Annotated in this window: 43 protein-coding genes and 1 riboswitch (1 of these 44 running past the window's edge); of the genes, 16 read left to right on the plus strand and 27 right to left on the minus strand. The window is 38.4% G+C overall.

Features of this window, described 5'->3' with window-relative positions:
• Window positions 1-1,860: the 5' portion of an EAL domain-containing protein gene (locus ABXG98_RS14235; RefSeq protein WP_353539352.1), read on the minus strand. It extends 2,853 nt beyond the left edge of the window; the window shows 1,860 of its 4,713 coding nt (coding positions 1-1,860); the start codon lies at window positions 1,858-1,860; the stop codon falls past the left edge of the window.
• Window positions 1,861-2,021: 161 nt separating this feature from the next.
• On the minus strand, window positions 2,022-4,832 hold the full coding sequence (locus ABXG98_RS14240; RefSeq protein WP_353539353.1) for an insulinase family protein: 2,811 nt from the start codon (window positions 4,830-4,832) through the stop codon (window positions 2,022-2,024).
• Window positions 4,833-5,065: 233 nt separating this feature from the next.
• Between ABXG98_RS14240 and sixA the strand changes: the two genes are divergently transcribed.
• Complete coding sequence (sixA, locus tag ABXG98_RS14245; protein WP_353539354.1) at window positions 5,066-5,584, plus strand: phosphohistidine phosphatase SixA; 519 nt, start codon at window positions 5,066-5,068, stop codon at window positions 5,582-5,584.
• Window positions 5,585-5,605: 21 nt separating this feature from the next.
• Here the strand turns inward: sixA and smrB are convergent, their stop codons facing one another.
• The gene (smrB, locus tag ABXG98_RS14250; protein ID WP_353539355.1) at window positions 5,606-6,139 is read right to left on the minus strand and encodes an endonuclease SmrB; all 534 of its coding nucleotides are present in this window, start codon (window positions 6,137-6,139) and stop codon (window positions 5,606-5,608) included.
• A gap of 107 nt (window positions 6,140-6,246) precedes the next feature.
• On the opposite strand from smrB, the gene prmB reads away from it, so the two are divergent.
• The 3 genes from prmB to ABXG98_RS14265 are packed head-to-tail and all read left to right on the plus strand — an operon-like array spanning window position 6,247 to window position 9,572.
• Window positions 6,247-7,185: a 50S ribosomal protein L3 N(5)-glutamine methyltransferase gene (gene prmB / locus ABXG98_RS14255; protein ID WP_353539356.1), complete on the plus strand. Its 939-nt coding sequence runs from the start codon at window positions 6,247-6,249 to the stop codon at window positions 7,183-7,185.
• A 39-nt stretch (window positions 7,186-7,224) separates the two neighbouring features.
• Entirely contained in the window at window positions 7,225-8,349 is a 1,125-nt protein-coding gene (aroC, locus tag ABXG98_RS14260; RefSeq protein ID WP_353539357.1) for a chorismate synthase, read from the plus strand.
• Window positions 8,350-8,381: 32 nt separating this feature from the next.
• Window positions 8,382-9,572 (plus strand): MFS transporter, encoded by a 1,191-nt coding sequence (locus ABXG98_RS14265; RefSeq protein WP_353539358.1) that lies wholly within the window; start codon window positions 8,382-8,384, stop codon window positions 9,570-9,572.
• A gap of 51 nt (window positions 9,573-9,623) precedes the next feature.
• Here the strand turns inward: ABXG98_RS14265 and ABXG98_RS14270 are convergent, their stop codons facing one another.
• Entirely contained in the window at window positions 9,624-10,091 is a 468-nt protein-coding gene (locus ABXG98_RS14270) for an Hsp20 family protein (RefSeq protein WP_353539359.1), read from the minus strand.
• A gap of 337 nt (window positions 10,092-10,428) precedes the next feature.
• Complete coding sequence (gene tpx, locus ABXG98_RS14275) at window positions 10,429-11,082, minus strand: thiol peroxidase (protein ID WP_353539360.1); 654 nt, start codon at window positions 11,080-11,082, stop codon at window positions 10,429-10,431.
• A gap of 190 nt (window positions 11,083-11,272) precedes the next feature.
• On the opposite strand from tpx, the gene ABXG98_RS14280 reads away from it, so the two are divergent.
• Together ABXG98_RS14280 and ABXG98_RS14285 are read left to right on the plus strand one after the other, a co-directional pair.
• Window positions 11,273-12,421: a response regulator gene (locus ABXG98_RS14280; protein ID WP_353539361.1), complete on the plus strand. Its 1,149-nt coding sequence runs from the start codon at window positions 11,273-11,275 to the stop codon at window positions 12,419-12,421.
• Window positions 12,422-12,471: 50 nt separating this feature from the next.
• Entirely contained in the window at window positions 12,472-13,434 is a 963-nt protein-coding gene (locus tag ABXG98_RS14285) for a GGDEF domain-containing protein (protein WP_353539362.1), read from the plus strand.
• 16 nt (window positions 13,435-13,450) lie between these two features.
• Here ABXG98_RS14285 and lnt read toward each other — a convergent pair whose 3' ends face one another.
• The 5 genes from lnt to miaB are packed head-to-tail and all read right to left on the minus strand — an operon-like array spanning window position 13,451 to window position 18,951.
• Window positions 13,451-15,025, minus strand: a complete 1,575-nt coding sequence (gene lnt / locus ABXG98_RS14290; protein WP_353539363.1) for an apolipoprotein N-acyltransferase — start codon at window positions 15,023-15,025, stop codon at window positions 13,451-13,453.
• Window positions 15,018-15,899 carry a CorC family transporter gene (locus tag ABXG98_RS14295; RefSeq protein ID WP_353539364.1) on the minus strand — a complete coding sequence of 294 codons (882 nt, stop codon included), beginning with the start codon at window positions 15,897-15,899 and terminating at the stop codon, window positions 15,018-15,020. Before ABXG98_RS14295 ends, lnt begins: the two co-directional genes overlap by 8 nt.
• A gap of 40 nt (window positions 15,900-15,939) precedes the next feature.
• The gene (gene ybeY / locus ABXG98_RS14300) at window positions 15,940-16,392 is read right to left on the minus strand and encodes an rRNA maturation RNase YbeY (RefSeq protein WP_353539365.1); all 453 of its coding nucleotides are present in this window, start codon (window positions 16,390-16,392) and stop codon (window positions 15,940-15,942) included.
• Window positions 16,392-17,471 carry a PhoH family protein gene (locus ABXG98_RS14305; protein WP_502901564.1) on the minus strand — a complete coding sequence of 360 codons (1,080 nt, stop codon included), beginning with the start codon at window positions 17,469-17,471 and terminating at the stop codon, window positions 16,392-16,394. The genes ybeY and ABXG98_RS14305 overlap by 1 nt, the downstream gene beginning before the upstream one ends.
• Before the next feature lie 28 nt (window positions 17,472-17,499).
• On the minus strand, window positions 17,500-18,951 hold the full coding sequence (miaB, locus tag ABXG98_RS14310; protein WP_353539366.1) for a tRNA (N6-isopentenyl adenosine(37)-C2)-methylthiotransferase MiaB: 1,452 nt from the start codon (window positions 18,949-18,951) through the stop codon (window positions 17,500-17,502).
• A 303-nt stretch (window positions 18,952-19,254) separates the two neighbouring features.
• On the opposite strand from miaB, the gene ABXG98_RS14315 reads away from it, so the two are divergent.
• Window positions 19,255-20,478: an FAD-dependent monooxygenase gene (locus ABXG98_RS14315; RefSeq protein WP_353539367.1), complete on the plus strand. Its 1,224-nt coding sequence runs from the start codon at window positions 19,255-19,257 to the stop codon at window positions 20,476-20,478.
• Between the two features lie 23 nt (window positions 20,479-20,501).
• On the opposite strand, the gene ABXG98_RS14320 is transcribed toward ABXG98_RS14315, so the two are convergent.
• The 5 genes from ABXG98_RS14320 to ABXG98_RS14340 all read right to left on the minus strand — a co-directional run bounded on the left by ABXG98_RS14320 (window position 20,502) and on the right by ABXG98_RS14340 (window position 25,319).
• A complete protein-coding gene (locus tag ABXG98_RS14320; RefSeq protein WP_353539368.1) occupies window positions 20,502-20,975 on the minus strand; it encodes a GNAT family N-acetyltransferase in 474 nt (157 codons plus the stop codon).
• 296 nt (window positions 20,976-21,271) lie between these two features.
• The gene (gene purB / locus ABXG98_RS14325) at window positions 21,272-22,642 is read right to left on the minus strand and encodes an adenylosuccinate lyase (protein ID WP_353539369.1); all 1,371 of its coding nucleotides are present in this window, start codon (window positions 22,640-22,642) and stop codon (window positions 21,272-21,274) included.
• A gap of 67 nt (window positions 22,643-22,709) precedes the next feature.
• The gene (hflD, locus tag ABXG98_RS14330) at window positions 22,710-23,345 is read right to left on the minus strand and encodes a high frequency lysogenization protein HflD (protein WP_353539370.1); all 636 of its coding nucleotides are present in this window, start codon (window positions 23,343-23,345) and stop codon (window positions 22,710-22,712) included.
• Between the two features lie 67 nt (window positions 23,346-23,412).
• Window positions 23,413-24,570, minus strand: coding sequence for a tRNA 2-thiouridine(34) synthase MnmA (gene mnmA, locus ABXG98_RS14335; RefSeq protein WP_353539371.1), 1,158 nt, complete (start codon window positions 24,568-24,570; stop codon window positions 23,413-23,415).
• A gap of 128 nt (window positions 24,571-24,698) precedes the next feature.
• Entirely contained in the window at window positions 24,699-25,319 is a 621-nt protein-coding gene (locus ABXG98_RS14340; protein ID WP_353539372.1) for a pseudouridine synthase, read from the minus strand.
• A gap of 169 nt (window positions 25,320-25,488) precedes the next feature.
• Between ABXG98_RS14340 and ABXG98_RS14345 the strand changes: the two genes are divergently transcribed.
• The gene (locus tag ABXG98_RS14345; RefSeq protein ID WP_353539373.1) at window positions 25,489-27,720 is read left to right on the plus strand and encodes an NADP-dependent isocitrate dehydrogenase; all 2,232 of its coding nucleotides are present in this window, start codon (window positions 25,489-25,491) and stop codon (window positions 27,718-27,720) included.
• Between the two features lie 174 nt (window positions 27,721-27,894).
• On the plus strand, window positions 27,895-29,196 hold the full coding sequence (locus tag ABXG98_RS14350; RefSeq protein ID WP_353539374.1) for a DEAD/DEAH box helicase: 1,302 nt from the start codon (window positions 27,895-27,897) through the stop codon (window positions 29,194-29,196).
• 13 nt (window positions 29,197-29,209) lie between these two features.
• Here ABXG98_RS14350 and ABXG98_RS14355 read toward each other — a convergent pair whose 3' ends face one another.
• Window positions 29,210-30,097 (minus strand): GGDEF domain-containing protein, encoded by an 888-nt coding sequence (locus ABXG98_RS14355; RefSeq protein ID WP_353539375.1) that lies wholly within the window; start codon window positions 30,095-30,097, stop codon window positions 29,210-29,212.
• 247 nt (window positions 30,098-30,344) lie between these two features.
• Here ABXG98_RS14355 and ABXG98_RS14360 point away from each other — a divergent pair, with 247 nt between their 5' ends.
• Window positions 30,345-32,312, plus strand: coding sequence for a monovalent cation:proton antiporter family protein (locus ABXG98_RS14360; RefSeq protein WP_353539376.1), 1,968 nt, complete (start codon window positions 30,345-30,347; stop codon window positions 32,310-32,312).
• Here ABXG98_RS14360 and ABXG98_RS14365 read toward each other — a convergent pair whose 3' ends face one another.
• The 11 genes from ABXG98_RS14365 to ABXG98_RS14415 form a co-directional block, all read right to left on the minus strand.
• Window positions 32,313-33,959: an amidohydrolase gene (locus tag ABXG98_RS14365; protein WP_353539377.1), complete on the minus strand. Its 1,647-nt coding sequence runs from the start codon at window positions 33,957-33,959 to the stop codon at window positions 32,313-32,315.
• A gap of 72 nt (window positions 33,960-34,031) precedes the next feature.
• Complete coding sequence (locus ABXG98_RS14370; RefSeq protein ID WP_353539378.1) at window positions 34,032-35,198, minus strand: patatin-like phospholipase family protein; 1,167 nt, start codon at window positions 35,196-35,198, stop codon at window positions 34,032-34,034.
• Window positions 35,199-35,431: 233 nt separating this feature from the next.
• Window positions 35,432-35,791 carry a DUF3718 domain-containing protein gene (locus ABXG98_RS14375; RefSeq protein ID WP_353539379.1) on the minus strand — a complete coding sequence of 120 codons (360 nt, stop codon included), beginning with the start codon at window positions 35,789-35,791 and terminating at the stop codon, window positions 35,432-35,434.
• 61 nt (window positions 35,792-35,852) lie between these two features.
• Window positions 35,853-35,950: riboswitch (cyclic di-GMP riboswitch) on the minus strand.
• Between the two features lie 225 nt (window positions 35,951-36,175).
• Window positions 36,176-36,832 carry a 3-oxoacid CoA-transferase subunit B gene (locus tag ABXG98_RS14380; RefSeq protein WP_353539380.1) on the minus strand — a complete coding sequence of 219 codons (657 nt, stop codon included), beginning with the start codon at window positions 36,830-36,832 and terminating at the stop codon, window positions 36,176-36,178.
• On the minus strand, window positions 36,832-37,566 hold the full coding sequence (locus ABXG98_RS14385) for a CoA transferase subunit A (protein ID WP_353539381.1): 735 nt from the start codon (window positions 37,564-37,566) through the stop codon (window positions 36,832-36,834). The genes ABXG98_RS14380 and ABXG98_RS14385 overlap by 1 nt, the downstream gene beginning before the upstream one ends.
• A 56-nt stretch (window positions 37,567-37,622) precedes the next feature.
• Entirely contained in the window at window positions 37,623-38,549 is a 927-nt protein-coding gene (locus ABXG98_RS14390; RefSeq protein ID WP_353539382.1) for a hydroxymethylglutaryl-CoA lyase, read from the minus strand.
• Window positions 38,550-38,559: 10 nt separating this feature from the next.
• Window positions 38,560-40,587 carry an acetyl/propionyl/methylcrotonyl-CoA carboxylase subunit alpha gene (locus ABXG98_RS14395; RefSeq protein ID WP_353539383.1) on the minus strand — a complete coding sequence of 676 codons (2,028 nt, stop codon included), beginning with the start codon at window positions 40,585-40,587 and terminating at the stop codon, window positions 38,560-38,562.
• Window positions 40,588-40,683: 96 nt separating this feature from the next.
• Window positions 40,684-41,472, minus strand: a complete 789-nt coding sequence (locus ABXG98_RS14400) for an enoyl-CoA hydratase/isomerase family protein (RefSeq protein ID WP_353539384.1) — start codon at window positions 41,470-41,472, stop codon at window positions 40,684-40,686.
• A 62-nt stretch (window positions 41,473-41,534) separates the two neighbouring features.
• On the minus strand, window positions 41,535-43,142 hold the full coding sequence (locus tag ABXG98_RS14405) for a carboxyl transferase domain-containing protein (protein WP_353539385.1): 1,608 nt from the start codon (window positions 43,140-43,142) through the stop codon (window positions 41,535-41,537).
• Between the two features lie 49 nt (window positions 43,143-43,191).
• Entirely contained in the window at window positions 43,192-44,361 is a 1,170-nt protein-coding gene (locus tag ABXG98_RS14410) for an isovaleryl-CoA dehydrogenase (protein WP_353539386.1), read from the minus strand.
• Window positions 44,362-44,439: 78 nt separating this feature from the next.
• Complete coding sequence (locus ABXG98_RS14415; RefSeq protein WP_353539387.1) at window positions 44,440-44,835, minus strand: MerR family transcriptional regulator; 396 nt, start codon at window positions 44,833-44,835, stop codon at window positions 44,440-44,442.
• Window positions 44,836-45,161: 326 nt separating this feature from the next.
• Between ABXG98_RS14415 and ABXG98_RS14420 the strand changes: the two genes are divergently transcribed.
• The 6 genes from ABXG98_RS14420 (at window position 45,162) to ABXG98_RS14445 (ending at window position 51,306) form a co-directional block, all read left to right on the plus strand.
• Window positions 45,162-46,346 (plus strand): acetyl-CoA C-acyltransferase, encoded by a 1,185-nt coding sequence (locus tag ABXG98_RS14420; RefSeq protein ID WP_353539388.1) that lies wholly within the window; start codon window positions 45,162-45,164, stop codon window positions 46,344-46,346.
• A gap of 16 nt (window positions 46,347-46,362) precedes the next feature.
• Entirely contained in the window at window positions 46,363-47,520 is a 1,158-nt protein-coding gene (locus tag ABXG98_RS14425) for an acyl-CoA dehydrogenase family protein (RefSeq protein ID WP_353539389.1), read from the plus strand.
• Window positions 47,521-47,578: 58 nt separating this feature from the next.
• Entirely contained in the window at window positions 47,579-48,367 is a 789-nt protein-coding gene (locus tag ABXG98_RS14430) for an enoyl-CoA hydratase (RefSeq protein WP_353539390.1), read from the plus strand.
• A 39-nt stretch (window positions 48,368-48,406) separates the two neighbouring features.
• Window positions 48,407-49,531, plus strand: a complete 1,125-nt coding sequence (locus tag ABXG98_RS14435) for an enoyl-CoA hydratase/isomerase family protein (protein ID WP_353539391.1) — start codon at window positions 48,407-48,409, stop codon at window positions 49,529-49,531.
• A gap of 63 nt (window positions 49,532-49,594) precedes the next feature.
• Window positions 49,595-50,482, plus strand: coding sequence for a 3-hydroxyisobutyrate dehydrogenase (gene mmsB, locus ABXG98_RS14440; protein WP_353539392.1), 888 nt, complete (start codon window positions 49,595-49,597; stop codon window positions 50,480-50,482).
• A 62-nt stretch (window positions 50,483-50,544) separates the two neighbouring features.
• The gene (locus ABXG98_RS14445; protein ID WP_353539393.1) at window positions 50,545-51,306 is read left to right on the plus strand and encodes an SDR family oxidoreductase; all 762 of its coding nucleotides are present in this window, start codon (window positions 50,545-50,547) and stop codon (window positions 51,304-51,306) included.
• Window positions 51,307-51,548: the final 242 nt, after the last annotated feature.

Below are 51,548 nucleotides of genomic sequence, written 5' to 3' on the forward strand. Positions count from 1 at the left end.
AATGTTCTTACTTTTCTTATCAAATAAGATGAGGCCGTGAGAGTCTGAGCCAATAATGACAGTCTTTTCGCTAACGCTAATGTTGTTAATCGATGACTTTTTGAAGTCTTTTCTAATCGTTGTGTTTAATGGAGTGAAATGTTTGTTTGCCGTTGAGAAATTTAGTAGGTCATTTTTAATAGTTACAAGCCAGAGTAGTTGATTTTCATCTTTTTCTATGTTGATTAGAGGTGGTATTCCTTTTTTAGAGTACTTAATAAAAGTCTGTTTGCTAGGTATGTAACTTGTTAAAACACCACTTTCATTTATAAACCAAAGGTTGTTATTAATTGTTTTTATTAATTTACTATCAATGTAGCCAGATTCGCTAAGCCATTTTTTATGTTCTACTAATTTGTTAGTCTCAGGGAAAAAATTAAAAAGATTATTTTTATCAGTATGTAACCAGATACTTCCATTGTCGCCAGCCAATATTTGCCTAATGTTTTTATGTGTGCTGAAATCTAGTTTTTTTACTTGAAGAGTATTATTTATTTGAAATAAGCCATTTTGCTCGGTTGCGAGCCATATTGTTCCGTCTTGCGCTTCAGCAAAAGACTCAATTCGATAACTTATAGTGCTATCACCAACCAACCCATGGTGAAAAAGATTAGCAAGGCTTGAGTACTTATTAAGCCCCCCACCATAACTTGCTAACCACATATTGTTATTCTTATCTTGAAAAATATCCATTAACCAGTTTTCACTCAAAGATGTTGGTTTTTGGTTACTTTGATAACTTTCAATTTGGTTGTTTAATAGGTTGATGACATTTAAACCATTTTGGGTGGCTAACCAAACCTGGTTGTCATCGAATTGATTAATGGCTCGGACAGTGTTTGATAATAACGATGTCTTTGTATTATCTTGTCTGGGTTGATTGGTTAAGTGTGAAACTAAACGATAGCGTTCATCAACAATATATAAACCATTATCAGTTGCTAACCAGTAGTTATTATCAATGAGCTCCATATCAAATAATGCATTGGCATTAATGTTCAAATGAAATTTATTTTGCCTTTTGAGCGAACCAATATAGTTAAGGTTTTTACTCAGTAAGTGTATTCCTTTGTCGAAACTGCCAAGCCAATAGTTTTCTTTTCTGTCTTGAAAAATAGTTTTTATTTCTCGAATACGCTCATCATAATTCCTCACTTTGATGCGGGTAAACTTGATGTCTTTAATCGCTGTGGCAACTGACAGGGTATGCAGTCCTTCAGAAGTTGATACCCAGAGCAACGGCGTTTGTTTAGATTTGATTATTTCAGTATTTTTATTTTGATAAATATTCCAAATAACATTATCTCTAAGTGACGATTCATTATGGCTCTCGTTGTAAAAATTATCAAAGTTGTCAAGCTCGATATTATAACGGCTTAAACCATTTTGGGTGCCGACCCACAAAGTGTTTTCACTATCGATAAATATTTTGCGAATAACATTATCGGCAATGGAATGTTGATTATTGGCATCATGTCGATAAATAACAAAGTTGGTACCATCAAAACGGTTTAGGCCATCTTCGGTTGCAAACCATATAAAACCCTGCTGGTCTTGGGTTACCCCAAATACATTAGAGTTTGAAAGGCCGTTTGCAGTAGATAATTGACTAAACTTTAATGGGTTTTTTCCTGATTCAATTAGCGTGCTTTTAATGGTTTCTGTGGTATCAGTTGTGCTTTGAGCTGCAGTTGCGGTGATTGAGCAAGAACTAAATAAAATAAAGCAGATTAGCTGCTTTCTAGCAAATGTAGGTGTTGTGCTAACAGTTATTCTATTTAGAAAATAGATGATAAATAATTTGAAAAAATATGAAAACACAAATCAACCTAAAATATAGAGAAAATGACAATTATAATCATTGTAAGATAAAATAAAAATCAAGCGACAGACCATTAAAAATCATGTGTTGTTTTAAGTCAACGTTTGTTACCGATTGATTTTTTAATAACTATTCTTTTATTGTCTCTTTATCGGCAGAGTTAAAATTTTCTTTTGTTATTTATAGTGAAATCAGTGTGTTTGCTTATATTTTCACCGTTTAATTCATTTTTGATCTGGTCTGCTAAGTCAGTACTGTCCTCTGGTACTGATAATAGTATGATGCGGTCTGGATTAGACATCGCGAGTAATTGATTATTGATGAAGCTTTTCACCTGCGAAAATTTTAACGTTAAAATGGCGGAAACTAACTGTTCTTTATGGGTGAAAAGCAAATCTTTATTGCATATTGCGGCCCAGAAACGTTGACTTTTTATCCGCAGGTTGTTGTCTTTTTCTTGAAGTTGCCCCGCTAATCCATGGATTAAATGGTGCCAATTTTGTTCACCCACTTCGTCTAACATAGATAAACTTTCAGTGATAAAATCATCAATAGCCTTTGTTAAGGTCACTGCGTCGGTATGTGGTGATTGAATATAAAACGCAATACCAGGATAGCGGTTTATTGGCACGTAACCTACTCCAACTAAATAGCCATATTGTTTTTCTGTTCTCATTTCTTGAAAAAACAAAGGGGATAAAAGGTGGCTAGTCACCATGGTGAGGGCGACTAAACTATGATCTCTGTTGGCAAGCGGATAATAGATTACCGTGGCATGATCATGCTCAGGGATCTTTAGGGGTAACACCTGAGTTTGTTTGTTGTTCATGTCAATAACGGGGCATTCTACAGCATGAGTGGAGCGATAGTTTTGGTTAAAAGCATGTTTGATATAACTGACGATTTGGTTGGCATGGCTGATGAGCCAGTTTCCATGAATTAATACTTCAAGTGTGACTTTTTCAAATAAATACTGAGTAAATTTTTGATATTGAGCAAAGGTAATTTGGTTAAGTGCGCAGGCTAACGCTTCAGCACTTGGGTTATTTGGTTGCATTAGAGAGCTTAGGGTAGAAAAAAGTTGTGAAATAGACTTGTTTTTATCACTATTTTGCCAATGTGTTATTAACTCTTGCTTTAAAAGTGCAAAGTTTTCTTGACTCACCTGATGGTGTTTTAATCGGTATAGCAGTTTTTCTATTAATATTGGCTGATTTTCACTAATACCTGACACTTGCAAGGTAATACCGCCTTGGTGGGCATAGAGGTGATAATGAATACAGGCGAGTTCTGCGTCGTAATTTTCTTCTACCACAGTATGAGTATAGAGATCGACAAATAAGCGTGTCATTGCAATATTTTCAATGCTGGCGATAGAGATTGGTGAATCAATACCAATATAAATATACCCTTTGGGTACCTTGAAGGTGGTGTCTTGTTTGTACCAGACAGATAAACCATCTGATGTTGCTATTTTTTTAGGTGATTTACAGGGGGATACATTATCATAAACTTGAGGTATACCGTTGATATAGGTGTTTTTTTTAGGTAAAAACAACCGCATCTCAGCAACAGAATTGTTATTGTTTGACGAAGATAATTCTCGCCAATGTGCCAGTAATTTTGATGGGATATTACTGACATGATAAGGCACTTGATACCAAAAGCTTGTCTTAGTGAATTGTTTTTTTTGACTGATTTGTATCACTCTAACATTGTCGGCATTCAAATAACTCAGTAAGTGGTTCACCTTGTCATCATCCATTCCGGTCATAATATAATCACCAAAAATGTAATCCTCACAAGGATAATGTTGCATATTTATCGCTAATTGACTGACATTATCTAACGGGCTGATTTTTTCATGATAGGTAAATGACAATTCAGCGAGCGCTTTTTTTTCTTGATAATAATAATGAGGAATGTTGGCGGATTTGAGCAAACCAATATACGAAAAAACAACACTTACAATATCATCGGTGTGTTCTTCACCTAACTTAGTTAAGCTAATACTAATGTTAAAGTCTTTAAAATTAGAGCCGTTTATCCCAGAGCCCGCAGTTAACTCCATAGCCCATTGTTTTTGTTTTAATGTTGCTAAAATACTGCCAGCACCTTCGTGTCCTATTAAATAAGCTAAAATAGATTCAGGTTTATCTTGGTAATATTTATCAATGCTCTCCATCGCAAAGCTGATAATTAATTGATGCTCATTTTTGACCGGATGAACATCAATATAGATGCCTTGGTGTTCAGGTAAATATAAAGGCTCGGTTATCTCAGGTAGTGATAAGTTACTATTTTTGATTTGACTAAATCTTGCTTTGACTAGGCTGGCTAATTCGCCTAAGGATTGGGGACCTTCTATGGCTAAAGTCATAAAGCTTGCTTGATAATAATAATTAAAAAAATCCTTCACTTCTTGGCTAATGCTTTGGCCATTTCTATCGTTAAGGGTATCGATATTTCCGACGGAAAATTGTGAGAAAGGGTGTTTTTGATTAATCGTTTCTTTATGTACATCGTATAATCGACGAACATCGTCTTTAAGTTTTAGCTTAAACTCAGCTTCAATATTTTTACGTTCTTTAGCGATAAACTCTTCGGCCAACAGTGGGGAAATAAAAAATTGACTGAAGCGATCGAGTGCTTCTTCAAAGTGTTGGTGGTGGATATCAAAATAAAAGCAGGTATGTTCTGTAGCGGTCCAAGCATTATTGCTGCCACCATGTTGACGAATAAATTTTTGATATTCGCTGCCATCAGGGTATGTAGTTGTCCCTAGAAATAACATATGTTCAAGAAAATGAGCTAATCCTTGCCTATCTGAAGGATCGTTAAAGTGACCTACATTTACTGCAAGTGCTGCAGCGCACTTGTCACTATCTTCATTATTAATCAATAAAACCCGTAAACCATTGTCCAAGGTAAGTGATTGATATTTTTTAAAATCATTTGGACTTTGTTTCAAGTAGATGGCTCCTCGCGTTGAAATGAAATAGTTAAATATAGCGTCGAAAAATTATAGGTTTATATTATCTAAATTACCTTATGGAATAACGAGAGATAATTTTATTCTTAACAGTTAATATTAAAGGAGTATAGTTTCTATTACTATAGCCGGAAAATTATTATATCCTCAAATATTTAGAGGATTTATTTGAACTAAACCGCCTAATACCAAGCTAATGTGCGGGAGATAAAATGAAAATATTTATTATGCGTCATGGAGAAGCGGCAAACGCTGCAGGTGAAGACTCTTTGAGACCACTTACAAAGCATGGTGCTTATGAAGCGCAAAAAATGGGGCATTGGTTGGCGGATAGTAAACTTGCGATGATAGGAGTTTTTGTGAGTCCTTATGTCAGAGCTCAGCAGACATGTACTCATATCACAGAGGCGCTATCAAAAGCGTCTCTGCTGGTTAACACTGAGATAACTACTTTAGATTTTATAACGCCATCAGGAAAAGCACCTCAGCTTCATGATTATATAGATGGTCTATTACAAGGTGGTTTTGATATGACCCAAGAGCAAGGTGTAAGCGATAATCAAGGGATTATGTTTGTTTCACATATGCCTTTTGTTAGTTATTTGGTTGGAGAATTAACGGGCTCGTCGAATATGCCAATATTTGCTACAGGCGCTATTGCCGTTATCGATTATGATGTGAAGCAAATGCACGGGCAGTTTGTTACTATGATATCACCACAAGATATTTAAATTGATTTTAGGTAAAGAGATTTAATTTTTAGTGAATTTATCTTTTAATTCGATCAAGGCTAATAGTGCTCCATTACCACCCCATTCCAATGGTGCTTGATGAAAGGCCATCACGTCAGGGTGTTGTACTAACCAATGGGGAACTTTATTTTTTAGTACTCTTGAACCAAGACCATGCACAATACAAATACACTGCGCATGCTCTTTCTGACAAGCGTACAAAAGAGCCGCTATTTCTTTTTTTGCTTGGTGCTGATCTAATCCGTGTAAATCTAGAATGAGATCCGGGCTATAGATACCACGACGCAAATTTTTCGCCTCAAAACTATCTACATCGGTACGCACATATTTTATTGGTCCCTGTGTGTTTAGATTGGGCTCAAACTCATCAGAAAAGTGAAACTGTGCCAAGGCTTTATTATTGTCTTTTAGCTTATTTTTTTTATGCAAGTAATGTTTAGGCTTGCTGACCTTTTTGGCAAAGTGTATGGTGTCCCCTTTTAAGGGCTTGACTTTGCCGATTGCTTGTTCAAATAACAGTTTGTCATCGGTCATTTGGGCTCTTTTAGGGATGTTTTCATTATCATAGTGGCAGTTTAAAAATATCTGCTAACCTTTACAAGTAATGAATGGCAAGAATCAATAACTTTTAGGAAAATATCGTGGCTAAATTAACCTCAGTAACAAGTCAATTACACACTATTGCAGACTACTGCCGATATGGTGCGACGCTGTTTAACCAATCAGAGCTTTTTTATGGTCACGGTAGTGATAATGCATTTACCGATGCTTATATCCTAGTGATGTATGCGTTGTCTTTACCTAATGATGTAGATGAAAGTATAATGACCTGTCATCTGATTGAGTCTGAAAAACAAAACATTTTAGCGTTGTTTAGCCGCCGTATTGAAGAACAAATACCTGTGGCTTATATCACAAATATTACGTACTTTGCGCAATTACCTTTTTACGTCGACCAACGGGTACTCGTGCCGCGCTCACCTATTGGGGAATTAATTGAAAATAAGTTTTTCCCCTATATTGCCGCCAATAATGAACCTAAGCGTGTTTTAGATTTATGTACAGGTAGTGGTTGTATAGCAATCGCTTGTGCGAGTTATTTTAGCGAGGCTGAAGTTGACGCCGTTGATTTATCAATCGATGCATTAAATGTGGCGCAAATGAATATTGAAAACCATGGGCTTTGTGAACAAGTTATTCCAATTCAATCTGATGTTTTTTCTGGGGTTGAAGGGCAAAGTTATGATTTAATTGTCAGTAATCCACCTTATGTCGATCAACAAGACATTGATAGTATGCCGAAAGAGTACCAGCATGAACCTGAAATAGGGTTAGGTTGTGGTCACGATGGCTTAGATATTGTCCGTGTGATTTTAGCGCAAAGTGCACAATACCTTAATGAGGGTGGGTTGTTATTTTGTGAGGTGGGTAATTCAGAGGTTCATGTGAGGGCTCTCTACCAAGAGGTGCCTTTTACTTGGCTTAATTTTGAGCGTGGTGGTCATGGTGTGTTTATGTTAACCAAGGCTCAATTGATTGAGTTTGCAGATGTTTTTACTGCAGCTTTAGAACACCATTAATTTGAAATATTAAAAACTTAAATAGACGTCGGAGTTAGAATGTCAGGCAATACCTTTGGAAAAATATTTACCGTAACCTCATTTGGTGAAAGCCATGGTTTAGGCCTTGGCGCTATTATTGACGGCTGCCCCCCGGGCATTGAATTATCCGAAGAGGATTTACAAGGTGATCTTGATAGAAGACGTCCTGGTAAATCTCGTTTTACTACCGCAAGAAACGAAGCGGATAAAGTTAAAATAATGTCAGGAGTATTTGAAGGAAAAACAACAGGTACACCCATTGGCCTACTTATTGAAAACACAGACCAACGCTCAAAAGATTACGGTAATATTGCCCAAAGTTTTCGACCAGGTCATGCGGATTACACTTACACACAAAAATATGGTTTAAGAGATTATCGTGGCGGTGGCCGTTCATCGGCAAGAGAAACCGCTATGCGAGTTGCTGCTGGCGCCGTAGCAAAAAAATATCTTTTGCAAAAATTTGGCATGAAAATACAAGCCTGTGTTACACAAATTGGTGACATTACTGCCACATCGGCAGACGGTTCGACACTTGATTTTGCAGACATCAATTGGCAAGATGTTGAACAAAATCAATTCTTTTTTCCTGACAACAGCAAACTTGAACAATTAGATCAGCATTTACGTGATGTTATGCGTGCTAAAGACTCAATCGGTGCGAAAGTCAGTGTAGTTGCCACCAATGTACCTGTTGGCTTAGGTGAGCCTATCTTCGACCGACTTGACGCTGAAATTGCTCATGGTTTGATGAGTATCAATGCGGTTAAAGGTGTTGAAATTGGCGATGGCTTTGCAGTGGTTAATCAAAAAGGCTCTGATCATAGAGACGAACTTACCCCCCAAGGATTTAGTAGTAACCATGCTGGTGGCGTGTTGGGTGGAATATCTTCAGGACAAAATATTATTGCCCATTTGGCATTAAAACCTACGTCAAGCATTGGCGTTAGTGGTAAAACTGTTAACTCGCAAGGTGAAGCGTCAGATATTATCACTAAAGGCCGACATGATCCCTGTGTTGGTATTCGCGCTGTGCCTATTGCTGAAGCCATGTTAGCGTTAACCTTGATGGATCATTATTTAAGACATAGAGCACAAAATGCCGATGTTGTTTGTGATACACCTGTGATTACACAAAATTAACGAGATATAAGTCGGGAAGTTAAGGATTTACGTTGTCATTATTTACTCGACTTGCTACAAGTTACTTTTTTTATTTTGCAATTTTAGGCTTAATATCACCTTATCTCTCAGTGTTCCTTGATGGCAAAGGTTTTACCTCGGTTGAGCTAGGTGAAATTTTTGCTATTCTTACCGCTACTAAAATTGTGGCACCTAGCTTATGGGCAATATTAGCTGATAAAACAGGCCAAAAATTACTGATTATTCGCCTTGGCGCATTGTTGGCATTATTAAGCTTTATCGTGTTGTTTTGGTTAAATAGTTATTGGCCAATTAGCTTCTGTTTAGCTTTGTTTAGTTTGTTTTGGACGGCGATTTTGCCGCAACTTGAAGTGTTTACCTTAACGTCAGTACGACATAGTAGCAAAATATACGCTCGTATTCGTTTGTGGGGAAGTCTTGGGTTTATCGTTTTAGCCGTGGTAGCTGGTCAAGTAATGGAGTACTACGCACCTGGCAATTTATTAAATAGCGAGGCTAATCTTTTTACCAATGCATTTGTGTGGATGGGCACGGTTATTTTATTGTGCTTGTTAATCTCTACCATGGTAATCAAGCCACAGCGAATAGTGAATAAACCACAACAACAAGCGTTGGCAATAACTGGTAAGTTACTTGATCTAAGGTTCATCATTTTTTTTATGGCAGGCGTGCTATTACAAATTAGTTTTGGGCCTTACTATGGTTTTTTTGCGTTATTTTTACGTGATTTAGCTTACCCTGGGGTAGCTGTTGGCTTGTTGATTTCTCTTGGCGTGGTCGCCGAAATACTTATTTTTATTTTTGCCAGTAGCTTTTTTAAAGCCTTTACATTAAAGGCTATTTTAATTGTTAGTTTAGCTGCTACTGCGCTTCGTTGGTTTATTGTTGCATTATATGCAGAGTCAATTTGGCTTTTAGCATTGACACAGCTGATTCATGCGGCAAGTTTTGCGCTGTTTCATAGCGCGTCAATGATTTTTATCAGTGAGCACTTTACGCGTTGTCAGCAATCGAGGGGGCAAGCAGTGTATTTAGGTGGTGTATATGGTGTAGGAGGGGCAATAGGTGCCTATATTGCTGGGGTTTTATGGCTTGATGGCCTTGGGGCAAGCACAACATTTTTAACCGCTAGTGTTTCAGCTTTTATTGCAGCCTTGCTAATGCTTTTTTGGCCAAAGACAATAAAAAAGCCCAGTCAATGACTGGGCAAAAATATAAACAAAGGGGAGGAACACTGAATAAACGAGTAAAGGTTAACTTTCGTGTAATAAGCTTTTGCCGTTGATGGCTATTTTTCGTGGTTTGAGCGCTTCAGGAATTTCTCTCAACAAGTCAACATGCAATAAACCGTTTTCCATAAAAGCACCTACTACTTTAACATGTTCTCCAAGTTGAAATTTTCTTTCAAAATTGCGTTCCGCAATACCTTGGTGTAAAAACTTTCTCATGGTTTGTTGTTCTTTATTATCAGTGCTTACGCTGTTCGCCTTGGTACCAATAATAATGAGGCTATTGTCTTTTGACTCTATATCAATGTCTTGTTCAGCAAACCCTGCAACGGCCATGGTGATTCTGTATTTATCTTCGGCTAATAACTCTACGTTATAAGGGGGATAAGATGATTGTTTGTCAGCACGTGATGCCTTGTCTATTAAGCCAGCTAAGTGGTCAAAGCCAATAAATGAACGATAAAGTGGGCTGAAATCTGTAGTTGTACGCATAGTAAAATATCCTAATAATTAGCAATAATAATATTATCAAGCAATGAGAGACGTTAACTAAGCTTTTCTGCAGCGTTTTATTTTTACCAACGAGGTTGCATAAAAACAAAATAATTCTGTGCTATAGAGAAAACTGAGCGAAACTCATTGAAAAATAATGCTGCCTTTCTAAATGAACAGGCAATGAGTTTATACCCTTTGGTATAGTGTAGCCCCTAAGGCGACTACACTATAAGAGATGGGAACGATGTTTTCTTTTTCAAGGAGATTAACGAAAAAATTTTATGAAAAGGCCGTTGGAGTGGTTCTATATGTTGCTAATATCACCTGATTTATATTATTTTTTTTCCGTGCTAATACTTTGTACATCAGCTAGTGCAGGGGCAATAGCTTTTACTGCATCCAATGCTTTTTCGTAATCTGGGTGCTCAGAAATATTAGCTACTAATTCTTTATATTTTATTAAACCTTGGTTGTCGATAATAAAAATAGCACGGGTGAGTAATCCCATATCTTTAATAATTAAACCATAGCTTTCACCAAAATTTCGCCAAACTGAGTCTGACAATACTTTTATTTGCTCAACACTTTCTACTTTACAAAAGCGTTTTTGTGCAAAGGGCAAATCATTGCTAATGGTTAGTAACGTAATATTCTTAGGTAATTTTGCTGCTTCTTCATTAAAGCGTTTGGTTTGCAAGGAGCAAACACCTGTATCTAAGCTTGGCACCACAGAGATTAAAACGGTTTGATTTTTAAAGTCTGATAATTGTACCGGGGTAAAGTTTTTATCTACTACTTTAAAATTAGGTGCTTGCTCATTGATGGCAACTTGAGTACCTAATAAAGTGACGTACTTGTTGTTTGCTTTTACTAAGTTTTGTGTTTGCGTCAAATTGTTATTAGCCAATGCTAATGTATTTACAGTAAAGCTTAAACAGGTTAAAAACAGCGTAAATAAAAGTTTTTTTGCAATAAATAAATTCATCATGTTTTCAGGTTATTGAAGGAAAAAATAAGTTTACCGTTTTTCTTGTTTGATTTCTGTATTATTTTTTTAAATTACTGTAAAGATATTGAAAAATAACCTATTGTTAGTATTAACATGAGAAAAATAACAACAAAGGTTAATGTAGAGGCTGCTTTTCATTAATTTTTATTTATCAAAGGTGATGCTTTTTATGTCAACTAAGCTATTAATTTGTGATGATTCAAATATGGCACGTAAACAGCTAGCTCGCTCTTTGCCTGATGGTTGGGATGTCGATGTCAGCTTTGCAACCAATGGTGTTGAAGGGGTTGCTGCAATTAAAGAAGGCAAAGGTGATGTGCTATTGCTTGATTTAAATATGCCAGAGATGGATGGATATCAAGTACTTGAAGCTATTTTAAAGCAGGATTTACCCACGTTAACTATCGTTGTTTCTGGTGATATACAACCGGAAGCTCACAAACGTGTAACCAGCTTAGGTGCACTGGATTTTATACAAAAACCTGTGAATAAAGAGAAATTAACGGAAGTGCTACTCGCTTATGGCGTGTTCACTAAAGCAGATCAGCAATCAATAGTTGAAGCTGATATAGCTGCTGAGTCAGTAGAAGTGGCAGAGCAGTCTCCAATTACTGAGCCTAAAGTTGAGCAATCTGCCAAGGATAACCCTAGCATTGATACACCTTTGTCGCCTCAAACTCCTCAAGTGGAAACCTCTGATGTTTCAAACGAAGCACCATTGACACTTTCATCTGATTTACGAGATTGTTATCAAGAGGTATCGAATGTAGCAATGGGCAGAGCAGGGGATTTGTTGGCACGCTTGCTTAATGTATTTGTTGAACTGCCTATTCCAAACGTTAACTTTATTGAAGTGAGTGAGCTAAGCATGGCTCTGAGGGATGTTGAATCAAATGAAAGTACTTCGGGTATTTGTCAGGGCTTTATTAGTGCTGGTATTTCAGGTGAAGCATTATTAATTTTAAATGACTCAAGCTTTAAAGATGTTGCATCCTTGATGAATTATCAGTATGCAGAAAATGAAGGCACAGAGCTAGAGTTATTGATGGATTTATCTAACGTTTTAATTGGTGCTTGTTTAAAAGGTTTTTCAGAGCAACTTGATATTGATTTCAGCCAAGGTCATCCGGTGGTGTTAGGACAACATAGAAAAATCTCAGAATTAGTTGCCAACAATGCCAATAAATGGGCAAAAACTTTAGCCATTGAAATAAGCTATAGTATTGAAAATTATCCAATTAAATGTGACTTATTGTTATTGTTCACCGAGCACTCAATGATAGCGTTAAATAATAAGCTCATGTACCTAATTGAGTAATTTCATCTAGGTTAAGTAAAACTAATACATACACAGAAATGGGATCAGCCATGACATTAGAATCTTCACAATTAAATGAATTACACTGGTTAATGGAGATGCTCCACAACATTGATGTTGGCTTAGTTGTTTTAGATAAAGATTATAAAGTACAAATTTTTAATGGCTTTATGGAAAACCATAGTGGTTATTTACCTAGAGAAGTCAAAGGGAAAGTGTTATTTGATTTGTTTGATGAAATTCCACAGGAGTGGTTTAAACGCAAAGCTGAATCAGTATTTTTATTAAAAAATAAAGCCTTTACCATTTGGGAACAGCGACCTTATTTGTTTAAATTTAACAGTTATCGTCCGATCACAGGTAGCGCTAATTATATGTATCAAAATACCACTTTTATCCCGTTACTCTCAACAACGGGTGAAGTGAGTCATTTATGTTTGCTTGTTTATGATATGACCGATAATGCAATGCATAAAATGAGTTTGGAAGCGGCTAATGAAGAGCTTGGTGTCTTAAGTCAAACTGACGGTCTAACAGGGCTTTTTAATCGTACCCATTGGGAAAACTGCTTACAAACAGAATATAAGCGATGGACACGCAGTCAAAACCCGAGTTCATTAGTTATGTTAGATATAGATCACTTCAAAGCAGTAAATGATAATCATGGGCATATGGTGGGTGATGAAGTGATTCGCCATATTTCGGCTTTGATCCGCTCGCATGTTAGAGAAACAGATACTTCAGGACGCTATGGCGGTGAAGAGTTTACCATTCTACTTGCTGATACTTCTGCAGAAAATGCGTTTGTTTTTGCTGAACGTTTACGTAAAGAAGTCGAGGCTGCTGTGGTCAAATATAATGATATTGAACTTAACTACACCATTAGTTTGGGCGTAGCTGAGGTTGATTCGTCAATTAAAAATTATGAAGCTTGGATTGAAAGCGCTGATGCTGCACTGTATCACGCTAAAGAAAATGGAAGAAATAAGGTTAGTATATATAAATCAGATTAATGGTTGAATTGCTTCACTAAGTAACGTTTTTACGCTCAAGTGCCTTTGCTATGATTAATGGAATGATCATTAGCAATAGTAATATTAGTTGCGGCCATTGACTATAAGGTGTTTTTCCAGTGACTAACGGAACTTCTGCATTTAGGACTATTTCTTGAAATTGTGGAACGCGAGCAATAAACTGTCCTTGATGATCAACGACAGCCGTAATGCCGTTGTTGGTTGCGCGTAATAATGGCCTGCCAAATTCTAATGCGCGCATTCGAGCAATTTCCATATGCTGGTGAGGTCCATGAGAGCCACCAAACCAAGCGTCATTACTTACCGTTAATAATAAATCAGTTGTGTTTGCGTAATTGGCTGCCAGTTGATGTGGAAAAGCAATTTCAAAGCAAAGTAACGGTAATAAATGTAAATTGTTAGCAACTAAGTTTTTTTGAATGTAGTTCCCTCTCGCAAAAGAAGATTGAGGTAGGTTAAATAACGGCGCTAAAGGTCTTAGCCATTCTTGAAAAGGAACAAATTCGCCAATGGGTAATAGGTGGTGCTTGGAGTAACGATTGCGATGATTATAGTAATAGCCTTGTTCATCATCCGCTTGCTGCTTACCTAATACAACAAGGCTATTAAAGTACTCTTTACTTTCAAAATTATAGTTAAGGATACCGGTAATGATAGCACTATCGTTTAACAGGGCTGAGCGATTTACAGTGCTTAAATAATCCTGCACTGTTGGCTCTTGTGCTGGAATAGCTGATTCAGGCCAGATAATGAGCTCTGCATCGAAGTTTACTCTACTTAGATCTAAATATTTGAGCATGGTTGGCCATTCTTGCTCGGGTGCCCATTTTATTGATTGAGCGATGTTCCCCTGAACTAAAGCGACTTTTGTCGTTGTGCCTGTCGGTAAAACCCAACTAACTTTGCCCAAAATAACGCTTAATGAAGCTACTATAAGGAATAACCCCACAGCGTATCTTGTATTTTTGGAGCGATTGATTTTTTTGCGATTGATTAGATTAACCCAATTAACATTGATCATGATCACTAAGGCAGTGATACCGACTTCGCCAATAATAGGAGCAAAGTTTGCCAATGGGCTATCTATTTGGCTGTAACCTAACGACAACCACGGAAAACCAGTCAGAAATACACTTCGTAAGTATTCGCTAATCAGCCAAAACGAGGGTAGCAGCCACAAATTAAGCTGACGTTTTTTTGAAAACCTCGCCGTTAAATAGGCCGCTAAAGCAGGAAAGATAGCTAAATATAAACAAAGTAATAACATCAAGCCAAGTGATAGCATTAACGGCAAGCCGCCAAACTGATCAATACTCACATGCACCCAACTGATACCACTGGCAAACCAGCCAAAAGCAAAAACCCCCATGAGTTTAGCGGCTTTTTTAGGTGGTTGGCGTTGAATTTGATTAAAAACAAACGCCGGGAGTATCAAGGTTAAATACCACTGAGAGAAAGGTGCGTAAGCAAGCACTAAGCTTAAACCTGTGATAAAGCACAACCAGTATTCTTTATAGCTTATACTTTTTTTAAAGCGAGAATACCATGCAGTAACGCTAGTTTTAATCACTCACTTTACCATTGATTTTATGTTTTTTCGCGACGGTTACTTTTAGCATTTGCATGCAGCGGGTATCTGCAGCAACCACCTTAAATTCAAAAGCACCTATAGTGACTTTTTCACCTTTTTGCGGCATATGATTGATTTTTTGTAAAACAATACCGGCAATAGTATCTGCCGATTTTTCATTAAATTTACTGTTAAAGTATTCGTTAAAGTCTGCCAGTGGCGTTAATGCTCTGACTAGATAAACATTGCCGGCAAGTATTTTGATGTCTTCTTCAATATCATCATCGGTTTCATCCTCAATTTCACCCACTATTTGTTCGAGAATGTCTTCAATGGTAACCACACCAGAAATACCACCGTATTCATCGGCAACTAATGCCATGTGATAACGGTTAGAGCGAAACTCTTTCAATAAAGGCTCTACTTTTTTACTTTCAGGAACAATAATCGCAGGACGGATGAAATTACTTAAAATAAACTCATCATTAGTACTTTTTCCAAACCCAAAAGCGAGCAGATCTTTTGCCAACAAAATACCATCAACATGGTCAATATCTTCATTTACTACGGGAAATCGAGAATGGCCTGACTCTAAGATAATAGGTAAAAACTCTTCCAGAACTTGGTTTCTATCAATGGTAACCATTTGCGAGCGAGGTATCATGATATCTCGAACACGCATTTCTGAAACGCCCAATACACCTTCAATCATTAGTTTGGTTTCAGGATTAATAAGTTCACGACTTTGAGCATCAGATAATACATCAACCAAGTCATTTTTATTTTTCGGCTCAGAGCTAAAAAGTTGGATAAATTTAGTCAACAGAGACTTTTTATTTGAGCCGTTATTCTGGTGGGGGTTGTCATCGCTCATAGAGCTTTTTAATATCCTTTAGTTACTTAATTGTTGTAAGTTATTCATACGGATTACCAATCGATAGTTTAGCTAATATTTGTACTTCAAGCATCTCCATTTCGTTGGCATCAGTGTCGTTTATATGATCATATCCCAATAAATGCAAGCATCCATGTATGACCATGTGTGCCCAATGATCAAATAATGATTTGTTTTGGGCTTTAGCTTCTTGTTCAACGACTTGCGAACAAATAACTAAATCACCTAATAAATTAAGCTCAATTCCTTCAGGAACTTCAAAAGGAAAAGATAGCACATTGGTAGGTTTGTTTTTATGTCTATATTGTTTGTTAAGCTCTTGACTTTCATCAGTATTAACAAGGCGGATAGTTATCTCAAATGCTTGTTCAGTTACCGCTGATAGCGCGGTAGAAACCCATGTTTGAAAAAGCTCAAGCGATGGAGTGACGGCTGAGTCACAGGCATTTTGTAAATCAATGGTGTGTTTCATTAATCCTCATGGCTTAGTTGAGTATTAGCAGTTTGTTTTTGTCTATTTAATTTTTGCTCATAAGATTCATAAGCTTCGACTACTTTTGCTACAACAGGGTGTCGAACTACATCTTTCGCTTGGAAAAAGTTAAAACTAATACCATTAATGTTTTGTAACACTTCAATCGCATGGCGTAACCCTGAGCTTTGATGTCGAGGTAAATCAATCTGGGTGATATCACCGGTAATAACTGCACGAGAATTAAAGCCAATACGGGTTAGGAACATTTTCATTTGTTCCACTGTGGTGTTTTGGCTCTCATCTAGAATGATAAAGGCATCATTTAGGGTTCTTCCGCGCATATAAGCTAAAGGTGCAATTTCTATCATATTGCGCTCAATAAGCTTTTCTACACGCTCAAAACCTAACATTTCAAATAGTGCATCATATAAAGGCCTTAAGTAGGGATCTATTTTCTGTGATAAGTCGCCGGGTAAAAAGCCTAACTTTTCTCCTGCCTCTACTGCAGGACGAGTTAGTAAAATTCTGCGGACTTCTTGACGTTCTAGCGCATCAACTGCACAAGCCACAGCAAGGTAGGTTTTGCCTGTACCCGCAACACCAACGCCAAAACTAATGTCGTTGGTAATAATGTTTTGCACATAGGTTTGTTGGTTACCATTACGCGGTTTGACTATGCCACGTTTAGTTTTAATGGTTACCATTTTTTCATAGTTTGCGCCGAGTTCAGCCGTTTCTTTAGCACTAGCGCTAGTTATATCCGTGTTATCTTGTTCTAAAATATTTGCTTCAACAATACCAAGATGAACCATTTCACCGGTGATGATTTTACTTTGCCCTTTGACAGGTACTGTTTCGAGGTATAAATTTTTCAACAAATTAATAACTGCAACACAATGTATATCTTTGCCTAATACTTTGAACTGGTTACCACGATAGCTAATTTCTACCCCTAAACGTCGTTCAATGGTTTTTAGGTTATCATCCATTGGTCCACATAAATTTGCTTGTCGTTCATTATCAACAGGCTCTAGAGAAAGTTGATGTGTTTTTAATTTTTTTGCTGAAACAGTCAAAGTTTATCCCGTGTAAAGTAAAGCGTATTTAAGGTGTGTAAGTTCCAACACCTAAGTCGTCAATTTTATTGATAATTGATTTTGATGTTTTATGATGATTGTTGGCCAATATATCCGCAGGTGAGTGTGCTATGCGCAAGCCCATTTCGCTTTCTTGACGAACTAACTCACCGCGTAATGAATTAGCATAAACATCGGTAATTTTAACATCAACGAACTGACCTATAACAGAATGTGGTGCAACAAAATTAACGGTGCGGTTATTTTCAGTTTTTCCACGAAGCTCCATCGGGTTTTTCTTTGATGGCCCTTCAACTAAAATTCTTTGTTCGGTATTGAGCATTTGCCTGGCGATACGCAACGCTTGATGTGTGATTCTATCTTGTAATATTTGCAAACGTTGTTTTTTTGTTTCATCGCTAATATCATCAGGTAAATCAGCTGCGGGTGTGCCGGGACGAGCACTATAAATAAAGCTGAAACTTAGATCAAAGTTAACCGCTTCAATTAAATTCATAGTGTCCATAAAATCTTCATCGCTTTCACCAGGGAAACCAATAATAAAGTCAGATGACATACATAGCTCAGGACGGACTTTCTTTAACTTTCTGATTTGAGACTTGTACTCAATCGCAGTATGGCCACGTTTCATTTGCGTTAAAATGCGATCACAACCACTTTGTACAGGCAAGTGCAAATGGTTTACTAACTCGGGTACGTCGGCATAAGCTTCGATAATATCGTCAGTAAATTCAACGGGATGTGAGGTTGTATAACGAATACGATCAATGCCATCAATCGTTGCGACTAAACGCACTAAATCAGCAAATCGGCAGATACTACCATCGTGCATTTCACCACGATAGGCATTGACATTTTGACCCAGTAAATTGACCTCGCGTACCCCTTGTTCAGCTAGTTGTGCTATTTCATAAAGTACATCGTCTAGTGGGCGACTTACTTCTTCGCCGCGGGTATAAGGAACAACACAGAAAGAGCAATATTTGCTACAACCTTCCATAATGGAAACAAAAGCACTAGGCCCATCTGCTACCGGATCAGGTAAACGGTCAAATTTTTCAATTTCAGGGAAGCTTACGTCAACTATTGGGCTAGCATTGCGCTTTAATTGATTTAGCATTTCAGGTAAACGATGTAATGTTTGTGGGCCGAAAACCATATCAACAAAAGGTGCGCGTTGACGAATGGCATCACCTTCTTGTGAAGCAACACAGCCACCAACTCCAATCACTAGATCAGGTTTATGATCTTTCAATTTTTTCCAACGGCCAAGTTGATGAAAAACTTTTTCTTGCGCTTTTTCGCGAATAGAACAAGTGTTTAGCAGAATAAAATCGGCTTCTTCTGCTTCTTGTGCTAGTTCAAAACCATGAGTTGAGTCTAATAATTCGGCCATTTTTTGCGAGTCGTACTCGTTCATTTGACAGCCCCAAGTTTTGATATATAGCTTTTTACTCATTTACTTTACTCTTGCGCATTGATTTAATAATGATAATCGACCAAAAACCTTAACGGAAGCTGCACTTTAGTTGAGGAGTCGATAAAAGGAGGCGTATTTTAGCTTAAATAGATCAGGATTTCGAGCTTGCTGATACTTGTTTTAAGGGAATTTGAGTTTCATATAGTATTGGCAGGCTTAAAACGAGTTGGTTACCCTTGCCTTGTTTATTTAAAGGTAGCGAAAGTATTTTTATATTTATAGGCTTAACAGCTTCACTTGGTTACAATAACCGTTATTAGGTCTGATTTGAATTAGTACAATATGAAACATTTTGATTGTGTTGTTATCGGTGGGGGCATGGTTGGTGCAGCGAGTGCGCTAACATTGGCCCAGTTAGGTTTAACCGTTGGTTTAGTTGAGCAAAGTGAGCCTAAAAGCTATAACGATGAACAACCTTTCGATTTACGTGTTTCTGCTATTTCGTTAGCGTCTCAATACCTCTTGGAGCAAATTAATGCGTGGTCGCAAATTGTTCAATGGCGTGCTTGTCCCTATAAACGTCTAGGCGTATGGGAGCAAGCGTATGCTTATGTAGAGTTTAATGCCGATGATATTAAGCAAAAGCACTTAGGGCATATTGTTGAAAACCGTTTATTGCAACTGTCGTTATGGCAACAAATTAAACTGCAAAGTAATATAGAAACTTTTTGCCCAGAACGTTTGCTTTCACTCAGTCAAAATGAAGATAAAGCAACATTGGTGTTAGAACAAAGCACTTTAACGGCTAAACTTGTTGTCGCTGCAGATGGCGCTAATTCTATTGTAAGGCAGTTTGCTAATATTGGCATCACAGCATGGGATTATCCGCAATCAGCAATGTTGGTTAATATTAAAACGCAACTGCCTCAGCAAGATATTACCTGGCAGCAATATTTACCCTCTGGGCCTTTGGCTTTTCTGCCATTAGCTAAAGCGCATACTGTGGCTAACAAAGAGGGAAAGAATATTGAACAAGCTGGCTACGGGTCTTTAGTTTGGTATCACAAGCGTGATGAAATTAAACGCTTATCAGCACTGTCAAATCAACAATTACAACAAGCAATATTAGCCGTATTTCCTAAACGATTAGGTGAAATTGAGGTATTGGCTAAAGCGGCTTTTCCATTAACGCGCTGTCATGCCAATACTTACCACAATAATCGAGTTTTATTGCTTGGTGATGCAGCACACACCATTAACCCAATGGCTGGTCAAGGTGTGAATTTAGGGTTCAAAGATGTTAAAGCCTTGCAAGTCATTATTGCTAGTGCCATTGCTCAAGGTGAGTGTTGGCATGATCAGAGCGTGTTAAAACGATACGAGGCAATGAGACGAAACGATAATTTATTGATGCAATCAACTATGGATGCTTTATACCATGCATTTAGCCATCCATCACCACTGGTTAAAACCTTACGCAATGCAAGTTTATTCGCTGTAAATAAGTTACCTATACTTAGCACAACAATAAGAAATAAAGCCTTAGCGTATGCTTGTGGCTTATAAATAGTAAACATCAGTTTTAAAAACTAGTGGCTTAAGTAGTACTTAGTTTGCTCCGCACTTGCTAGGGCGTTTGTTATTGGGCAGGCCATACGTTGTTTAGGCATACCTGCTTCCATAAATACAGCGCCGACAGGTGAAAAATTCTGCTCGATAAAATAACTGACATTGTCGAGAGGGCTATAGATATAGACCTCATCTAAAGCGAGATCTTTTGCCACCCGAAACAAACCTTGCATGATGATTTTATCAATGCCGGCACCCCTGAACTCCATCAGAACGGCAATCCGACTAATTTCACCAGCGCAAGAAATACGACCAGTGGCAATAGGCGTTTGAGAATGATCATCACAAACTAACATATGAAAAGCTGAGTTGTCAGTACGATCGAACTCAATATTTTTTGGAATACGACGTTCACAAATAAAGACTTTTTCTCGAACATCTTTTAATAAGGATTCGGCTTCTTGCCAAGGAACTCTACAAACACTATAAGACATTAGACTCAACCATTCCTGTCATTGTTTAACGTTACATAAATTTAGCACACAAGATTTTTGCCACTTAATTTATGAGTTTGGTAAGACGATTATACGAACAGTTTTTTTTATTGCTTTCATTGTGAAAATCGTAACACTACTTTAAACGTAGTTAAGGTTTTATTGTTTTTCAAACAATAAATGTATTTTAAGTGAAAAAATTAACCTTCTTAACATAAAAAAGAAGACCGACGTCTTCTTTTTTATTTATCATCAATGAACTAGCTAGAAAAAATTAATTTTTTCTAGCAATAAAATTATTTTAATTCATCAATAAATGATACTGCGCGGCCGATATAACTTGCAGGTGTTAATAAGCATAATTCTGCTTTGACGGCATCAGGTAACTCAAGGTTATTAATAAAGGTACGCATAGACTCACCATCCACACGTTTACCTCGCGTAAGTTCTTTAAGTTTTTCGTATGGTTTTTCAATGCCATAACGACGCATAACTGTTTGAACAGGCTCAGCTAATACTTCCCAGTTGCTATCTAGTTCTTTGGCAAGGTTTTCTTCATTCACTTCGAGTTTACTGATCCCTTTTAATGTGGATTGGTAGGCTATAACTGCATGGCCAAAACCAACACCTAAGTTACGTAATACGGTTGAATCAGTTAGATCACGTTGCCAGCGAGAAATAGGCAATTTTTGAGCAAGGTGATTGAAAATTGCGTTTGCGATACCTAAGTTACCTTCTGAGTTTTCAAAATCTATCGGGTTAACTTTATGTGGCATCGTTGATGAACCAATTTCGCCCGCAATAGTTTTTTGTTTAAAGTGACCCAGCGCGATGTAGCCCCAAACATCACGATCAAAATCTATTAGGATCGTGTTGAAACGAGCAACGGCATCGAATAACTCAGCAATGTAATCATGAGGCTCAATTTGTGTGGTAAATGCATTCCATGTCAAGCCTAATGAGTTAACAAACTCATTAGCAAATTGATGCCAGTTTACTTCAGGGTAAGCGCTCAGGTGGGCATTATAATTACCTACAGCACCATTAATTTTGCCTAAAAGTTCCACCGCTTCAATTTGCTGACGTTGACGCTGTAGACGCACATATACGTTGGCCATTTCTTTACCTAAGGTACTTGGTGAAGCAGGTTGACCATGAGTACGACACATCATTGGAATAGCTTTATATGCTATGGCTAGGTTTTTAATTTGTAGAAGGATTTCATCAATTGCAGGTAGTAATACTTGTTCACGGCACTCTTTTAACATTAACGCATGAGAAAGGTTATTAATATCCTCAGATGTACAAGCAAAGTGAATAAATTCAGTCACTGCATTCAATTCGGCATTATCAGCAATTTTTTCTTTTAAGAAATATTCTACGGCTTTTACATCGTGATTAGTTGTTGCTTCAATTTTTTTAATGCGTAGTGCATCTTGTTCATTAAAATCGCTAACAATTGTATCTAAAGCTTTATTAGCGGCATCACTAAATACAGGAACTTCATCAATAGCAGTGGTTGCACTTAATTTTTGTAACCAACGCACTTCAACCGTTACACGGTATTTGGTTAACCCAAACTCACTAAAGATAGGACGTAAGTCACTTGTTTTATTGCCATACCTGCCATCAACTGGCGATATTGCGGTTAATGCTGAAAGTTCCATAATGTGTTCCTAGGTAAAATTAATGTCAAAAAATATTGGTTAAAATGTCTACTTATAATAAAAACGATTACAGCGTATTTAAAAGCTGTTCAGCATTTTTTACTATTTTGCTGCGGTTAAATAATATGTTTCTTCGTTTACCGCCAACTTGTCGCCACAAAACAGCAGCACGAATGCCAGCTAGTAATAGCGCTCTTATTTTGTGCTGATTATTGGTTTGTTTTAATATATTAGGCTCGCCAGTGACCTGAATAGGTGAGCCTAATGGGCTAATGATATCGCTATAGGTGCTAGCAAAACTAGAAATTAAGGTTTCGCTAGTAATTTGATAATGATCAAGCTGTCTTTTACTTGCTTCGATACGTTCGCCGAGTTGAGCTAATTTTTTCGGCTGTTTTGCTAATTTACGTTCGAGGTTGATTAAACTGATGATATAGCGAGTTAGTTCGGGATCTTTGGCTTGATTACCTCGGGCCGAACTTTTAGAAGAGTCACCTAAATGGCCGAGCAATAATTTAAGCCCAGCTTTTAAATTTATTAGTTCACCACCATAGACACTTAGCGTGTTTACGGGTGATGTTTGCGTGATGCTATTAAGCAAAGTTGCAAGATCATGCTCATCAATTTGGCCAGTACGAGACACCTGTTGTACTAATTGTGCTACCTGACAAATCGCTGCAAAAGTTATCGTTTGATCATTCATTTATCGTATTAATTTCTTATCTATGGGGTTATTTAATTTAGGGATAATAGTTTACTTTAACGAATTATTAGCGAATAAGGGTATTGATAATACCTCCCCCAAGACAAACGTCTCCTTGATAAAATACCACTGATTGTCCAGGAGTCACTGAGCTTTGCGGTTGCTCAAAATCTACTTGGTATTCTGATGTGTTTTCACTGGTCCCAGTATTTACAAGCGTTACAGTACAGGCAACGTCTTCTTGACGATAACGGGTTTTGACGGTGCATTTTAAGGGAGCCGATAATGGTTGTCTATTAACCCAGTGCAATTGATTGGCAATTAAGCCTTTAGAAAACAGACGTGGGTGGTTATGGCCTTGACCAACAATCAGTACATTACGCAATAAATCTTTTTCTACGACGTACCAAGGTTCTTCTGATGAATTTGCTAAACCACCTATGCGCAACCCTTTGCGTTGTCCTAAGGTGTGATACATTAAACCATCATGATGACCTACAGCTTCACCTTCTGCAGACTCAATAACACCCGGTTGGGCAGGTAAGTATTGGCCTAAAAAGTCTTTGAATTTTCGCTCGCCGATAAAACATATGCCGGTGCTGTCTTTTTTATTATGTGTTACCAAGCCTGCTTTTTCAGCTATAGCACGTACTTGGGGCTTTTCTATATTCCCTACTGGAAACAAGGTATGAGATAATTGTTTCTCATCCAAGGTATATAAAAAATAGCTTTGATCCTTGTTATTATCCAAACCTCTTACCATAGTCCAGTGACCATCAGTAAATCGACGCTGAACATAGTGACCTGTCGCAATATAATCAGCGCCTAAATCTTCACAAGCAAACTCTAAAAATGCTTTGAATTTTATTTCTTTATTGCACATGATATCAGGGTTTGGTGTTCGACCAGCTTTATACTCGGCTAAAAAATACTCGAACACATTATCCCAGTATTCGGTCGCGAAATTAATCGTATGTAATTTAATTTCCAACTTGTCACAAATAGCTTGTGCGTCTTGTAAATCTTGGGCGGCTGCACAATATTCATCGGTGTCGTCTTCTTCCCAATTCTTCATGAACAAGCCTTCAACTTGATAACCTTGCTCTTTTAATAAATAAGCTGAAACAGAAGAATCGACACCACCAGACATACCCACGATAACTTTGGTGTTGCGTGGTACTTGTTGCGATGTTGTTTGGCTTGGATTTTGACGCTCAATAGACATGAAAAACTCTTGGTCTTAAAAAATTAAGGTACTTTACTTATAGGTACTTATATATAAGGTACTTACAAAGCACTAGATAAAAAGGCGCAGAATTATACCACGCCCCTTTCTTTGGTTAAATAGCCATCTCATTCAATTATTTTATATGAGCCATTATTAATGTTATTTAGACTCCACTGACCGATTGAATAGCGGATTAAACGCAGAGTTGGAAAACCTATATGCGCGGTCATGCGACGCACTTGGCGATTACGGCCTTCTTTAATTGTTATTTCAAGCCATGTTGTAGGAATGTTAATCCGTTCTCTTATTGGGGGATCTCTTGGCCATATTTTAGGTTGCTTTATTTGTTTTACTTTGGCGGGTAGCGTCATGCCATCTTTTAACCGCACGCCATTGCGTAGCTCGCTTAGTTCAGCCTCGGTAGGACTACCTTCAACTTGAACCCAGTAAGTTTTAGCCGTTTTTTTTTGTGGGTTAGCTAGTTTATGCTGTAATTTTCCATCATTAGTTAGTAGCAGTAATCCTTCACTGTCTTTATCTAATCGACCCGCGGCGTAAATACCTTCAATCGGAATGAAGTGTTTTAACGTTTGCCGCTGTTTCCCCCCTTGATGCTTTTCATCAGTGAATTGACATAAAACATCAAAAGGTTTATTGAAAAGCACAATTTTTCGCTTTTCTTTTTCTGGTCGTACCTCTTTAAAAGGCTTAGCTCTATGTCTTGTTTTATCTTTGCTGCTGTTCATTTTAGTCTTATATTAAGTATCAAAAAGCAATTAGTGCTTATACTCAGCTATATTAATATGATGTGAATTATTATAATATAGCGCGCGAAAAATAAATGTTAAATCTGAATTTGTATTGTGGATTAGCTAATCTTGGCTAATCAATTCAAGTTAAATAAGTAGGAAGCTCATGAGCACTAATAACTCAAAAATTATTTATACAATTACTGATGAGGCGCCAGCCTTAGCAACGTACTCTTTATTACCTATTATTCAAGCTTATACCAAATCTTCTGGTATTGATGTTGAAACTCGTGACATTTCCTTAGCTGGGCGTATTTTAGCAAACTTTCCCAAATATTTAACCAAAGAACAACGAATAGCCGATGCTTTAGCTGAGCTAGGTGACATGGTGACTAGTCCAGATGCTAATATTATCAAGCTTCCTAATATTAGTGCCTCAGTTCCTCAGTTACATGCAGCGATTAAAGAATTACAAGCAAAAGGTTTTGCCGTACCTAATTACCCTGAAGAGCCGCAAAATGAAGCTGAAAAATCGATAAAGTATACCTACGATAAAATTAAAGGGAGCGCTGTAAACCCTGTGCTTCGTGAAGGTAACTCAGATAGACGCGCGCCAAGTTCAGTTAAACAATATGCACAAAAGAATCCTCATTCAATGGGCGCATGGTCAAGTGATTCAAAATCTCATGTAGCAAGTATGTCTGGCGGTGATTTTTATGCCTCTGAGCAATCAACCACTATTAACTATGCAACAAATGCGAGAATTGAATTTGTTGCACAAGATGGCTCTGTCAAAGTACTGAAAGATAACTTACCGTTATTGACAGGTGAAATTATCGATGCATCGGTATTAAGTAAATCTGCATTGGTTGAGTTTTACCAACAAGCAATTGAAGATGCTAAAAATGACGATGTTTTATTATCGTTGCATTTAAAAGCAACCATGATGAAGGTATCTGATCCCGTTATTTTTGGTTATGCTGTTAAAGTGTTTTATGCGGATGTTTTCGAAAAACATGCCCAAATATTTGAACAACTTGGTGTTGATGCGAACAATGGTATTGGTGATGTTTATAGTAAAATTTCACGTTTACCATCAGATAAAAAAGCGGAAATTGAAGCGGATCTAGCGGCTGTTTTTGCTAATCGCCCTGAACTTGCGATGGTTGATTCTGATAACGGCATTACTAATTTACATGTTCCAAGCGATGTTATCGTGGATGCTTCAATGCCAGCAGCATTGCGTTCATCTGGGCAAATGTGGGGACCTGATGGCCAGTTAAAAGATACCAAAGCAATGATCCCTGATAGATGTTACGCAGGTGTTTATCAGGCAGTATTTGATTTTTGTAAAGAGCATGGTGCATTTGACCCAACGACAATGGGGACAGTACCTAATGTTGGCTTAATGGCACAAAAAGCGGAAGAGTATGGCTCTCATGACAAAACGTTTGTGATGGATGCTGTGGGAACTATGCGCGTTATTGATTCATTAGGAACCACTTTACTTGAGCATGAAGTTGAAAGTGGTGATTTATGGCGTATGTGTCAAGCGAAGGACTTACCCATTCAAGATTGGGTGAAATTAGCGATTACACGTGCAAAAGCTTCGGGCATGCCAGCGGTATTCTGGTTAGATGAAAATCGCGCCCATGACAGAGAAATGATCAAAAAAGTTAACGCTTACTTAGCGAATTATGATACCAGCGATTTATCGATTAAAATACTTAATCCAGTTGACGCTTGTCAATTCACGTTAGCGCGAATTGCCAAAGGAGAGGATACTATTTCTGTTACCGGTAATGTATTGCGTGATTACTTAACTGATTTATTCCCTATTTTAGAGCTGGGAACCAGTGCCAAAATGCTTTCTATTGTTCCGTTAATGAATGGCGGGGGGCTTTTTGAAACGGGTGCCGGTGGTAGTGCTCCCAAACATGTACAACAGTTTGAAAAAGAAAACCATTTGCGCTGGGATTCTCTAGGTGAATTCTTGGCACTTGCAGCCTCGTTGGAACATTTGAGCGTTTCAACAGGTAACGCAAAGGCACAAGTATTAGCTGATACCTTAGATCAAGCTACGGGTGAGTTTTTAGATGAAAACAAATCACCATCACGCAGAGTCGGTGAGTTAGACAACCGTGGTAGCCATTTCTACTTAGCAATGTATTGGGCTAAAGCATTAGCACAACAAACCAGTGATGGTGAGTTAAAAGCATGCTTTACTGGCGTTGCACAAGCGTTTAGCAAACAAGAAGAGAAAATTGTCGCAGAGTTAAATGATGCCCAAGGTCCAGCAATGGAGATTGACGGTTATTATTTTGCTGACCCAAGTAAAGCAGAAAAGGCTATGCGCCCTAGTGAAACGCTAAATACTATTTTATCGGCACTGCTATAAGCCCACTTTATTAACTTCATATAGTTTTACCTAAAGTATTATTGAGCCCCGACAAATAATTATTGCGGGGCTTTTTTTTGCTAAATTTTTGTGTTTTCATATAAAAACTGTGTTTTGACTTCGCATAGTATATAATCCGCAACCTTATTTTTTGTTTTGTGGTTTAGGTGATGTATGAGTGTTGATTCAATTGGCTTGTCGGCCGATTTATTAAAGGCAGTTAAAGCATGTGGTTATAAAAACTTGACGCCAATTCAACAACAAGCGATCCCAATTATTCGCTCTGGTGCTGACTTGTTAGCTAGTGCCCAAACCGGTACTGGAAAGACAGCAGCCTATAGCTTACCTGTTTTAGATGTGTTGGTTGCCTCCTCTTCTACTCAATCACCTGAAGAGCAAAGCGGGCAAAATATCAAGGTGCTTGTGCTTACACCTACGCGTGAGTTAGCAGCTCAAGTGACCGAAAATATGAAGGCATATAGTCAGTTTTTGCCTGTGAAAGTTGGTGTGGTTTATGGTGGCGGTAAAATGGCATCACAAACAAATTTGTTAAAACGAGGGTTGGATGTTTTAGTGGCCACTCCAGGGCGATTACTTGAACATTTAACCCTGCGGAATGTTAACCTGTCACAAGTAAAATATCTTATTTTAGATGAAGCCGATCGCATGCTCGATATGGGATTTTTGGCAGATATAGAAAAACTTTCCTTAGCGATGAAACAAAAACATCAAACGTTAATGTTTTCAGCAACCTATTCAAACAAAGTAAAATCTTTAGCGACTCAATTGTTATCAACGCCAAAAATTTTAGGTGTATCAAAACAAAACTCTACTTCAGGAAAAGTTAAACAGTCGGTTTATTGGGTGAGTGAAGCAAGAAAGCGAGAGTTATTGTCAGAGTTAATTGGTGTTAATAATTGGCAGCAAGTATTAGTATTTGCCGGCACCAAAGAAAGTGCCAACGAACTTGCTAATGAGTTAAAGCTTGATGGCATAAAAGCAACACTTTGTCATGGAGATAAAACCCAAGGTGCGCGAAATAAAGCATTGAGTGACTTTACTGAAGGCAAGGTAAGAGTGCTAGTGGCTACTGATGTCGCAGCGCGTGGTTTAGATATTGAAAACTTAGCTTATGTTGTTAATTTCCATTTGCCATTTTTAGCGGAAGATTATGTTCATCGTGTTGGTCGAACTGGAAGAGCCGGAAAGTCAGGTACGGCAATTTCTTTAGTTAGCCCAAAAGATGAACGTTTTTTAGAGAATATTGAAACCTTGATAGGGCGTCATTTTGAACGAATCATTATGCCGGGTTATGAATTACAACAAGATGAAATTTTTGAGCAGCAAAAAATTAGTGAAAAGCGTGCCAGTAAAAATCGTTACCGTGCTAATCAAGAAAAAAATCAAAGTGTTGCTAAAAAGAAGCAAGCTTCAGCTAATAAAAAATATAATGCCAAAATAAAAAAGAAACGCTAGGTTTTCTTTTTTATTAAACAAGACTAAAGCGTTTTGACATATTCATTTTTTGACGGTAAAGCGCTTGGTCTGCGCGCTCAAATAAAGAGTGCTCGTTATCTGCTCTGTTCATAAAGGTTGTACCTAAACTGCAGCCTACCTGATATTTGGCTAATAAAGGGTTACTTGTTAATTGCTTATCAAGACGACTGCGGATCACATCTAATGCGTATTCACTGGCATTTTCAACAATAATTGCAAACTCATCACCACCAAACCTAAAGATACTGTCTGAATCGCGAACACAGGCTCTTAAAACCTGAGCGAATTGGACTAAAACTTGGTCGCCGACACTGTGACCATAAGTGTCGTTAATCGCTTTAAATTTGTTTAAGTCCCCTAAAACTAGACCAACATGAGCATGATGCCTATTAGCATTATGCATGGCTCGCTTAAGTTGTTCATCAAAATATCTACGGTTGCCTAAGCCTGTTAAGCTATCCTGCATCGCCAGTTGCATTGCTTGATGATATTGCAGTGCATTTTTTAGAGGGTAGAGTATAATTTGATGTATACGTTGTAAGTCTTTGAAATGATGCATACTGATAGGCTTATTAATGCTGTAACTGATAGTACCAATAAATTCATCATTGAGCTTTAATTCAAATTGACGTTCATGTTTTGATTTTCGGCTGCCTCGCAGTGTTTTACTGACCAATGGACTTTTAAAGTACAGACCTGAAAATTTGATATAACGAGCAGCTTCCATAGAAAAAATATCAAACAACTTATCTAAATCAAGTGTTGTTTGAAGTTGCTCAAGCAAGCTTGCACGGCTGTTGTTAGCAGTAATACTGTTTGCCAATGCATTGTATGTATCAAGTGTGGAAGTCGTATTATCAAGTATATTCAAGGTTTGCATACTTGTGTCTCTTTGTCGGCTTTGTTGTCAATGTATGTAAATAAGCAAAAAACGTTCCAAACAGAAAGTATTGTGTTTTAGGGAAATAAAGCTTTTTTTATTTTATATAACTATTTGATTATTCGTTTATTTATTGACAGTATTAACAAAAGATTTTTTAGGTTGTTCTGAAAAACTAAAGAGTCATTAACTTGACGGCAATAATTTGCCGTGTGGCAATGATGCCATCAACCTTTAAGGAGAGTATGTGAACAGTCATCTTGAAATACTTGCCATTTTATCTAGCGCAGTTTTGATTGTCTGGGTTTTTCGTCGTTTGAAGTTACCCGCTATTCTCGCTTACTTAGTAGCTGGCATGCTGGTCGGTGAGCATGGTTTAAATTTAGCACAAGACCAAGTTGATTATGATCACTTTGCAGAGCTTGGGATTGTATTCTTATTGTTTACTTTAGGGTTAGAATTTTCCTTACCTAGACTCATGGCGATGCGTCATTTAGTGTTAGCCGTTGGCAGCTTGCAAGTGGGCATTTCGCTGTTGATTTTTATGGTTGCCAGTATGTATTTCGGGCTGAGTTTTGAAGCATCATTTGTGGTTGGTAGCATTCTCGCCTTATCGTCTACCGCGATTGTTATTCGTCAGTTGAGTGAAAGCGGGGCGATGAAACGAAAATCGGGGCAACTTTCTGTTGCTATTCTTTTATTTCAAGACGTGGCGGTAGTACCACTATTAATCATTATTCCAATGTTAGCATTAGATGATGGGACGTCTATGACATGGGCGTTAACTGTTGCCATATTCAAAGGCGTAGTAGTGGTTACTCTGTTATTGTTTATTGGCAAATGGTTGTTGCCGAAAGTTTTTAATATAGTTGCAAGTGTGAGAACAGATGAACTCTTTGTTTTAACAACGTTACTAGTGACTTTGCTAGCATCTGCGCTGACACAATGGTTTGGTTTGTCAATGGCACTTGGTGCATTCTTAGCAGGGATGATGTTAGGTGAAAGTGAATACAAACACCAATTAGAAGCAGATATAAGACCCTACCGTGATATTTTATTGGGGTTGTTTTTTGTCACCGTTGGTATGAAGTTAGATGTTGGCTTGTTATTGTCGTCGCCACTCGATTTACTAGCACTAATGCTGAGTTTTATGTTAATTAAAGTGATGGTAGTCAGAGTGCTGGCTAGCCGGGCTGGTGAGTCAACTAAGGATGCGTGGGCTGCTGGTTTAATGCTAGCTCAAATGGGAGAATTTGGCTTTGTACTGATTGCACTTGCCAACCAAGTAGCTCTATTACCTAGTGATGTTTCCTCCATGTTACTGGGAGCAGGGGTCATTAGTATGGCCATTACTCCTTATATGATCGATCATGCACGTTCATGGTCACTATTTTTGAGTCAGGAAAAATCTCCCCAAACAACTGATTTAGAGCACCTGCCAGATAATAAAGACTTAAATGATCATGTGATTATTTGTGGTTTTGGCCGAGTAGGGCAAACAGTCAGTCGGTTTTTAAAACAGGAGTCTATTGATTTTGTTGCCATAGATATTGATCCCTTACGTACTCGTAAAGCACGTGAGGCAGGTGAAAATGTGTTGTTTGGCTCTTCAAGACAAACAGAGTTACTTAATGCCGCGCATTTATCACAAGCAAAATTAGTGGTGATTGCTTTTGGTGAAGATAAACAGTCTGCTGAGGTTGTACAAAAGGTTAGGACATTATCTCCTAAGGTGCCTATTTTGGTGCGCACACGTAACGATGACCATTTAGAAATGCTACATGATGCAGGCGCAAATGAAGTGGTTCCAGAAAGCCTTGAAGGTAGCTTGATGTTAGTTTCACAAGTACTGTCATTAACGGGGGTCCCTTTTTCAAGAATTATGCGTTGTGTACAAGCTGAACGTAAAAACCACTACAACCATTTACATGGTTTTTTCCAAGGAGAGCATACTGATATGAGCTCTCAAGCAATTGACAGAATTGAATTTGCCCACGCAATTTTAATTAACACCAACTCATATGGTTGCGGTAGAACCATTGGCTCATTAAAGCTTGATAAAAGGCGTGTTAATGTAGTTGCCCTAAAGCGGGCGGGTAATGAAATAGAATTACCCGCTGAAAATACATTATTGCAAGCTCAGGATACTTTAATCGTTCGCGGCAAACCAAGGCGAGTTGAAAGAGCTGAGTGTTTTGTACAAGAAGGGAGGTAGTTATTCATAGGCTACTTTTTTACCATCAACCCAAGTTTGTAATACCTTAGTTTTCCATATTATTGAAGGATCGACGTTAAAAATATCTTGGTCAATTAAGATAAAGTCAGCTTTTTTATTTTTACTTAAAGAGCCTATAATTTGCCCTTGATGTGCAGCATAAGCAGCTTGGGTGGTAAAGGTTTTAAAGGCTTGTTTTATTGATAGTGATTCCTCAGGAAACCAGCCAGATTCAGGTTGGTTTTTATGATCTTGTCTAGTGACGCTGGCATGTATACCAAAGAAAGGATTGGCTGATTCAATAGGAAAGTCAGAGCCACCAGCAATAATAGCATTGGCTTGAGTTAGTTTTTGCCAAGCATAAGCACCTAATATCCTTTCTCTACCTAACCTATCTTGTGCCATATTTTTATCGCTGGTTGCATGTGTTGCTTGCATCGAGGCTATAACACCAAGTTTGGCAAAGCGAGGTATATCTTTTAATTGCAGAATTTGTGCGTGTTCGACTCTGTGTCGCAAGTGTTTGGTTTTGGTGTCAGCGATATAATGTTGATAAAGATCTAACACTATTTTATTGGCATTATCACCAATTGCGTGGGTATTTACTTGAAAACCTGCTTTCATTGCAGTGTGCATCAACAAAGCTAAGGTTTTTGGATCATAAAGCAATAGACCCTTATGCTCTGCTAGATCTGAGTATTCTTTGATTAATGCCGCTCCTCGGCTGCCTAGCGCGCCATCGGCAGATATTTTTACACTGTTAATGTTAAACTTATCATCGACAGTTTTAAACCAACCTTGTGCTAATAAAGCGTTAAGTTTGCTGTCATTAATATCAATCATTGCATTTACTCTAATAGGCATATTGCCTTCGTCGGCTAAGGCTTTATAGGCGGCAATATTAGTATGATCAATTCCTGCATCATGAACAGAAGTTAGCCCGAATTTTGCTAGGGCTTTCATTGAGGTAACTAAGGCTGATTTCAATGCTTGGTTAGACAGTGGAGGTATTTTATCAGTGATCAAGTTCATGGCATTATCGATAAAAACCCCTGTTGGCTCACCGTTTTCGTCTTTGATTATTTCACCACCATCGGGTGAAACAGAAGTGCGGTCAATACCGGCTAATTGCATTGCTTTTGAATTTGCCCAACCCGCATGACCATCAATTCTATTAAACCAGATAGGGGTGTTCTTGAAATACTCATCAAGTGAGACTGCTTTTGGGTATTGCTGATCTTCCCATAATACCTGATTCCAACCTCGTCCAAGCAGCCATTGTGACTTATTGTTACTGCCCTGAAATTTTATTGCACGTTGAACCGCTGCTTGCTCAGATACAACACCATTTAGATTAACTTGCATTAAACTTAAGCCATAAGATAGTACATGGCCATGGGCATCTATTAAACCTGGTAAAAGCGTTTTACCATGGCCATCTATGATGTGTATATTATTTGATGGTAGTGTTTTGTTATCAGAAAAAAGCTGGTCAATTTTATCATCAGTAAATTGTATCGCAGAAAACTGTATTAATTGTCCTGTATCGTTAATGGTATACCCATTAATATTTTTTATTAGCGTAGTTTGAGCAAAGGCAGAAAAATGAAATAGGGCTAAAAGAGCAAGGCAAAGGATGTTTTTCATTGTTATTGTCAAATTAGTAAAAGGAAGTAATTGATAATAAATAGTTAATCATATTTCGCAAGCTTTTTTACCCTAGATATTCACTGGGGATAAGTTTAAAAAGTGTCTTATTTTATTTTCTTGCTTCATCGCATCCTCAAAACCCAATTTTATCAGCTCACTACAAAAGTTTTTTTCAAATAACAGATAGCTAATGATACTTGATTCAGAGTCATTACTAATGCCTGCGCTTCTTAATAACAACCTTACAGGTAGAGAGAGTTCTTGGTAATGATTTAAGGCGATAGCATTAAAATCATGGCTGGGATTGATAATAAAGCTATCGATGTGCTTTAAACCTTCCATGTTTTGCTGCTTGCTGTTAGGTATCAACTTTAATGTTTCATTAATACGAGCCATCCGCTCTAAATCACTACTCATGGTATCTGCAAAAATAGAATCTAATAAATGGCCGGCAATTGTCGCCCCCGTAGGCGGGTGAGGATTGTTCTCATTACTATGTAAAGGCTCCTTAGGTTGCTCTACACCAATGACAAAAATACGTTTTGCCCCCAAATGAATCGCAGGGCTTAAGGGCGAAAGTTGATGAACAGAGCCATCACCAAAGTGGTGGTTTTTTATTTTAACTGATGGAAATACCAATGGAATGGCGGAGGATGCCATTAAATGCTCATTATTAAGTTGCATTGGCAGTCCACAACGTTTTGCACGTTGCCACGGCTTAATATGATCGTTAGCTTGAAAAAAACTGATAGAATTTCCGGTACTATAACTGGATGCGGTTACCGAAACTGCGGATAAGTAACCACGTAAAATATTATTATCTATACGTTTAAAATTCATTACCGAGTTTAATAACTGCCTAAGTGGTGCATTATTAAGCAAACTATGGGGTGATTTATTGGCATAATCAGCTTGAAAACTGGCAAGTACACCGCTTGCTATATGACCAAATACGCGCGAGGTGTCATTATGATAAATTTTACTGGTATTTAAATTTTTCCAAACCCATTCTAGTTTTTTTACACCTAGCTGAAAGCAAGAGGCATAGCAACCTAACGCGGTGGTGTTAATTGCACCGGCGGAAGTACCGCAAAGAATAGGGAAGGGGGTTGCGTGATTTCTAGGGACAAATTTAGCTATGGCTGAAAGTACGCCAACTTGATAGGCGGCTCTAGCACCACCGCCTGTTAATACTAGGGCATTATTACTGGCAACATAATTACATCTTCTAGTCATAGATTATTGTTATACCATTAATCTGTTTGATATTTTTTTTATAGTTGATTTAAGTGTAAGTGGTTTTAGAGTTAACTGCTAGTTTCAATTGAAATACAGATGAAAAAAAGCCAGCGATTAAGCTGGCTTTTTAAATGACATAGAATTATTAACAATTAATCTTCTACTTATTACTGTTTTAGCCTAAAAGGATAAAAAAGAGTTAAGCAGCATGCCTAGCTGAAAATAATTTATTAGCTGCTAACGCGTTCGTTTGCAGCATCAATCAATGGTTTCGATCCAGTTTGTAACGCAGCTAAGTTATCAGAAACAACTTTCTTTGGTAATTTACGAATTATCAAAGAACCTGTTTCTACAGAACCGCTATTCGATGCAAACTCTAATATGTTCTTGCCATTACACTGAATACCGTCGAAGATACGACGAATTTTTAATTTATTCGTCTTTAAAAATGAACGCATGCGTTTCTTGTCGTCAGCAGCAACATACTCACATATACTTTGCGCAATGTCAGCAGCGTGTGCTTTAGGCGTCGATACAACAGACGTTAATGTTAAAACAGTGATGGTAGAAGCTATTAATAATTTTTTCATTTTAGTAACCTTTTATATAAATGGATTATTAAAAGAAAAAACCACGGGATGTACCTATTAACGAGGTGACTCCGCTGCCGTAGATTTTCTAACATTAGAAAACCCCTTAGGCCGGTGGTTTTGCGTAACACACTTTCGTGGGGTTTGCCTTTTCTTTGTCAACTTTAAGTATCGCTAATTTTTGCTTAAAAAGCAAATATAATATAACTATTTGTAATTTAAGTTTTTAGTTAGAGTACAATCGATTGAGCAATCAGCTTTGCTCAGAGTTTGCGCTTTATTGTTACAAACGATAGACAAAAAATTTAGTTTAAGCGATTGAAGTATTATTGTATAAACAGGCACTACAAGTGCCTGTTTTTTTTGAAGATGAGCAGAAGGTAGTTAGAATTGCATTTCAGGAACAGTATCACCAACAATCAGTTCACCCTCAGTTAATTGAATAATCTCTTCAACTGAAACACCTGGAGCTCGCTCTAATAAATGAAATTTTCCGTCTTTAATTTCAATAAATGCTAAGTCGGTCAGTACTTTTTTTATACAACCTTTGCCGGTGAGTGGTAAGGAGCAATTAGTCAAAAGTTTGGACACGCCATGCTTAGACGCATGTGTCATAGTGACAATAATATTATCAGCACCTGCAACTAAATCCATTGCACCACCCATGCCTTTAATCAGTTTGCCAGGGATCATGTAAGATGCGATATTGCCATTTACATCAACTTCGAACGCGCCTAGTACGGTTAAATCAACATGACCACCACGGATCATCGCAAAAGATTCTGCTGAATCAAAAATTGATGCACCGGTTGCCATAGTTACTGTTTGTTTACCGGCATTGATTAAATCTGCATCAATTTCATCTTCGGTTGGGAATTGCCCCATGCCTAACAGGCCATTTTCTGATTGCAACATGACCTCCATATTCTCAGGCACATAATTAGCAACAAGGGTTGGAATTCCTATGCCCAAATTTACGTAATAACCGTCCTGAAGCTCTTGTGCAACACGTTGGGCAATCTGTTCTCTTGTTAAAGCCATTATTTTTCTCCTTGTGTTGTCAATGGGCGGGTATCAGCAGGTCGGATAGTACGTTGTTCGATACGTTTTTCAAAAGTGCCTAAAATAATGCGATTAACATAGATGCCAGGGGTGTGAATTTGATCCGGGTCTAGCTGACCGGGTTCAACAATTTCTTCAACCTCAACAACGGTAATTTTACCCGCTGTCGCTGCCATTGGGTTAAAGTTTCGCGCCGTTTTTCTAAACACTAAATTGCCGTATCTATCAGCTTTCCATGCTTTAACAATAGCAAAGTCGCCGACAATAGATTCTTCTAGGATATAATTACGACCATTAAACTGTCGTTCTTCTTTACCTTCTGCGACAGGTGTACCGTAACCAGTGGCAGTAAAGAACGCAGGTATTCCTGCGCCACCAGCACGCATTTTTTCTGCCAGCGTGCCTTGTGGCGTTAATTCTACATCCAGTTCGCCCGCCATCATTTGACGTTCAAACTCAGCATTTTCTCCAACATATGAGGCGATAATTTTCTTTATTTGACGGTCTGGTAATAAAATACCTAAGCCAAAGTCATCTACACCACAGTTATTCGATACTAAGGTTAAGCCTTTAGTACCTTTTCGTTTTATTTCAGCAATTAAATTTTCGGGGATGCCACACAAACCAAAACCGCCGGCAATTACTGTCATATTATCTGTAAGCCCTGCCATGGCTTCTTCGTAGCTTGAGACTACTTTGTCAAATCCTGCCATTATTTTCTCCTCAATGTTTGCTTTTATTTGTTATACATCACTATGCATATAAAGTGTTATGAACATTTTTTTGCAAGGTAAGCATTGGATACTTTCGAAATAGGCGTTTTACCTAGCTTTTCACTAATAAACCAGCCTGCTTCAAGTAGTCGCTCAAAGTCAATTGCAGTATTAATACCTAAACCATTAAGCATGTACACCACATCTTCTGTGGCAACGTTACCTGATGCGCCCTTAGCATAAGGGCAGCCACCTAATCCGGCAATAGCACTATCGACTACCTTTATACCCATTTGTAGTGCAGCGTAAATATTGGTTAACGCTTGTCCGTAGGTATCATGAAAGTGTACCGCTAACTTACTTGTTGGCACGCGTGCGCTTACGGCTTGTATCATTTTAGTTACGTTGGCAGGGGTGCCAACACCAATGGTATCGCCAAGTGATATTTCATAGCAGCCCATTTGGTATAATTGTTCAGCGACTTTTGCTACTTGTTCAGGTGCAATATCGCCTTCATACGGACAACCTAAAACACAAGAAACATAGCCTCTGACTTTGATTTTTGCATTCCTAGCTGCGTCCATAATAGGCGCAAACCGAGCAATGCTCTGTTCAATTGAACAATTGATGTTTTTTTGACTAAAACTTTCTGAAGCGGCACCAAAAATAGCCACTTCATCTGCATTCACTGCTATCGCACCTTCAAAACCACGCATGTTGGGAGTTAAGGCTGCATAAGTAACACCGGCTTTACGATTAAGTTTTTGAAATACTTCAGTTGACGTAGCCATTTGTGGCACCCATTTAGGTGAAACGAAACTACCACTTTCAATATAGCTGACACCTGCGGTGCTAAGTTTTTCGATTAATGCGATTTTATCTTGTGCACTGATCGGAGTTACTTCATTTTGTAGCCCATCACGTGGGCCAACTTCAACTATCTTTACCTGTTCAGGAAGAAGGGGAAGTGAAATGTCATTCATACTTTCTACCTTAAGACGCATCGTCTGCATTTAACTGTTGAGAAAAAGCGAGTAATTCAGCGCCACCGTCAACCATTTCACCTGCTTGGAAGAATATCTCATTAACTATGCCGTCACTCGGAGCTTTAATAGTGTGCTCCATTTTCATGGCTTCCATAATCACTAGGGGTTGATCTTTACTGACGTTTTCGCCTCGGCTTACTAAGACACTCACCATGGTGCCATTCATGGGGGCGGTCAAACCTCCATGGCCATCGTCACTTTCATGCTGTCCACAATCTGGCAGAATATGGCTGAAATTAAAGACACCGTTTTCTCTATAAATACTGATGTGGTTTTCATTGCAGCTAATAGTGGCTTGGCTACGATGACCATTGATATTTACCACAATAATGTCATTAGTCATTGTGCCTTGGCAGTCAAATTGCTCGCCATTAATATTAATCAAGTAGTAAGTATCACTTGCGTGTCTTTTTTGTTCAACTTCAACGGTATAATGAGTTTCGTTATGAGCGAGCACCAAAGTGTGGGTATGGGCTTCATTTAAACGCCAAGCATCAGCATTGTGCCAAGGTGAATATGGATCTGTACTTTGCAGGGCGTTTTGTTGTGCTTTTTTCTTATTAGACAACACTAAAAATAAAGCGGCTATAGGTAATTCGTTTTTTAACACTTGTTGAGTATCATGAAAAATTACCTCATGGTTTTTCTCAATAAAACCGGTATCAATATCTTCTTCAATAAAAGGTTTTGATGTGGCTAAATTATATAAAAAGTCAATATTGGTCGTTACGCCATTAATGCGGTATTCAGTCAGGGCTTTAGTTAAGCGTTTTAAGGCTTTTTCACGGCTTTCATCCCATACAATTAACTTGGCAATCATAGGGTCGTAATAAACACTTACTTCGTCACCTTGTCGTACGCCAGTATCAATTCGCACATGCTCACTTTCAATTGGTGTTTGTAATAAAGTTAATTTACCCGTTGCAGGTAAAAAATCATTATTGGCATCTTCAGCATAAATTCGTGCTTCAAAGGCGTGACCATTGAGTACGAGTTGTTGTTGAGTTTTTGGTAATTTTTCACCGGCAGCAACACGCAATTGCCATTCAACTAAATCTTGGCCACTGATTAACTCGGTAACAGGGTGTTCTACTTGTAGGCGTGTGTTCATCTCCATAAAATAGAATGAACCATCAAAGTCTAGTAAGAATTCAACGGTACCAGCACCTTGGTAACCAATTGCTTGAGCAGATTTTATTGCTGACTCACCCATTTGAGCGCGTAACTCTTCACTCATACCAAATGCTGGGGCTTCTTCGATTACTTTTTGGTGGCGACGCTGTACTGAGCAATCGCGTTCAAATAAGTACACTGCATTATCATGATTATCACAAAACACTTGAATTTCAACATGGCGAGGTTGAGTTAAGTATTTTTCTACTAACATAGTATCGTCACCAAAGGATGACATTGCCTCACGCTTGGCAGCAGCTAAACCCTCTTCAAATTCTTGCTCGCTCCATACTTGTCGCATGCCTTTACCACCGCCACCTGCGGTTGCTTTTAATAATACAGGGTATCCCATATCATCTGCCGCTTTTTTTATGATAGTGCTTGATTGGTCATCACCATGATAGCCAGGCACTAATGGCACATTTGCTTTTTCCATGATGTTTTTAGCCGCTGATTTTGAGCCCATAGCTTCAATAGCCGCAACTGGCGGGCCAATAAAGGTAATGTTATTGGCCGCACAAGCTCGACAAAAGTCAGCATTTTCAGATAAGAACCCATAGCCAGGGTGGATAGCTTGAGCACCGGTTTTTATCGCTGCAGCTATGACTTTGTCACCTAAAAGATAACTTTCACGTGAAGGTGAAGGGCCAATGTAAATTGCTTCGTCTGCCATATGAACATGCAAGGCATCTTTATCAGCATCAGAGTATACCGCCACTGTTAATACACCCATTCTCTTGGCTGTTTTCATAATGCGGCAGGCTATTTCGCCACGGTTAGCAATTAATATTTTATTAAACATTTTTTACCCTTATTTATTCAAGGTTTAGTGACTTTATGGTTTAGGTGTTTGGTTTATCTATCGGTTTCCCAATGGAAAACCATTGATTGCAGCTTATTACCACTGTGGCATACGTTTTTCAAAAAAAGCACTCAACCCTTCTTGCCCTTCTTGTGATACTCGAATTTTTGCAATACGTTCACTGGTATCGGCTAACAAATCATCATCAACTGTTCGAAAAGCAATATCTTGGCTAAGTTTTTTAGCTTGACGTCGAGCTTGAGTACCATTGGCTAATAAGGTGGCTATCATAGCGTTAACTTCATTTTTTAAGGATTCAGGCTCAACTATTTCGTCAACTAACCCAAGTTGTTGTGCTTTATCGGAAAAAAATCGCTCAGCGGTTTGAAAATAACGGCGACTGGCTTTTACACCTATTGCATTAATGACATAAGGACTGATGGTGGCAGGGATAAGTCCTATTTTAACTTCGCTCAAACAAAAACTAGCTTTAGTACTAGCAATAACAATATCGCAGCAACTGGCTAATCCTACTGCGCCGCCAAAAGCAGCCCCTTGCACTTGAGCTATAGTGGTTTGTGGTAAACAATTTAAGACTTTTAACATCTGCGCTAAGGCATTGGCATCTTTTACATTATCTTCGTAAGAGTATTCAGCCATGCGCTTCATCCAGGCTAAGTCTGCACCAGCACTAAAACTTTTACCATTTGATGCTAACACCATGATGCTGATATCTTCACGCTTGCTAATGTCAGTAAAAATAGCTGTTAATAGCATGATGATTTCATCATCAAAAGCATTGTGCTTTTCTGGGGTATTTAAGGTAACGGTAGCAACCCCTTGTTTGTTAAATTCTACCAGTACTTTGTTATTTGCTGTGTTCATATTTCTAACCTTAATACACTGTATTAATCTGCGCTTTTGTATATGCTTTCTAAGGAGGTTGTTTACATTCGGAAAATACCAAACTTGGTCTCTTCAATTGGCTTGTTTAAAGCGGCTGAAATGGCTAAACCTAATACTTGTCGAGTATCAGCAGGGTCGATAATACCGTCATCCCACAAACGAGCAGACGCATAGTATGGGTGACCTTGATGTTCATAGTTATCGATAATGGGTTGTTTAAAAGCTTGCTCTTCGCTTTCACTCCAGCTTTTACCTAACTTTTCTTTTTTATCACGGGTTACTTGTGCCATTACTCCCGCGGCTTGCTCTCCGCCCATTACCGATATACGAGCATTTGGCCACATAAATAAAAAGCGAGGATCGTAGGCGCGACCACACATGCCATAGTTACCTGCACCAAAGCTGCCACCAATTAAAATGGTGAATTTAGGCACTTGTGCTGTTGCAACCGCAGTTACCATTTTCGCGCCATGCTTGGCAATACCACCTGACTCATATTGTTTGCCCACCATAAAGCCAGTGATATTTTGTAAAAATACCAATGGTGTCTTTCGTTGAGCACACAACTGAATAAAATGTGCGCCTTTTTCTGCTGATTCGCCAAATAGCACACCGTTGTTGGCGACAATGCCAACAGGGTAACCAAATATTTTCGCAAAACCGCACACTAAGGTATTACCATAAAGCGCTTTAAATTCATCAAAGTTACTGCCATCAACAATACGGGCGATAATTTCACGAATATCATAAGGTTGGCGAGTGTCTTTGGGGATAATGCCGTATATTTCTTCGCTAGAGTAGGCTGGCTCGCTCATCTGTTGAAAATTAATGTTAGTAGGCTTAACTCTATTGAGATTAGCAACGACCGAGCGTGCTATTTCAAGCGCATGATTATCATTTTGAGCATAATGGTCAGTTACACCTGAGGTACGACAATGCACATCAGCACCACCAAGATCTTCTGCACTGACGACTTCACCCGTTGCTGCTTTAACCAATGGTGGTCCAGCAAGAAATATAGTGCCTTGTTCTTTGACGATAATTGATTCATCGGCCATGGCTGGCACATAAGCACCGCCAGCAGTACACGACCCCATCACTACCGCAATTTGTGGGATGGCATTTGCTGACATGTTGGCTTGGTTAAAGAAAATACGGCCAAAGTGTTCTTTATCAGGAAAAACATCATCCTGATTAGGTAAGTTAGCACCACCAGAATCAACTAAATAAATACAAGGTAGGTTGTTTTCTTGGGCAATAGCTTGCGCTCTAAGATGTTTTTTAACGGTAAGTGGGTAATAAGTGCCGCCTTTAACCGTAGCGTCATTAGCAACAATGACACACTCTTGACCACTAATACGACCAATACCAGTGATGATACCTGCACTTGGGACATTGTCTTGATAAACCTTGTAAGCAGCCAGTTGTGAAAACTCTAAAAATGCAGAGCCTTCATCTAACAGGGCATTGACTCTATCTCTGGGTAATAATTTACCGCGGCTAAGGTGACGCTCGCGAGAGCGTTCGCCGCCGCCAAGCTTGATTTCATTAAGCTGAGTTCGTAAATCATCAACTTGAGATTGCATGTGAGCCGCATTGTCTAAAAAATCTTGGCTGCGGGTGTTAATTTTTGAAATGATCTTAGCCACGGGAATACCTTATGTGTTTTTCAGTATGTTTATTAATTTATAGAATGAATTATTTAGACTCGCTAAATAGTTCACGTCCGATCAACATTCTTCTAATTTCTGAAGTACCGGCACCAATTTCATAAAGCTTGGCATCACGCAATAAACGCCCAGCAGGAAACTCATTGATATAACCGTTACCGCCAAGTAACTGAATGGTATCAAGCGCCATTTTGGTTGCTAATTCTGCAGCATAAAGGATAACTGCGGCAGAATCCTTACGAGTTGTTTCTCCACGATCACAAGCTGCAGCTACCATATAAGCATAAGATTTGGCCGCATTCATTTGTGTATACATGTCAGCAACTTTTCCTTGTACTAACTGAAATTCACCAATAGATTGGCCGAATTGTTTTCTATCATGAATATAAGGTACAACTAAGTCCATACAGGCATCCATAATCCCAAGTGAGCCGCCAGATAAAACCACTCGTTCATAATCTAAGCCTGACATTAATACACGAACACCTTTGCCTTCTTGACCTAAGATATTTTCGGCAGGAACTTCACAATCTTGGAAAACTAACTCACAAGTGTTTGAACCACGCATACCCAATTTATCCAATTTTTGGTGGCGAGAAAATCCTGGGTAATCACGTTCAACAATAAAGGCAGTAATCCCTTTTGAACCCGCAGAGGTATCAGTTTTTGCATAAATGACATAGACATCAGCATCCGGGCCATTGGTTATCCACATTTTATTACCATTAAGGATGTATTTATCACCTTGTTTGTCAGCACGTAGTTTCATGCTAACGACATCAGAGCCTGCATTAGGCTCGCTCATGGCAAGTGCGCCAATGTGCTCACCAGTACAAAGTTTAGGTAAATATTTCAATTTTTGTTCATGAGAGCCATTTTTTCGTAGTTGGTTCAAACACAAGTTAGACATTGCGCCATAACTTAAGCCTACAGATGCTGAAGCACGCGAGATTTCTTGCATTGCGACAATATGTTCTAAATAGCCTAAACCCGAACCGCCGTATTCTTCCTCAACCGTCATGCCTAATAGGCCCATGTCGCCAAATTTTTTCCATAAATCACTTGGGAATTCATTATCAATATCTATTTGTTCGGCACGCGGTGCTATTTCATCACGAGCAAAAGCATTGACTTGATCGCGGATCATATCGACAGTTTCGCCTAAGTTAAAATTAAGTGAGCTAAATGAAGAAATCATGGCTTTTCCTTTTGTATTTTATTGGATTAACTATTGTAAAGTTAACCATCAGTGTTATTTGTTTATTTAATGAATAATTTAATGAGTAAGTTTAGTCAGTATGTTTTGACAATTACTTTCTAAGTCATCGAGTTCAATCAATACCGCATTAATATCATCGAGTTGTTGTTTCAACTCGTTCTTTTTCTGAGCTATTAATGCCATCATGCTTGATAATTGTTTGGCACTCGATTTATCTGCATCATATAGTTCAAATAGTCGACCCGTTTCAGCAAGTGAAAATCCTAACCGTTTCCCCCGTAATATTAATTTTAGTCTCACCCGATCTCGCTGATTATAAATACGCGTTTGCCCCTTGCGCGTTGGCGCAAGTAAACCTTGATCTTCATAAAAACGGATACTACGGGTAGTAATATCAAACTCTTTCGATAAGTCCCCGATAGAGTAGAGCGCTTGACTTGCTTTTTTTATCATAGTCATTTCTTGTTTAAACTTGTGTGTAGTTATCTCAAATAATTAAAATAACTCTACATGAAGTTTACGTAAACGTAAAGTTTGTTTTGGGCTATTATTTTATGATTTTTGCAAGTTAAGCATAGAGAGTAATTTTACTAACGGGCATTTTGGCGCTTATTTTTTCTCTCTATAAAATCAGAGTTACTGTAACTATGTCATTACAAAAATGTAAAGTGGACAAAAGACTAGTACTAAAGTTTACGTTGGCGTAAACGTAATATTGGGTTAACCTATTTAATTATTATTAACAAAAATCAAATCACTTCTATATTTTGGAGAACCTCATGTCTAATAGTGATCCTATTGTAATTGTTTCAGCACTAAGAACCCCAATGGGTGGTTTTAGTGGATGTTTAGCGAATGTTACTGCGCCTGAGTTAGGTGCCAGTGCGATAAAAGCTGCCGTGGCGCAAGCCAAATTAAGCAATGATCAAATTGATGAAGTGATTATGGGCTGTGTATTACCAGCAGGTTTAAAACAAGCTCCGGCGAGACAAGCTGCTATTTCTGCAGATTTAGCGCTATCAACCGTTTGCACCACTATCAACAAAGTTTGCGGCTCAGGCATGAAAGCAGCAATGCAAGCACATGATGCCTTACTTGCTGGTTCAATTGAAGTAGCTATAGCAGGTGGTATGGAAAGCATGAGCAATGCGCCATATATACTGCCGAAAGCAAGAGCTGGTATGCGCATGGGGCATGGTCAAGTACTTGACCATATGATGCTTGATGGCTTAGAAAATGCTTACGATGGCATTTCAATGGGCTGTTTTGCTCAAGAAACTGCTGACGAAACAGGTTTTACTCGTGAAGAGATGGATGAGTTTGCTATTCGCTCATTATCTCGAGCGAATGCAGCCATTGAAAGTGGTGCATTTAAAAATGAAATTACGCCAGTAACAGTTACTAGTCGACGAAGTGAAACCGTCATTGATACCGATGAACAACCAGGTAATGCCCGCCCAGATAAAATACCATCATTACGTCCGGCCTTTAAAAAAGATGGCACTATCACAGCGGCAAACTCTAGCTCCATCTCTGATGGCGCAGCAGCATTAGTGATGATGAAACTATCAACAGCGAAGGCTAAAGGGTTAACACCGCTTTGTAAAGTAGTTGCTCATGCTACACACGCTCAAAAACCGGCTGAATTTACTGTTGCCCCTGTTGGCGCAATGAACAAGTTATTAGATAAGGCTGGCTGGACAGCACAAGATGTTGATCTATTCGAAATCAATGAAGCCTTTGCTATGGTTACTATGCTTGCTGTTAAACATATGGATTTAGACATTAATAAGGTCAATATTCATGGTGGCGCTTGTGCCCTTGGTCACCCACTAGGTGCTAGTGGTGCGCGTATTATGGTAACACTGATTCATGCTTTAAAAAATAAAGGCTTGTCAAAAGGTGTGGCATCTTTATGCATTGGTGGTGGTGAAGCTACCGCTATTGCAGTAGAACTGGTTTAAAGGTTAGGAAATAATTATGAATTTTGATTTAACAGAAGATCAACAAATGTTCGCTGACACCGCTAAACAATTTAGCGACAGCGAATTATTGCCCAATAGTGCCAACTGGGATCAGGAACATGTTTTCCCAAAAGACGTTATTACCAAAGCAGGTGAATTAGGTTTTTGTGCATTATACACGCCAGAAGATGCAGGCGGTTTGAATTTAAGCCGTTTAGACTCATCGATCATTTTTGAACAACTAGCCATGGGCTGTACTGCAACAACAGCCATGATGACGATTCATAACATGGCTACGTGGATGATAGCTACCTGGGGTAAAGATTCGGTGAAAGATGCATGGTGTCCATCATTAGTTACCGGTGAAAAATTAGCCTCTTACTGTTTAACAGAGCCTGGCTCAGGTTCTGATGCGGCGTCTTTAAGAACGTCTGCCAAGAAGGATGGCGATCATTATATTATTAATGGCTCGAAAGTGTTTATCTCTGGTGCTGGCTCTACTGATGTTTTAGTGGTTATGGTGCGAACAGGGGCTGCGGGTCCTAAAGGTATTTCAGCGCTAGCTATTCCTGCTGATTTAGAGGGAATTATTTATGGTAAAGCAGAAGAGAAACTAGGCTGGAACGCACAGCCAACCAGGCAAATTACTTTTGACAATGTAAAAGTGCCAGTAGAGAACTTATTAGGTAATGAAGGCGAAGGCTTTTCTATGGCAATGAAAGGACTTGATGGCGGACGCATTAATATTGCTACCTGTTCAATAGGTACTGCACAGCAAGCCTTGAATACTGCGATGGAATATATGCAAGAACGTGAACAGTTCGGTAAACCTATCGCTGCTTTTCAAGGGTTACAGTTTAAACTTGCCGATATGGCAACAGAATTAGTTGCTGCTCGTCAGCTTGTACGTTTGGCTGCGGATAAATTAGATAAAAACGATCCTGAAAAAACTGCTTATTGTGCCATGGCCAAACGCTTTGCTACGGATATTGGTTTTCAAGTCTGTGATGCCGCGCTGCAAATTCATGGCGGATATGGTTATATCAAAGAATACCCATTAGAACGTCACTTTAGAGATGTGCGAGTCCATCAAATCCTTGAAGGTACTAATGAAATTATGCGAGTGATTATTGCTCGTCGTTTATTAACTGAAGGTGCTGGACAAATCTTATAATCCTTAGGTTATAAGCTTTAAGATGTAAGTATATCAATAAAGAAAAGAGAACAAAAAAATGTCTGATTATTCATCACAATTTTTAACGGTAGAAGTAATAGAGCATACCGCGGTAGTTACCTTTAATAATCCTCCAGCACATACGTGGACTCAGCAAAGCTTAACTGATTTACGTGACTTAGTTTTATCACTAAATGAAGATAAAAACATTTATGCATTGGTGCTTACGGGCGGTGGAGATAAGTTTTTCTCTGCTGGTGCAGATCTCAATGTGTTTGCTGATGGCGATAAGAACGTAGCTAAAAATATGAGTGATATTTTTGGTCAAGCTTTTGAAACCTTATCAAGTTTTCGTGGTGTGTCTATTGCTGCTATTAACGGTTATGCCATGGGCGGTGGACTAGAAGTTGCCTTAGCTTGTGATATCCGAATCGCTGAAGAGCATGCAGTTATGGCACTACCTGAAGCTACAGTAGGTTTGCTTCCTTGTGCTGGTGGGACTCAAAATTTAGCTATTTTAGTTGGCGAAGGTTGGACTAAACGAATGATATTATGTGGCGAGCGTGTTAAATCTGAGCGAGCACTACAAATAGGTTTAGTCGAAGAAGTGATTGCTAAAGGGGAAGGTAAGGATGCTGCCATTTCGTTAGCAGCAAAAGTAGCTAAGCAGAGTCCTGTTGCAGTTTCGGCATGCAAAACTCTTATTCAAAAAAATAGAGCCATGCCAATATCACAAGCATTACCACAAGAACGTCAGGCGTTTATTGATTTATTTGATTCGCTTGATCAAAAAGAAGGTGTGCAAGCCTTTTTGGAAAAACGCAAACCTCTTTGGTTAAATAAATAGCGATTATACTAATCGCAGCATAATAATTAGGATTTTTATATGACTCAAGTAGTGACTTTCCAAGAGCTTGATTGTGCAAATGGCAAAAAAATTGCTGTTGCCACGTTAAATTCACCTCGTTCATTAAATGCTTTAAGTGGTGAAATGATTGATTTACTTTTTCCGCAGTTAAAAGAGTGGCAAATGCAAGGTGATATTGTTGCTGTTTTCCTACAAGGTGAAGGCGAAAAAGCTTTTTGTGCAGGCGGCGATATCGTGCATATGTACAATGAAATGAAAGCGCACCAAGGTGAATTCGCACCCGGCATTGAAGAATACTTTACCAAAGAGTATCAGCTTGATTATCTTATCCATACGTTCAATAAACCTTTTATTGTTTGGGGTGGTGGTATTGTCATGGGCGGAGGTCTAGGCATGATGGTTGGCGGCAGCCATCGCGTAGTTACTGAGAATTCACGCATTGCCATGCCTGAAATTAGCATTGGTCTATACCCAGATGTTGGTGGTAGTTACTTTTTAAACCGTATGCCTGATAACTGTGGTTTATTCTTAGGGCTAACAGGGGCTTCTATTAATGCAACTGATGCTAAACACTGTCATTTAGCTGATTATTTCATTGTTAATGATAATAAAGAATTATTGATTAATCAGTTAACTCAGTTAGATTGGCAAGAGTCAATAGAGCTAAACCATGAGAAGCTTGCAAATTTATTAACTCAGTTTGAACAAGACTCAAGTAGTCACATGCCTGATGCTAAACTTATTGAGCATAAAGCTTTAATTGAAAAAGTGACTAGCTTCGATAATCTGAAAGACATTGTCGAGGCTATAGTCACTGCTGACTGTGAAGACAAATGGTTCGCTCGAGCGCAAAAATCTCTTAAGCATGGCAGTGCACTAAGTGCTTCTTTGGCCTATAAACAACTACAGTCAGGCGAGTCACTATCTTTGGCGGATTGTTTTCGCATGGAGTTAAACCTATCCGTTAAGTCAGGGCAATTTGGTGAGTTTGTTGAAGGGGTTAGGGCGCTGTTAATCGATAAAGATAATTCTCCAAAGTGGCGTTTTGATTCAGTAGAAGCCGTTGATAATAAAATTATCGACTGGTTCTTTGAATCGAAATGGTCACAAGAGCAACATCCGTTAGTTGGTTTAGACAATTAGTCAACGTGTATTTTAGTAAAACTATTTTAAAGAACTTCTCTTGTAATTAATAAGGAAAGAACAATGGCAAATATCGCATTTATTGGTTTAGGAAATATGGGTGGCCCTATGGCCACTAATTTAGTTAAAGCAGGACATCAAGTTTGTGTTTTTGACTTATCAGAATCTGCAGTAGCGCAAGTGGTTGAACAAGGTGCTAGCACAAAAACAAGTGCTATTGACTGTGTTAAAGATGCTCAGTTTATTATCTCTATGCTACCTGCTGGTAAACATGTCGATGCTGTGTATTTGTCACCAGAAACAGGGCTGATTAATCATATTGCTAAAGGCAGTACTGTGATTGACTCTTCTACTATAGATGCTACAACGTCACGCAAAGTAGCAACAGCATTAGCAGAACAAGGTATTAACTTTGTTGATGCACCTGTTTCAGGAGGTGTTGGCGGAGCGGTTGCTGGCACATTAAGTTTTATGGTTGGCGGAAGTGACGATGAATTCAACCAAGTAGAACCAATTTTAGGTGCTATGGGAAAAAATATTTTTCATGCAGGAGATCATGGCGCAGGTCAAATTGCCAAGGTCTGTAATAATATGTTGTTGTCTGTGTTAATGGTTGGCACAAGTGAAGCATTGCAACTTGGGTTGGCAAATGGATTAGATGCAAAAGTGTTATCTAACATCATGAGTAAAAGTTCAGGCAGTAACTGGACATTAGATGTTTATAACCCTTGCCCTGATGTAATGGAAAATGTGCCATCATCAAATAATTATCAAGGAGGGTTTATGGTCGATTTGATGGCAAAAGATTTAGGTTTAGCTATGGATACAGCTGTCACTAGCCAATCATCAACCCCTATGGGAGCATTGGCTCGCAACTTATATGCAATGCATGCAGCATCAGGTAATGGCGGTAAAGACTTTTCCAGTATATTTAATTTGTTCGACAAGTAAATACGGTTGTCAATATAGCTATAGACATATAGAAAGGTATAAAGATACCAATAGAGAATATTATGAATTTAGAGAATAAAACCATTGTTATTACAGGTGGCGGACAAGGTCTTGGTCGTACCATGGCAATAGATTTTGCAAAAAGCGGTGCTAATATCGCGTTAATTGATTTAAATGAAGAGTTATTACAAGAAACAGTCAAGCTTGTTGAAGGACAGGGGGCAAACGCAAAATACTATATTGCTAATGTCAGTAATGAAGAGCAAGTTGAAAGCACGTTTAAACAAATCAATGATGACTTTAAAAGTATCGATGGTTTGATTAATAACGCTGGCATTTTACGTGATGGCATGTTTGTTAAAGCGAAAGATGGTGTGGTGAGTAAGAAAATGTCACTGGCACAGTTTCAATCTGTTATTGATGTTAACTTAACCGGAGTATTTTTATGTGGCCGTGAAGCTGCAGTTCATATGATAGAAAATGGTAGCAAAGGTGTAATTGTTAATATGTCCTCTATCGCACGTGGTGGGAATATGGGACAAACCAACTATTCGGCAGCAAAAGCTGGAGTGGTAGCTATGACAACAACTTGGGCTAGAGAGTTAGGCCGTCATGGTATTCGAGTTGGTGCCATAGCCCCAGGTGTTATCCGTACCGCTATGACTGACGCTATGAAACCTGAAATGAGAGACAGGTTGGAAAAAATGAAACCTGTTGGTCGCTTAGGTGAAGCTGAAGAAATAGCTCATACCGCTAAGTATATTTTCGAAAATGAATTCTTTACCGGAAGAGTCGTTGAAATTGATGGTGGGTTATCAATGTAAGCCGATTTATCATTTTAATTGGATAGATTTTAATTAAATTGTGCAAGCTTTGAACACTTGGGCTAATATTGATAAATAAAATTGAAAAAGAGGCTTTTTATGCTTGACCTAAAGTTAAAAGTCTCTACAATGCGCTCCAGTTCCAAGGGGTTGAGGCAAAAAGCTCAATCAACTGGCTGTTTTGATAAGTTATCTACTTTCATTTAATGACTATTAGCTAACTTAACGTTTTAAAATGAAGT

The sequence above is a fragment of the Colwellia sp. KU-HH00111 genome (assembly GCF_040362745.1).
Classification (GTDB): domain Bacteria; phylum Pseudomonadota; class Gammaproteobacteria; order Enterobacterales; family Alteromonadaceae; genus Colwellia.

Excerpts from the sequence above, each read along its gene's own strand:
- smrB (WP_353539355.1), bottom strand. The coding sequence starts at position 6,139 with ATGACCGATGACAAACTGTTATTTGAACAAGCAATCGGCAAAGTCAAG.
- ABXG98_RS14295 (WP_353539364.1), bottom strand. The coding sequence starts at position 15,899 with ATGAGCGATGACAACCCCCACCAGAATAACGGCTCAAATAAAAAGTCT.
- ABXG98_RS14270 (WP_353539359.1), bottom strand. The coding sequence starts at position 10,091 with ATGCGTACAACTACAGATTTCAGCCCACTTTATCGTTCATTTATTGGC.
- sixA (WP_353539354.1), top strand. The coding sequence starts at position 5,066 with ATGAAAATATTTATTATGCGTCATGGAGAAGCGGCAAACGCTGCAGGT.
- ABXG98_RS14430 (WP_353539390.1), top strand. The coding sequence starts at position 47,579 with ATGTCTGATTATTCATCACAATTTTTAACGGTAGAAGTAATAGAGCAT.
- ABXG98_RS14380 (WP_353539380.1), bottom strand. The coding sequence starts at position 36,832 with ATGGCTTTAACAAGAGAACAGATTGCCCAACGTGTTGCACAAGAGCTT.
- ABXG98_RS14280 (WP_353539361.1), top strand. The coding sequence starts at position 11,273 with ATGTCAACTAAGCTATTAATTTGTGATGATTCAAATATGGCACGTAAA.
- aroC (WP_353539357.1), top strand. The coding sequence starts at position 7,225 with ATGTCAGGCAATACCTTTGGAAAAATATTTACCGTAACCTCATTTGGT.
- ABXG98_RS14355 (WP_353539375.1), bottom strand. The coding sequence starts at position 30,097 with ATGCAAACCTTGAATATACTTGATAATACGACTTCCACACTTGATACA.
- ABXG98_RS14340 (WP_353539372.1), bottom strand. The coding sequence starts at position 25,319 with ATGAACAGCAGCAAAGATAAAACAAGACATAGAGCTAAGCCTTTTAAA.
- purB (WP_353539369.1), bottom strand. The coding sequence starts at position 22,642 with ATGGAACTTTCAGCATTAACCGCAATATCGCCAGTTGATGGCAGGTAT.
- ABXG98_RS14320 (WP_353539368.1), bottom strand. The coding sequence starts at position 20,975 with ATGTCTTATAGTGTTTGTAGAGTTCCTTGGCAAGAAGCCGAATCCTTA.
- hflD (WP_353539370.1), bottom strand. The coding sequence starts at position 23,345 with ATGAATGATCAAACGATAACTTTTGCAGCGATTTGTCAGGTAGCACAA.
- ABXG98_RS14420 (WP_353539388.1), top strand. The coding sequence starts at position 45,162 with ATGTCTAATAGTGATCCTATTGTAATTGTTTCAGCACTAAGAACCCCA.
- ABXG98_RS14365 (WP_353539377.1), bottom strand. The coding sequence starts at position 33,959 with ATGAAAAACATCCTTTGCCTTGCTCTTTTAGCCCTATTTCATTTTTCT.
- miaB (WP_353539366.1), bottom strand. The coding sequence starts at position 18,951 with ATGAGTAAAAAGCTATATATCAAAACTTGGGGCTGTCAAATGAACGAG.
- ABXG98_RS14415 (WP_353539387.1), bottom strand. The coding sequence starts at position 44,835 with ATGATAAAAAAAGCAAGTCAAGCGCTCTACTCTATCGGGGACTTATCG.
- ABXG98_RS14285 (WP_353539362.1), top strand. The coding sequence starts at position 12,472 with ATGACATTAGAATCTTCACAATTAAATGAATTACACTGGTTAATGGAG.
- ABXG98_RS14375 (WP_353539379.1), bottom strand. The coding sequence starts at position 35,791 with ATGAAAAAATTATTAATAGCTTCTACCATCACTGTTTTAACATTAACG.
- mmsB (WP_353539392.1), top strand. The coding sequence starts at position 49,595 with ATGGCAAATATCGCATTTATTGGTTTAGGAAATATGGGTGGCCCTATG.
- ABXG98_RS14345 (WP_353539373.1), top strand. The coding sequence starts at position 25,489 with ATGAGCACTAATAACTCAAAAATTATTTATACAATTACTGATGAGGCG.
- ABXG98_RS14350 (WP_353539374.1), top strand. The coding sequence starts at position 27,895 with ATGAGTGTTGATTCAATTGGCTTGTCGGCCGATTTATTAAAGGCAGTT.
- mnmA (WP_353539371.1), bottom strand. The coding sequence starts at position 24,570 with ATGTCTATTGAGCGTCAAAATCCAAGCCAAACAACATCGCAACAAGTA.
- ABXG98_RS14425 (WP_353539389.1), top strand. The coding sequence starts at position 46,363 with ATGAATTTTGATTTAACAGAAGATCAACAAATGTTCGCTGACACCGCT.
- ABXG98_RS14370 (WP_353539378.1), bottom strand. The coding sequence starts at position 35,198 with ATGACTAGAAGATGTAATTATGTTGCCAGTAATAATGCCCTAGTATTA.
- tpx (WP_353539360.1), bottom strand. The coding sequence starts at position 11,082 with ATGATGAATTTATTTATTGCAAAAAAACTTTTATTTACGCTGTTTTTA.
- ABXG98_RS14395 (WP_353539383.1), bottom strand. The coding sequence starts at position 40,587 with ATGTTTAATAAAATATTAATTGCTAACCGTGGCGAAATAGCCTGCCGC.
- ABXG98_RS14435 (WP_353539391.1), top strand. The coding sequence starts at position 48,407 with ATGACTCAAGTAGTGACTTTCCAAGAGCTTGATTGTGCAAATGGCAAA.
- ABXG98_RS14410 (WP_353539386.1), bottom strand. The coding sequence starts at position 44,361 with ATGATTTCTTCATTTAGCTCACTTAATTTTAACTTAGGCGAAACTGTC.
- ABXG98_RS14400 (WP_353539384.1), bottom strand. The coding sequence starts at position 41,472 with ATGAACACAGCAAATAACAAAGTACTGGTAGAATTTAACAAACAAGGG.
- ABXG98_RS14390 (WP_353539382.1), bottom strand. The coding sequence starts at position 38,549 with ATGAATGACATTTCACTTCCCCTTCTTCCTGAACAGGTAAAGATAGTT.
- ABXG98_RS14315 (WP_353539367.1), top strand. The coding sequence starts at position 19,255 with ATGAAACATTTTGATTGTGTTGTTATCGGTGGGGGCATGGTTGGTGCA.
- ABXG98_RS14385 (WP_353539381.1), bottom strand. The coding sequence starts at position 37,566 with ATGGCAGGATTTGACAAAGTAGTCTCAAGCTACGAAGAAGCCATGGCA.
- ABXG98_RS14445 (WP_353539393.1), top strand. The coding sequence starts at position 50,545 with ATGAATTTAGAGAATAAAACCATTGTTATTACAGGTGGCGGACAAGGT.
- ybeY (WP_353539365.1), bottom strand. The coding sequence starts at position 16,392 with ATGAAACACACCATTGATTTACAAAATGCCTGTGACTCAGCCGTCACT.